This window comes from Algoriphagus limi (genome assembly GCF_024919275.1).
In the GTDB taxonomy this organism is placed as follows: Bacteria; Bacteroidota; Bacteroidia; order Cytophagales; family Cyclobacteriaceae; genus Algoriphagus; species Algoriphagus limi.
Window position 1 is genome coordinate 749,730 of record NZ_JANWGH010000002.1, and the last position, 57,671, is coordinate 807,400.

The following is a 57,671-nucleotide window of genomic DNA, read 5'->3' on the forward strand; positions in this document are numbered from 1 at the left end:
ATTGGACATAGAGTACGCCCAAAAACACAATTTCTGGCTAGATATGAAAATCCTACTAAAAACTCCAGTAGCAGCCTTTCAACATGAAAATGTCTAGGCCATGATTTTATCTACACTAAGTCAAAAACTTATCCGAAAGCCTCATTCCGGGAAATTCCTCCCGGTTTTAGATGGGTTGAGATTTTTAGCTATTGTACCTGTCATCCTTCAACATGCCAACGAACGTCTTTTTAAATATGGGAAGGTAGGCGAATTGACTGCTTGGGAGGAAATGCTTTCATTTTTGATCTCAAGAGGTACCATTGGGGTATTTCTGTTTTTCGCCATCAGCGGTTTCATCCTCAGCTTGCCATTTGCGAAAAACAGGGAGAGAGAATCCTATGGAAGCTATTTCAAACGTAGGCTAATTCGGATCGAGCCTCCTTTTCTTCTTTGGATGAGTATATTTGCCATCATTTTATTGATTAAAGGAGATTATCCGGGCAAGGAATTGATAGGTCATTTCTTTGCTACTATTACTTACTCGCATCAGCTTTTTTATGGAGATTACTCTATTATTAATCCAGTAGCCTGGTCTCTAGAAGTTGAGATCCAGTATTATCTCATTGCCCCTTTTCTTGCCAAATTCTATTTTGATATCCGAAACCTAACCGTAAGAAGGGTTGGGCTTGTTTATGTAATATTTTCTTTCCTTCTCTTCCAACATGGGATGGGTTGGCATTTGATGCCCTTCAAAGCTTCAATTTTAGGCCAACTTCAACACTTCCTTGTAGGGATGCTAGCAGCAGATTTTTATACAAAGCCTGCTATTAAAAGCAAATCAGTGCTTTGGGATTTGTTTTTCCCTTTTTTGGCATTGATGATGGCTTTTACATGGACGGAGGAATTATGGAAAACACTCTTTTTTGAGTTAGGCTTATTGGGAGTCTTCTTTTCAGCTTTTTATGGAAAAATACTACCCAAATTTCTTTCTCTTACCTGGGTAGTAATCATCGGAGGTATGTGCTATACCCTTTACTTGATACACCTTCCTTTGCTGGAAGGCTTTTATTTGTTCGTCGGGAAATTCGGTCATTGGTCTGACTATTTCGGTCAGTTATCGATAAGTCTGATGATAGCCCTTCCTATGATTTTTCTTTGTGGTGTAATCGCTTACAGATGGATTGAGCAGCCTTTCATGGTCAAAGCAGAAGGCAAATCAAAAAGTAGCATCACCAGGGCAACTGCGGTGATTTCCGAGTAAGCCTAATTCAAAGAGAAATGAAAAATTGGAGTCTAATTTTAGTGTTTTTAATCCCCTTCCATGTTTTTGGACAGGAAGTAAATTCTTCTCTTACTGAGGAAAATCTACTTCCGTTAGGTGTATTGATCGAAACAGCTATTTCGAATGCCCCTCTGATTTCAAGGCTATCCAAAGGTCAGGAACAGCGGCAGGAAGAAATCAAAATTGCAAAAAAGAGCTGGACCCAACACATCGCCCTTACGGGAGGGTATAATTATGGAAATGTGGTGGTAGCAGATCGCCTCACCACTCCTCAGGATATTAGTACGGTATTCCGTACCAATACCTCCTCCACATATTATGTAGGAGCTGCACTTAGATTACCGCTTTCTGAGCTTTCAACGAGGAAAAACCAGATTAAAATCCAGGAATTGGCCATCGAAGAGATGGAGTTTCAGAAACTGGATATTGAGCAGACTATTCAACAGGAAGTCACCAAACGGTATAATGAACTTTTGAAAAGCTTAACCACTATTCGATTGCAAGCCAAAAAAGTGGAAGCTGATGAAACAGCTGTTCAGATCACAGAACAGCATTTCCGAAATGGAACAGCAACTATGGATGAATATAGAATGGCTTTGGACATTTTGAATACTGCCAAAATCGAATTAGAAAAAACAAAGCGAGATGCATGGTTTTACATGCAGACACTAGAGCAGTTTGTTGGATCCTCAATTTTCAAGAAATCATGACTTTCGTACAACTAGTGCGGCTATTAGTCCGCTTTGCGCCTTATTTGGTCGGAACAGCCTTTTTTCTCGCTATTACAGTTGGCTACTTTTCTCTTCAAAACAAAAAAGAATATAAGAGTCATACTCTACTCAATACGGGACTGATTTCAGGATATAATATTGAGAGTAGTAAGGGTAATCGGATCGATTATGCGTACACGAATAATGAGATTGATAACCTGATCAATCTTGCTACTTCTCTTGAAACCAATAGAGAATTGTCTGCACGTCTTTTTGCCGAATTGGTTTTTCAAGCCCAAAATTCAGAGGCAACACTTTTGGATGATAATAATGGAGAACTCGAAGCTCTTCTAGAGAGTGTCGCTCAATCTGGTATTAAAGGAAATTCACCCGAGAAATTATTGGTGGCTATTAAGGAAAAAAGAGACAGCGACAAAGGGAATGAAATTTACAAACTCACCTATTCAAAAAACCCATTGATTGGAGTTGAGCAATTGGAAACCATCAAAGTATTCAGAGAGGGAAGCTCTGATATGATTCGAATGGAATATACTTCCATAGACCCTTTTTTGAGTAAAAGGACATTGGAACTGTTGACGGAGATATTTATTGACAAGCAAAAAAATATCAAGGAAGGACAATCGGATACGGTTATTCAATTTTTTGAGGAGGCTACCCAGAAGACTCTGGATAGGTTGCAGAATGCAGAAGATGAACTGTTAAGTTTCCGTGTTAAAAACCAAATCATCAACTACTACGAGCAAACCCGATTCATCGCAGGTAATAGAGAAGAATTGGATAAGAAATACCAGGAACAGCTTCAGATTCAGGCAGGAGCGAAGTCTTCTTTAACTCGAATGGAAAATGAAATTTCGGATAAAAAGACTCTAGCAAGGCTTCAGAATCAGATTTCAAAAAGTCAGGACCAAATTGCAGATTACAATTTTGCCTTGATGGAATTAAACTTGATCGACAGAGGTCAGGGGGATTTCCAAAGCGCGGTTTTAAAAGAGGAGCTTGAGCAAAAAATCAATATTCTCAAAGCCGAAATGATGTCAAATACTGCCGATGTGGTGGATCACAATCATACTACCGATGGAGTTCCTACCACGAATATTTTGACCCAGTGGCTTAATTCTGTCATTACTTATGAAGAAGCAACGGCACAGATTCAGGTAATGCAAAACAGAATGAGGGAGTATGATCAGATTTATGATCGATTTGCTCCATTAGGTTCGACCTTAAGAAGGTTGGAAAGTGAAATTGATGTGGCTGAGCGAGAATATTTGGAAAATCTCCACTCCTATAATCAAGCCAGACTACATAAGTATAACATGATGATGTCCACCAATTTGAAGGTGATTGACTTTCCTTACTATCCTGCCCAACCTGAAAAGTCAAAGGCAGCGATGATGGTTATCCTATCCTTCTTGGTTGGATTGGTTTTGCCTGCGGGACTTGTAGTGACCATGGAGATCCTAGATGGAAGCCTAAAAACCCCTAGAAATGCCTCTGAACAAACAGGTTTGAAATTGGCTGGAATCATGCCTCAATATCCTAAAAGACCTGAAAAACATCCGGTTGATTTTGACCAGTTATCCAGGCAGGCATTGAATCTGTTTATCCAAGAATTGAGAATACTAGCTCAGGACAAAACCAAGGTTCGGGTCAACTTTGCCAGTATTCTTCCAGGAGAGGGGAAAAGTATTCTGATTGCTTCCGTAAAAGATCATTTAAGCGAGTACTTTCCTCAGTATAAAGATCAATTCGAGTTGAACGAAATTCCCTCTTTACTTCACCATCCATTTGATATGGAGGTTCAAGAGGGAGATATTTTTCTGCTCGTGGCAAGAGCTGATCGCAAATGGACTGAGGCCGATCAACATGCGCTCAAAGTCTTCAAAAAGTTTATTGGAAAAAAGCCTCTTCTTTTCTTAAATCATGTGAGAACAGATATCATGGAAGAAATCACAGGTGAAGTTCCAAGAAAAAGATCCTGGTTGAGATCAAAAGTAAAATCACTGTTAAGCTAAATCATGTCTACAATTATTTGCCATAGTTTCCCAGCCTGGGACACTCCCTATGTGAAGTCTACCTTGGAGTTAATTACCAGAATGTCTGCCACACACCGGGTAATCTTTTTGGATTACCCATATACTTGGAAGGACTATTTTTCTAACCCACACGCACCAAAGAAAAATATGCTTGGGGGTGAGGTAAGGATGATAGAAACAGAATTTGGAACTATTGAAGTCTATAACTCAGGACCGATTATTCCTACTCAATGGATCAATCAGCCTAATCTATTTGATGCCTTGATGAAAGTCAATGCGCATCTTGTCAAGCCGACTATAGATCGAATATTAAAAACAGTAAATACGGCCGATGTCCAAGTGATTAATGCTTTCAACCCGGTTTTTGGTTGGTATACAAGAAAATTCTGGAAAGGTATTCCTGTTACATACTATGCTTATGATGATTTGTCTTCTACGCCTTGGGCCGGGAAGTGGGGAAAGACTTACGAAGGAAAATTCCTTAAAGAGGTAGAAAAGGTTATCGTAAGTTCCGAGGGACTTAAGAAAAAGTTTGATCAGCTTCACCCACAGGTTTCCTGTGTGAAAAATGGGGTAAACCTGAGTTTATTCAAACCCGATTTTTTACATAAAGCAAAAAAGAAATTGGGATATGTGGGGGCATTTGATGAGCGAATAGATTTAGAGCTTTTGGAGCAGGTAGCCTTAGCCTATCCTGATTATCTGATTGAAATTCTTGGGCCGGTCAAGACTACATCTGATTTGCCGGGTAATGTGATTTTTTTGGGAAGTTGTCCCCAAGATCAGATTAAAGATGTAGTAAGGGACTGGAATGTTTGTTTAATTCCTTTTCGTAAAACGCCATTTACCCAATCTATCTATCCGCTAAAAATTAACGAGTACTTAGCGCTGGGAAAACCAGTGGTCAGTACTGATTTTGCAGACCTCAGTGATTTTGATGAGGTGGTTAGGATTTCTTCGGATACAGAGACATTTATAAAAGGAATTCATAGGGAAAAGCGATCGGATAATCGACTCAAAAAAGCTAAACGGATTGATTTTGCATCCAAAAACAGCTGGGAAGCAAGATCCCAGGAATTTCTGCAAGCCCTAGCCTCCTGATCAGGAGGCTTTTTCATTTAACGGCAGAATTCTGCCATTAGTCGAAAGCCGACTGCAACTAGTCGTATATCAAAATTATTCCGATTGGCCCTTTTTAGCTTTGATTAAAATTAAAGCAATGGTCTTTTCCCAAATAAGTAAAATCAAAACAGGAGCCATCAAACTGGAGAGTGGTCTAGGAGTAATTTTCCTGGCAGGCTTCATTTTTTTGGCTACTGTGATGATGGTAAAGATTGGGCTTATTGCAGGCTTCTTTTTATTGGGCCTGCCCTTCGTAATTGGCCTCTTGTCTTTTCTTTGGACGGATCCAAAAGCTGGGATTTGGCTGAGCTTGATTATGGGTTTTTTGATTTCAGGTCTAAGCAGATATGTCGTAGCGCCTTGGGGTTTGACGATCGATATTTTTCTGTTTCTCTCTTTGCTTTTTACTCTGATAAACTCATCTGTTAAAATCGACTGGAAAAAAGCCAAAAACGATATTACCCTATTCTCTCTGGTTTGGATGGCCTATCTCGTTTTTGAGATTTTTAATCCCCATGGCAATGGTCTTGTGGCTTGGTTTTATGCCATGAGAGGGATTGGCTTTTATCAGGTACTTTCTGTTCCAATGATTTACCTCTTTTTAAGAGAGGAAAAAGACTTTTATACCTTTTTGAACATACTAATCATCCTTTCTCTAGCAGGAACTGCATGGGGATTTAAACAACAGATATTTGGGGTCGATGCCGCCGAATACCGATGGCTTTGGGACGAAAATCACCATGAAGAACATATCCTGCATGGGGTCCTCCGGGTATTTTCATTTTATAGTGATGCCGGGCAATTTGGAGCTTCTCAGGCAATGATGGCATTGCTAACGGGGATTCTTGCCGTAAGTCCACTTCCTCTTCTAAAAAGGATTTTCTTTGGAATTGCTGCCTTGATTTTCTTTTTAGGCTTTGCAATTTCCGGGACGAGGGGCGCTCTTGCTGTTCCGCTTTTCGGAGGCATTGCCTATCTCATTACTACCAAAAACTTTAAAGTATTGGGGGCTGGAGTCTCGGCGATGATTCTGGTTTTCGTAATTCTCAAATACACCTTTCTATTTCAAGGGGTGGAGCAAGTGCGGAGAATGCGAACTGCCCTTGATCCGAATAATCGATCCTTGGAAGTAAGGCTTGAAAATCAAATCACCTTTGGAAAATATCTCGCTGACAAACCATTTGGTGGAGGGGTCGGTACTGCCGGTTTTTGGGGTGCACGATTCAATCCAGACTCACTTATGGCCAATACGGCTACCGATTCTTGGTTTGTAAAGATTTGGGCAGAGACGGGTTTCGTCGGCCTCTTGATTCACATAAGTTTCTTAGGCTATGTTATGGGGAAAGGAGGAGCAGTCTGCATGGGACTCAAATCTCCCAAACAAAAATCCTATGCAATGGCTATTTATGCCTCGATTGTCGGAGTGATCTTTTCCAGCTATGGGAATCAGGTTTTTGGACAGATGCCTACGGGTATGATTATGAACCTCGCGATTCCTTTTCTCTTCCTTATTCCTCATTGGCCTTCAAAAAACAAATAAATATGAATTGGTTGACTATCATCTTATTCCTGCCAGCCTTATATCTTGGATTGGCTTCCCTGTATCAGCTAGTGCTGGCTATAGCTTCAAAAACATATCGTAAAAATCAGCATGCTAGCCCTATCCAAAAAAAATCCTGGGTTTTGGTACCTGCGTATCGGGAAGATTCTGTGATTTTATACTCAGTTTCACAAAACCTTCAAGTTCTTAAAAATTACCCGCACTGGAAACTGACCGTCATTGCGGATCAATTACAAGAAGAAACTATTAATCAGCTTGAAGAAATGGGGGCTGAGGTAGTGCGAGTTGGTTTTGATAAGAGCACCAAGGTTAAATCATTGAATGCCGCTCTAACTTCTGAATTAGCCGAAAGAGAGTTTGAGCTTTTAGTAATCTTGGATGCAGACAATATTCTGGAATCTGATTTTGTGGATCAGGCCGAAAAGAATGTGGCAATGGGATTCCGAGTTATTCAAGGGGAAAGACTTGCTGCGAATACAGGTAAGCCTATCGAACTTTTGGATGGATTGTCTGAAAAAGCCAACCAGGAATTGCTTTGCAAAGGTGCAAATCAATTGGGGCTTTCAAGCAAATTGACGGGATCAGCCATGGTTTTGGATTTTGATTTGGCAAAAGAAGTTTTACCCAATCTTCAGGCTGTTGGCGGATTTGATAAGGAGATGGAGCTATGGCTGACTTCCAGAGGAGAATATATTCACTATGCTCCGGAGGTTCAGGTTTGGGATGAAAAAGTAGCAAGTCACGAAGCTTTTTCAAAGCAAAGGGGAAGATGGCTGGAAAGTCAATATACCTTCTTCAAGAAGTCATTTGGCCCAGCTATTTCAGGCCTTTTTCATGGGAATGTAGATTATTTCCATAAAAGCCTACAACTGGCCTTACCACCTCGAGCTTTGGCACCGCTAGGAATCATGATCGGAATGCTTATTTCCGCACTGATTGGAAGTGAGATTCTCATCGGAATTTTTCTCTTTGCTTTTATTGCCTTGGCATTTTCTTATTTATTGGTTTTGCCTCACGCACTTTGGGCAAAGAATTGGAAGACATTAATGCTGGCCATGCCAGGATTATTCTTCTCTGCATTCAAAGCTTTGACTTGGATGAAAAAATCCAAGACACAGTTTCTTCATACCACCCACCAAAACACGCCACTATGATAGTCCAAGGAATGCCATGGCCACTGGTTTTGCCTGTTGCGATGCTCTTTTTGATTTGGGGAATACAGCAAGGGAAGAGAGAGATACGGTCTCTGTCCGCCCAAAAACCAAAAAAGAAGAAAAACATTCGTCGTAGTAGCTCTCCCATTGATCGTGGGTAATCTCTCATCCATCGAAACCTCAAAAATCCCTAATAAATAGGTGGATTCTTTGAATAAAAATAGAGACATGAAAAAGTCCCTTTCCATACTTCTTATCATTAAATCGCTTCCTTGGAAATTCAAAGGAGGGATTCAAACCCATACCTGGGATCTAGCCCGAGCCCTCCAGGAGAAAGGCCACAGCGTGACAATCCTTACAGGGGGTGCGTTTTTGAAATCGTCTCAAACCAAAATGATAGAGGAGATTCAAATTCAAGAAATTCCGTTCTTTCCAGGTAGATATGTGCCGATGATTTCATTTTTGGCTGAAGAGTGGGCATTTAATCTTGCTGCAAAAAAATGGGTGAAAAAACATCATAGGGATTTTGAAATTATTCACGCTCAGGGAAGAAGTGGTTATTTACTCTACCAGATTAGGGAAATCAAAAGTAAACTCGTCCAAACACTTCATGGTCTCACATCTTTGGAGTCTAAATCCGGGAGGAACTTCAATGAATGGACCCATGCCAATGTGGTAAAACACTGGGAGCGGAATATGGTAAATGAAGCGGCTTTATCCATTGCTGTGAGTAAAGACCTTAAAAACCAACTCACTCCAAAATCCAAATCTGAGCAAATCAAGGTGATCCCAAATGGTATTAATGCGCAAGGAATGATATCAATTTCTTCTGCCCAGACGGTTGATCGTTTTGTATTTGTAGGAAGGCTTCATCCCGTAAAAGGCCTATTGCCAATTTTGGAAGCTCTTGCCAAAAGCGAGGAAAAGATCTTTCTCGATATCATTGGTTCGGGTCCACAGGAAAAAGAAATTCTCTACAAAATCGAAGATCTTGGCTTGTCGTCTCAAGTAAGATTGTTGGGTGAGCGAGACAATCAGGTGATTAAATACTTGTTGCCTTATTATCGTGGCTTGTTATTGCCTTCAGTTTATGAGTCACAAGGTATCGTGTTGTTAGAGGCTAATTTGGCGGGAATCCCGGTAGTTGTGTCGGATTTGGCATCCATTCGCGAAAGTATTTCACATGGAAGGGATGGATTCTTATGTGACCCTAAAAACCCTGAGAGTTTTATCTCTGCGATGGCTTTCCTTAACAATAACCCCCAATTAGCTCGAAAGATGGGAGAATTGGGTCGGGAAAATGTCCTTGAAAATTTCACTTGGGAAAAGATAGCTTCACAGACTCTGGATTGCTACTATAAAATCGCTGGTTAGCATGAAGGCCTCCATTATCAAACAATTGGCGGGAGCTATGGGTGGGCAGGTTTTTTTTCTGCTGACCAACATGCTTTTTTTTATGCTTGCTGCTAAGAATCTAAGTGCGGAATCTTTTGCGGCTTGGGGCCTATACCAAATGCTCATCGCGTTAATTGACGGGATTCGCCAAGGGTTAATTCACAATGGGCTTACCCGGTTTTTACTACAACAGCCAGAGCAGGAAGGTAGAATTATGGGTTCTGCCTTAGGGATTCATTTGGGTTTTATTGCATTGATTTACCCTATTCTTCTGATTCTTTCAGGTCCCTTGGCTGCTTTTTTCCAAATGCCAACCCTCAGCATTTTATTGCCTTTTTCTGTTCTGAGTCTACTAGGTCTGGGTTCCATTCAAACCTACTTTAACCTTCTTTTTGCCAAGAATAAAAGCCGATCCTATTTCAAAGCAACTGTTGCTTACCTGATTATTTCCGCTTTAGGGATGGCTTTTCTCCTGATATCGAATCAGGTAAGCTTGATTTCCCTACTCCTTCTTCAATCAGGCTCAGCTATGTTGGTTTTATTATTAGGCTTTTTTGAGAAAGGTTGGATTCGGATCCAATTTCCAAGTTCTGGTTGGTTGGTAAAAATGCTTCAATTCGGAAAGCATGTAGCAGGAACCAATGCCCTTTCTCTTCTCTTTCAGAAGGCGGATTTGTTAATGATAGCCTATTTCTTAGGTGCGGAAGAGGTGGCACTTTTTCTGGTTGCAGGCAAGGTTCTTCAGTATGTGGAACTTCCGCTTTCGGCGATCAGTCCATGGATTTATCCTCGTATTGCTGCAGCTAGTCGAAGCAATCAGCCCACTCATCTGAATTTAGAATATTCCCGATCTATCCTTCTGTTATTTGTTCTGTTGCTTCCGGGCGGATTGGTAACCATGTTGTTTACCGAGACAATCATTGAATGGATTAGCTCTGGTAGTTACAGCAATGCAGTACCGCTGGTGTTGATTCTGGTAGCTGCCTCATTTGCCAAACCTTGGGGAAGAGTATTTGGAATGTCACTGGATGCCTTCGGAAAGCCAAATGTAAATTTCCAAATGCTGGCATTAAGCCTGGTTATAAATGTGATTCTAAATGCCAGCCTTATTCCGATTTGGGGATTAACCGGGGCAGTAATAGCAACAGGAAGTAGTGTGATTTTGACTGTCTTTATCGGTCAGCTTAGACTAAAAAAATATCTCCCTATTGTGGGGACAATACAGCGATTTCGGTTGCTTTTTAATTCAATCTTTAATCAACTAAACAAAAAAAGCCATGAACTTAACTTTCGGTGAAGCTCAAATTTATACCTCTGAGAGAATGGTCAAGTTTCCAATGCTCTCAAAGGCTTTCTATAAAATTTTTGGATATACCAATTTGGGAAATTACGCTCGCTTTACCATTTTCAAAAAGCTGGTAAATCAAGTTTCATTACCTCAAAACCCACAAATATTGGATTTGGGAACGGGGTATGGAGAATACGCTTTCTCGCTTTCTAAGGCTTTTCCTTCAGGGCTAATCCATGCTTTGGATATAGATCAAGAGCGGATTTATATGCTCCGGCAGGCAATTCGAAAAAGCCTGACCTCCAATATCAAAACTTATTCGGATCACTTGAAGGATGTATATCTGCCTGAACTGGACTTTGCCTTTTCAATAGACGTTTTCGAGCATATTGAGGAAAATCAGATGCCGTTTCAGGAAGTCTATGACCGGCTTAAGCCAGGAGGGTATTTTTTGGTAAAAATTCCAAATCGAGAACAAAAAACCATCTTTCCTGAGGATTTATTTGAAGAGCATCAGGAATGGCTGGAAGAGGAGCATGTAGGACAAATCTATGATCTGAAGGGATTGAAAAATCGCTTTGAAAAGGAAGGGTTTGAAGTAGTTCATGCTTCCCATTCTGACGGCTGGTTTTCCCGCATGGGTTGGGAACTAGCTTATCTAGGCAAAAAAGCCGGAGTTATTGGTCAGCTAAGTTCTCTTCCTATCGCAAAGGCGCTGGTGAAGCTGGATCGGGTTTTTCATGACAATACCTGGGGGAATGCTATTCAGGTGATTGGTAAAAAACCTGAATAATGAAAGCGCCAAAAGTCAGTATCATCACGGTCAACTATAAACAAAAAGAGGTAACCGCTGTACTTCTGAGAAGCATCCTGTCTTGTGGTTATTCCAATTTGGAAATAATTGTGGTGGATAATGAACAAATCGCTGATGATACCGAGTATTATTCCAGGTTTCACCCTGCGGTTCGGGTGATTAATTCACCGGTAAACTTAGGCTTCGCTGGAGCCAATAATTTGGGAATTAGAAAGGCTACCAGCGATTTCTTGTTTTTTCTAAACAATGATACCGAATTGCAAAAAGGGGTCATTGAGTCCCTGTTGGAGGGATTTTCTAATCCAAATGTTGGAGCCATTTGTCCGATAATCCGATATGACGAAGATCCCAGCCGGATTCAATACTCGGGATTTACGCCGATAAATTCCTTGACAGGAAGGAATAAATTAGAACAAGAACTTCCTATTCAACCCTGGAAGGAAACGAGTTATTTCCACGGAGCTGCCGTTATGATCTCCAGTAAGGTGGTTGAAAAGATCGGCGAGATGCCCGAAGACTATTTCCTTTATTATGAGGAGTTGGATTGGTCTCAGCGATTGCGGGATAAGGGATATAAAATACTGGTCTGTCAAAATGCCTACATCCTTCATAAAGAATCCATCAGCACAGGGAAAAATAGTCCCCTGAAGGTATATTATCAGACGAGAAACCGCATTCACTTCATGAGAAGGAATGGTAAAGTTTATCCTGCTTTTCTTTTATTCTTTCTGACAGTTAGTCTTCCTAAAAACCTGATTTCATTATCAAAGTCTCATGGAAAAGCTTTTAGAAGAGGGGTTCTTGATGCTTTGATTTTTCAGAAAACTGGCTGGACAAATCCTATTGAATTCTCACCCAACACTTACCGATAAATCCGGTCATTCGTCGTATTCAGGCTTCCGTTGATCGATTTAAACAGTCAGTAACATCCTCGGTCTTTTAATTTCAAACAAAAAAGTCATGGAAATTCTATTTTGGATCTTGTTGGGAATCATTCTCTATACCTTTTTAGGGTATGGTATGATTATCACTTTATTGGCAAAAATTAAAGGAAGAAAGAATTCCTATTCTGAATTGGAAGATGAGGATTTACCTTCGGTGACTTTGGTTGTAGCCGCTTACAATGAGGAAGAAATAATCGATCAAAAGGTAAAAAACTGTTTAGCCTTAAGTTACCCTAAGGATAAGCTGAAAATCCTTTTTGTTACCGACGGAAGTACGGACCGGACTGTTCAATATTTGGAGCAATATGCACCGCAAATTCATTATGCTCATTCCCCAGCTAGAAGAGGGAAAATAGCTGCCATCAATCGAGTCATGCCTTCTATTGACTCTCAGATTACAATATTCTGTGATGCCAATGTCATGCTAAACCCTGAAGCTATCCGCCTACTGGCTAATCCTTTCCAATCAAACCTGGTAGCTGCAGTGTCAGGAGAGAAAGTTGTTCGATCTGGAGCCGATGAAGGAGCAAGTTCTTCGGGTGAGGGAGCCTATTGGAAATATGAGTCATTTTTGAAGAAAATGGACGCTCAATGGAATACGCTAGTGGGCTCTGCAGGAGAACTGATAGCTCTACGTACCATTATGTATCAACCCATGGAAGAAGATACGATCATCGAGGATTTTGTGATGACCTTGCGACTTGCAGAATCAGGATATAAGGTGTCTTATGTTTCTGAAGCAAAGGCTGTGGAGTACGGATCGGCTTCGGTTGCTGAAGAAGAAAAACGAAAAGTGAGGATTTCTGCAGGTGGAATTCAAGCTATCAATAGACTCTCTAGTCTTTGGAAGGTATGGAATCATCCAGGCTTAAGTTTTCAATATTTCTCCCATCGTGTGATTCGTTGGACCTTGATGCCGTTGGCATTACTATTATTGATTCCCGCTAATGTTTTACTTTGGGATCATGGTCTGATTTACCAGATTATCCTGCTTTCCCAACTTGGATTCTATTCTCTGGTGATTTTAGGCTATCAGTTTCGGGAGCGAAAGACCAAGAAAAAATGGATGCATTTACCTTTTTATTTCATTTTCATGCATATCTGTGTCATCAAAGGATGGTTTCGATATGCTAAAGGAAAGCAGGCAGTCACTTGGGAAAAGGCCAAGCGTCTGGCAATATCAGAGTAAATTCAAACGGTTAATCAGGGCTTCCTTATTGGCACGGGAGATTGGGATGACCTTATCATCTATAAGTAAATTGGACTCTTCGATGTCGATGATTTTAGCCAAATTGACGATAAACGAACGGTGTACCTTTTGAAAGTTGTAATCGCTGAGTTTCTCCTCTATTTTCTTGATAGTAGCATGGACAATATACCCTTTAGCTTTGGTCTTGAATAGGGCATAATCTCCCTTCGCTTCGATATATAAAATATCCTCGATTTTTACTTTGATAAGCTTATTATCGACTTTCAAAAAGAGGCTGTTGTCTATGATTTTCGAAATATTCTGGTTTGCTTTCTCGGCTTTTTTCAAGCGGTCAAATGCAGCCTTTGCAACCTCGATTGCCGCATTGACTTCTTTGATTCCATAGGGCTTGACTAGATATCCGAAGGGACCCATTTCTTTGGCTCTTTCTATGGTAGATTTATCAGCAAATGCGGTGGTAAAAATGAAAGGGATATCAAATTGATCCCGGATAATTTCAGCAAGTTCGACCCCATCGATGTCTCCAGCAATCTGAATATCGAGTAGGGCTATTTCAGGGGCTTTTTCATTACAAATTGCAATTGCCTCATCTCCGCTCTCAGCTACTCCCACGACATCATGATCAAGCATTGTTAAAATGTCATTTACACTTTGTGCGATCATGGGATCGTCTTCTACGATCAAAATTTTCATATTAAATCGATTTGGTGCTCAAAGTCGGGATTTTGACGATAAATTCCGATCCTTTGTTGACTTCACTTTTTACTTCTATCGTGCCTTGGTGCAAATTGACAAATTCCTTTACAATCGACAGGCCCAATCCCGAACCTTGTATGTTTTTCACATTGGTTGCTCTAAAGAAAGAAGAAAACAGGTCTTTTTGATCTTTTTCTGGGATTCCTATGCCAAAGTCTTTGATACTAATCTGTAATTCGGAGAGATTTTCGAAGTTGATGGTAAGCTCGGGGTTTGACTTTCCCTCAGAATACTTCAAAGAATTGGCCAATAGATTGGTTAGGATATGATCCATCAAGCTTTGGTCTGCATGGATTTCCCTTTCCAGTCCTTTGATTTCCAGCTGAACCGAACGATTGTCTTCTCTTCCAACTGAAAGTTTAGAGATGATATCCTTCGTTAGGTTTATGATGCTCATTGGTCTGAGCCTCACTTCTACTTTACCTGCTTCAATTTTGCCAAGAAGCAACATATCATTCATCAATGAGGATACTCTTCCGATTTCACTAGAAATCCGTTCGAAATACTTCTCAAATTCTGGTTTGATCTCGGGGTTTTTCTTTTCTAAGGCAAACTCAATCAAATCTACATTTTGTTTGATAGAAGTTAGTGGAGTCCGGAATTCATGGGAAGTCATGGATACGAAGCGTGATTTTAACTCACTTAAATCGCGTTCCTTTTGCAGATTTTTTTCTAGTTCTTCTCGGGTATTTTTTTGTAGCGTAATGTCCCTTATAAATGCGGTAAAGGTGGTCCTTCCTCCAAGCTTAAGGGGAATAATGGCGATTTCTATAGGGAATTCCCTCCCAGATTTATGCATGGCGGTGATTTCAAACCGCTGATTCAAAACAGGGCCATGACCCGTTTTGAGATAATTCTTCATCCCATTGTCATGCGCTTCCCGATAGTTGATTGGGATGATATTTTCAGTCATTGGTCTTCCCATCACCTCTTTTGCCTTCCATCCAAAAATGGTTTCTGCCTGTGGATTCCATCCTGTCACTAGCCCTTCCTTGTTTACAGTAACCACGGCATCCAAGGCTGTTTGTATGACGGTCCTTAATAATGCTTCTCGGTCTATTAGTTCTTTTTCAGACTTTTCTTTTTGGAGTTTTAGTTGGGCATTCTTCAGTTTGGATGCGGTAAGATTTGCAATGATGGTAAGAGTTTCCAGATGTTCTTGGGTAAAGAAATTTGGTTCAGGATGCTCAGAGTCGATTATACCTATGATTTTGTTCTCGAAATAAATAGGGACGGTAATTTCGGACCTAAATCCACCTACATCTTTAAAATATCTGGGATCATCTGCTGTGTCTTTGATTATTTCTGCCTTACCACGTTTTGCAACAGCGCCTACTATTCCCTTTCCAAAAGGGATTTCTATCGGGTTTTTAATTTTTCGGTTTCCCTTATCCTTAGGTCCCCTGGCGGCTAACTGAACAAGGCATTGTTTTTTTTCATCGACTACATAAATCACACAGTCCACGAAATCAAACTCTCCGATTACATTCTCTACGATTTCCCAGGCTAAGGAATGTAAATCCTCTTCATCTAATATTTTTGTAACAAAACGGGTAATCGCAGAAAGAAATTCTTGCCTTGATTTTAATTGCTCATTGGATTGTAAAAGGGACTCTCTTCGGCTTTTGAGTGTATTTTGGTTTTTTTGAGCAGTCAGTACATAGCTGATATATCGGGTAAAAAGTCGGAATAATTCAAGGTCATATTGTGAAAAATCTTTTGTTTGCTCGGATGAGCCCAAAAAAATAGATCCAAATTTTTCCCCATCCATATAAACAGGCATGGCGATACATGCTTTCAAGTCAAGTTTTTTTACAGAAGGAAGTTTTTCATAAGCAGTGCCAGAAGTGTCATTTATGGCAATTAGTTTTTCCTCTAAAAATGCTGAACCAGAAATAGTCTGTTCTAAAGGATAGGTTTTATTCAGCTGTTTTAAAATCTCTGAACTTAGAACTTCAATAAATGTTGTCGAATTATCTTCTTTGAATTCAGCAATAAACCCGAATGGAAGTCCAAAATATTCAGAAATAAATCGAAAGCTTTGATTTAGCTGCTCTTTAGGACCGAGAGAAAATTCTGAAGTTATTCGATTGAGCTCCTCCAGGGCATAGGTATACTTGTCCAATTCCGCTTGTATCCGTCGGAGTTCTAATTCGTCTTTCCTTCTTTGCGTGACATCTACATGAACTCCCACCGATCCTGTTCGTTTCCCCTGAAGGTCATATAAGGGGGCCCCAGAAATGATTGCATAAAAAGGTTCTCCGTTTTTTCGATTGATTTTCGCATCATAGGCACTTCCTTGATTTTTCTCCCGAAGTTGATGATGTTCATCAAGTACAGCTTTGGTTTCCTTTGAAGCCAATAACTCAGAGGCGATTTTGCCAAGCATTTCTTCTTTTGAAAACCCGGTCATTTGGCACATTGCATCATTGACGTATTGGATGCGCTCATCCAAATCTACTTCAATCAAGCCAAATTGTAGCCTTTCCAGAATTCCTCGATATTTTTCTTCAGACTGTTTTAGTGCCTTTTCGAAATTATACCGGTTAGTACGGATTCTAACGATGGAAATTGCTCCAATAAAGACTTCTCCCTTATAATGAAATCGAGTCTTTTGTCCAACCCATTCTTCCTTACCTTTTTTTGTAAGTATGGGAAATTCTAAATACGAGGTCTCTTCTTTGGAAGCTAATTGGTTTCGATAAAACTGCTGAACATTTTGTTTATAATCTTCTCGAATGAGTTCGAGATAATGCATGCTGAGTAGTTCTTTTCTCGAATAACCTAATACTTCCGAAGCTATTCTGTTTACAAAAGTAAAGTTCCCCTCAGGATCTGTTTCATAGATGATATCAAGGGCTTCCTCGACTAAAATTCGGTATCGCTCTAAGGAAAAACTTGGAAAATTTTCTTCGGGACTTTCTTTCACAAAAAGTATGGATAGTGGTAAAATGAATTTATCTCCAATATAAAAACTAGAAGCAGAAGACGAAAAACAGTAAAGGGTAAAAAGTAGTAATCTCTATAAAAAATGAGGCTGTCTCAAAATGTAAATTTCTGAGACAGCCTCTACTTTATTTAAAATCTCATACTAACTCCCAAGAGGAAATTTGTTCCGGCCTGAGGATAGTAGTAGTTTTCTGTAATCAATTCCCTTCCTGTATCTCCCGGGATGAAATAGCTGAAAGTATAGCCATTTGGTTCATAGAGCTCATTGAAGATATTGTTGATTAACAAATTGACTTCTATGCTTTCGAAGAATTTTGGCTGTGCTGAGTAGCTGATGCGAAGGTCATTGGTGAAAAAGGCATCCAAAGCACGATTTTCATTGGATGTGTTGTCCAAGAATTGTCTCCCCACATACTTACTCAACCAGTTTAAAGAAAGGTTTTTGGTTGGTTTGAATTCGATGATAGCCGAACCTACCAAATTGGGAGAGAAGGCAATGTCCGTGTCGGAATAGGTGATGGATTCTTGGCGGAATTCCTCTACGCTGTAGTCATCGATATACTCGGTGAACTCCGCGATTTTATTTCGGCTGAATGCGATATTTCCACCAATTGTCCAAGCTGAAGAGACTTGGTAAGCTCCGTCCAATTCGATTCCTGCCCGATAAGAGGAGGCAACATTTTCTCGGATATAAGCCCCCACATCATTGATTTGACCAGTTAGAATAAGCTGATCCTTGTAATCCATGTAGTAGAAATTGGCATTGTAGGTGAAGTTTCCAACACTGGATCTTACACCTGCTTCGATATTGTTGAGGCGTTCTGGTCTTGGAACTTCAGTGATGGGATTATCCGTAAAATCTGAACGAACAGGTTCCCGATTGGCAATGGCATAGCTAGCATACCATGTTCGGTTTCCTTTTTCGTAAGAAAAGCCAAATTTCGGATTGAAGAAGGTATATTTTTCCTCTCCGTCTACGATTCGAAGGTCATCATTCACTCCGAAGAAGGTGTAATTGATTCCTCGCAGCTGTAGATCTCCAAAAAGGTTAAATCCTGGTTTTAATTCGTAGGTAGCTTTAGCATAGATATTCTGATCATCTTTGATGGCATTGTTATCATAGTAGCGATCGCGGATATCGGTATTGCCAGCAATTCGAGCCCAGATGATTTCTCCGAAATGATCCCCATCATAGCGATTGGCTCCACCTCCCAAGATTACATCCCATTGTCCATTGTCAGAGACATAATTTACCGAGCCCACAAAGCCAAAGAAGTCATTATCCAACCATCTTCTTCTGATGATATCGGTACTGCTGATAACTTCTCCACCAATTTCCACATTAGGCAGATTGTAATCTGCAAAATCATCATCCTCTCGATATTGCTCATAATAGCCTCTACCGTAGGTGTAGTGAAGTGCCAAATTGGTTTTCCAATTAGTGCCAATTTTTCCAGTATAGATCAATTGATAATGATCCTGCTGGTAATTGTCTGTCTCGTTTTCGTAAGTGTAGTAGTTGTTGGTTCGGTCCGTTTCAAGCAAAGACTCAGGTAATCCCCACCAGGATTGGTAGGTCTTTTCTTTTCCGGAGAAGACATTTAATTTCACCATGTGATTTTCTCCATAATATCCACCAGAAAGGAAGTAGGATCCTAAATCCGAAAATGCCCGATCTACATAGCCATCGGTGGTGATTTTGGAAAGTCGTGCATCTACGGCAAACCGGTCATTCAAAAGTCCTGTCCCTGCTTTGACGGTATGTCTCCAGGTATTGAAGCTTCCAAATCCATTATCAACCTGGGCATAAGCTTCTTCTTGTCGAGTATCCGTTTGGAAGTTCAAACTTGCCCCAAATGTAGCTGCCCCATTAGTAGAGGTACCGACGCCTCGCTGGATTTGGACATTGTCCACTGAACTTGCAAAATCCGGCATATTCACCCAGAAAACTCCATGTGATTCTGCATCATTCAAGGGAATTCCATTGATGGTAACGTTGATTCGGGTTTGGTCTGTTCCTCGGATTCTGATTCCCGTGTAGCCAATTCCAGCTCCAGCATCAGAATGAGAAACAACGGATGGAGTGAAATTCAAAAGGATAGGAATATCCTGTCCGAGATTTCGTTTCGCCAATTCTGCCTTGTCAATTGTTTTGAAGGTAGTGGGTGTCGTTTCCGAAGCGCGAGTGGCCGAAACGATGAACTCTTCCGAAACGAATTCCTTGCTTTGTAGCCTGAAAATCAATTCCTCAGAGGTTGGAACAGAAATTTCTTGGGTGATGGATTCATAACCCAAATAAGAGACCCGAATATTCAGGGTTCCTTCTGGAAGTTTAGAAAGGACAAATTTTCCATCCATGTCGGTAACAGTTCCTCTTCCGGTGCCCTCTGCCCAGATGGATGCTCCGATTAATGGGGAATTGGTTGATTGATCTAATACCTTTCCCCTCACTTGTTGTTGTGCATGTGCAGCAAGTGTAGTCAGGCAAAAAGCCAGACATAGCCATAAATTTTTCATGTGTAATAAACCCTTTCGGGAGATTGAGTTAAACATGGGAAGACTTAGGGGAAGTCATCCGTACTTGTTTACCCGTTTTGCAAAAGCAACCATCAAAAAAGCCAGTCGGTACCAATTCTGATTTTTCGAATGCTTACTCTGCTTGCTCATTTCCCTTCGCCGGCACTACCCGGATCAGGTAATATGGGTATGATCTCAGCCCGTGATATTAGGGCACCCCTTATGATCTAGGAACAAAGGTATAGAGGAAAAGTTTGAATGCAAAAAAGAGGCGAAGGCCTCTTTTCTTGATTATAGGAAATTGTGAGTGAATACACTCAATTTGGTAATAATGGAGGTATTTGATCCTTTCTATTACAAATCGTCCTCGTCAAAATCTTCCTCTTCACTCATTCCCATGTTGAACATGGAGCTGAATAGATCTCTAAACTGCAAGCCTGTGTCGAGGAGTTTCTTGCTGAGTTGTGAGTATTCTGCAAGGCCATGCAAGGCAAATTCCATAAAGAATTCCTTCTCTTTTTCTGGCAGATTTTTGACCATACCAGTGACCACTGCTTCCAATCCAGGGACTTCATGAAGAGCTTTTTTGTATTCTTTGTCCGATTGGGAGGCTAGAATATCCAGTTCATTTCCTTCACCAAACCAAGCCAAAGGAATCACATAGGGATTTCCTTCTTTGGATTTCTTCTTTTGTTCCGGTGAAGGGAAATAATTGACAAACTGACTTCGAATTGCTTTTCCTATCAAGTTATATGCGACTAATCCAGCTCCTTCCTGTTCACCTTCGTAGACTAGTTCAACTTTTCCAGTGATAGCAGGAATCACCCCAATTAAATCAGCGATTCGAACAACCGTATTTTCTTCTCCATTGAGGTAGAGCCTGCGTTCTGCTGCAGAAATCAGATTTTCAAACGCTGAAATAGTCAAACGGGCAGAAACCCCACTTTTTTCATCTACATATTCAGAACCACGAGCTTCGATGGCGATTTGCTCGATCAAATCACGCATCAATTCCGGTACATGAATTTTATCTACAGGCTTACCTTCCAAATTGGCTTCTTGTGCGGTGATTTTTTTCCCGATTTCGATGCTTTTTGGATAGTGTGTGATGATCTGACTTTCGATTCTGTCTTTCAGAGGAGTCACGATGCTACCCCGGTTGGTGTAATCTTCCGGGTTGGCAGTAAAGACAAATTGAATATCCAAAGGCAACCGCAATTTGAAACCTCGAATCTGAATGTCCCCTTCCTGCAAAATATTGAATAGAGCTACCTGAATTCTCGCCTGTAAATCTGGCAATTCGTTGATCACGAAGATGGATCGGTGAGAGCGGGGTACTAAACCATAATGAATCACTCGCTCGTCATTGTAGCTAAGTTTTAATGTGGCCGCCTTGATCGGGTCCACATCTCCGATTAGGTCCGCTACGGATACATCGGGAGTAGCCAACTTTTCAGTGTAGCGGTCATTTCTATGCCACCAAATGATAGGGGTATGATCCCCTTTTTCTTCAATCAGGTTTTTGGCAAAAGTGGACAATGGATTGAGTGGGTCATCATTCAATTCAGATCCATAAACCACCGGCACATATTCATCCAGCAATTGGGTCATCATTCGGGCTATACGGGTCTTGGCTTGTCCGCGAAGTCCGAGCAAATTGATATTGTGGCGTGATAAAATAGCCCGCTCAATATCCGGGATGACAGTATCTTCATAACCCCAGATTCCAGCAAAGACATTTTCCTTTTGTCTGATTTTTTGAATCAAATTATCCCGGAGTTCCTCTTTGATGGATTTGGGTTGATAGCCAGCCGCTTTCAGCTGACCAAGCGTTTTGATTTGGGTAAGTTCTTTTCCGCTTAGGTTTTGGTAGTCCATAAGGTATTAAAAGCGTTTAGTTCTATTTCGTCTGTAATCTTCAAAAATCAAATCCCCCAGCCCTTTCAGGCTGCTGTAATAGGCGTTCCCATTATTCACTTTGGTAAATTCCTTCACAAACTCCTTGAGATAAGGATCCGAAGCAATCATGAATGTGGTTACTGGGATTTTTAGCTTTCGACATTGTGCAGCCAGTTTGAGTGTTTCATTCAAAATTTTGCTGTCGATGCCAAATGCGTTTTTGTAGTATTTGATTCCTACTTTCAGGCAGGTAGGTTTCCCATCCGTGATCATAAAGATCTGCTTGTTGGGATTTTTTCTTCGTCTCAATAAATCCATCGCCAATTCTAAACCTGCGACGGTATTGGTATGATAGGGGCCTACTTGTAGGTAGGGTAAATCTTTGATTTCGATCTGCCAGGCATCATTTCCAAAGACGATTACGTCAAGCGTGTCCTTTGGATAGCGGGTTTTGATCAATTCAGCCAAAGCCATGGCTACTTTTTTGGCAGGGGTGATGCGATCCTCTCCGTATAAAATCATAGAGTGGGAAATATCGATCATCAATACCGTGGAAGTCTGGGAGCGATATTCTTGCTCGACTACTTCCAGATCATTTTCGGTTAATAAATAGTCTCCCGAAAGACCGTGATTAGCTTGGGCATTTCTCAGGGAATCAGTCAGAGCTATTTGATCTAAATTGTCACCGAATTCATAGGCACGACGATCACTTCCTTTTTCATCACCCGGACCTGAATGGGTGGTTTTATGCTGTCCAGATTTTCCTCGCTTGAGCTTGCCAAAGATTTCTTCCAAAGCAGATTTTCGAATGGTTTGCTCTGCTTTTCCGGTGATTTTGAACTCACCTTTTTGATTTTCTTCGGTTAGGTATCCTTTTGATTTGAGATCTTCAATGAAGTCCCCGATGCCATAATTTGGGTTGGTGAGATTATATCGCTTATCCAGATTGCTCAACCAATTCAAAGTCTCTGCTACATCCCCACCCGTCATGGTCACGAGTTGCAGGAAAATATTCAGCAAATTCTCGAAGGTGTTTTTCTCCGGATCCTGTGGGGGTACGTACTGAGTGAACCGAAATCCTTTCATATTGGGTTTAACAAGAGGGAGGCTTGATGAGTTTACCTGAAAAGACAATTTATTCTAAAAATGAGAAACTATGAATTTGCAGTCGGATTTGTCACAGGTGCTTTGATCATCTTTGTGACTCTTATTCAGCTGAATGTGGCCTTGCCCTTGATTTGGTTGTTGTTTATTGCCGGGCCTTTCTTGGTACTATGGATGGTATGGACGGTTTTGATTGCTCCCATTCAAATTGAGGAAACTTTCGAAGAACAATGGTATCAGGACAGGCCGGATATGCGGAGATCTGAATAAAATCTTAATTTCGGCTTGATGAGTTCAGCCGATCAGCATACTGCTATACTTAAAAAAATTGCCCGTCAATTGGGCTTTGATTTTTGTGGGATTGCTAAAGCAGAATTTTTAGAAGAAGAAGCTCCCCGATTAGAGGAATGGCTGAATCGAAACTATCAAGGACAGATGTCCTATTTGGCGAATCACTTTGATAAGCGCCTAGACCCGACTAAGCTTGTCCCTGGGGCAAAAACAGTGCTTTCCCTGATTTACAATTACTATCCCGAAAAGAAACTCCCTGAAAATCCTGATTCTATCAAACTTGCCAAATATGCCTATGGAGAGGATTATCATTTGGTAATCAAAGAAAAGCTGAAGACATTTTTGGAAATGCTCCGAGAGCAGATAGGTGAAATCGACGGGCGGGTTTTTGTGGACTCCGCACCCGTTATGGAGCGGCAATGGGCCCAAAAAGCTGGGTTGGGTTGGATTGGGAAAAACAGCCTTCTACTCAACCGAAAAATGGGAAGTTTTTTCTTTTTAGCAGAGTTGATTATCGATCTGGAAGCAACTCCTGACAGCCCTTTGGCGAAGGACTATTGTGGCACTTGTACCGCCTGCATCGATGCATGTCCTACGGATGCCATTGTGCAGCCTGGAGTGGTCGATGGATCTCGTTGTATTTCCTATTTGACCATCGAATTAAAGGAAGCTATTCCTAACGAATTCAAGGGGCAACTAGAAAATTGGGCTTTTGGCTGCGATATCTGTCAGGATGTTTGCCCTTGGAATCGCTTTTCAAAACCCCATCAAGAACCTGCTTTTTTGCCCCATCCTGAGCTCGAGGAATTTACCAATCAGGACTGGATAGAGATGACGGAGGAAACCTTCCGGAAAGTTTTTAAAAAATCAGCCGTTAAGCGCACCAAATTTGCCGGACTGAAAAGAAATATCGAATTTATTAATTCAAACAAATCCTAAGCTCATGCCCCGAAATTCGAGTCTGAAGCAGTTTCAAAAAATTTTTAAATCCAAGAAGAAAAAGAAACCTGCTCACAAAGTGGGTTTGCCTCCAGCAGCATTAGTTTTTACAGGTGACCAAAAGCAGGAAGAGGTTTATATCAACTTGATCACTTATGACGAGGTGGATTTTTATGAGGAAAAGGTAAAACTCTCGCAGATCGAGGAGCATTTAAAGCTTCAAAAAAAGGTGGTTTGGATAGATGTCATCGGTTTGCATGATGTCGAATTGTTGGAACAGATCGGGCATTTATTTGGAATCCATAAGTTGACCTTGGAAGATATTCTCAATGTCAATCAACGGCCTAAAATGGAGGTATTTGAGGAGTATATTTTCACTACGCTTAAAATGATTCAGTGTGCAAGCCCAGAGTCACCAGTGGTGGATGAACAGGTGAGTTTTATATTGAAAAATAATGTCCTGATCACCTTTCAGGAAAAGAGCGGAGATGTTTTTCAGTTTGTCCGGGATCGATTGATGGATACCCAAAGGGCTATTCGAAAGCGAGGAACGGATTACTTGCTCTATGCCTTATTTGATGCCGTGGTTGACAATTACTTTGTGGTGATGGAAAATATTGGGGAGCGCATTGAGAATTTGGAATCTCAGGCCATGCTTGAGCCCGATAGCGAGACATTAAATTCCCTTTATCTGCAACGAAGGGAAATGATGGATCTGCGAAGGTCGGTATATCCGCTTCGGGAGGTAATTGGATCCTTTGATAAATATGCTGAGCATAAAATTTCCCCTGAGGTAAGGCCGTTTATTCGTGACTTGTATGAAAACACCATTCAAGTCATCGAAACCATGGAAGTTTTTCGCGATATGTCCTCAGGTGTTTTGGACCTCTACATGAACAGCCTTTCCAATCGAATGAACAATGTGATGAAAGTGCTGACAGTTATTTCCACTATTTTCATCCCTATGACATTCGTGGCAGGGGTATATGGAATGAATTTCAGGCATATGCCTGAATTGAATTGGGAGTATGGTTATTTCGTAACTCTGGGGGTGATGGGAGTCATGGCCCTAGGTATGGTTATTTATTTCTTGAGGAAAAAATGGCTTTAAAATGCTTTTAAGCTGATATCCATACTGCTCACAGAATGGGTCAAAGCTCCCATGGAAATATAATCTACTCCGCATTCAGCCACTGCTGCTAAAGTATCTTCCGTAATTCCCCCTGATGCTTCGATTCCCATTTTTCCATCGATCAGTTCCACAGCTTTTCGCATGGTGTCGTAGTCCATATTGTCGAGCATGATATAATCCACACCTCCTACTTCCAACACCTCAGCGACCTCATCTAGGTTTCGGGTTTCCACTTCAATTTTTAAATTAAGCTGGTTTTCCTGAAGGTATTTTTGGGTATTTCGGATGGCATTTTTGATGCCTCCGGCAAAATCCACATGATTGTCCTTCAGCATGATCATGTCATAGAGAGCAAATCGGTGATTTACACCTCCTCCGATGAGTACGGCCCATTTTTCAAGCAACCGGAAATTAGGAGTAGTCTTCCGGGTGTCCATCAGGCGAGCCTTGGTGTGAAGGATTTTTTGAGTTAGTCGGTGGGTCTTAGTAGCAATCCCGCTCATACGCTGCATGCAGTTTAAGACTAAGCGCTCTGACGAAAGAATGGAAGCAGCAGGTCCTTTTACCTCCAAACCGATATCTCCAAATTTTACTAAATCCCCATCCTTTTTGAACAAAGTGACTTCCAAACGAGGATCGAAGGTTTTAAAAATTCGCTCCGCCAATTCAACCCCGGCTAGGATTCCATCCCCTTTGATTAAAAGTTTTGCTTGTCCTTGAGTATCCGGTGAGAATGCAGATAGAGAAGAATAATCTCCAGGACCGATATCTTCAGCAAAAGCTGCTTGGATAAAGGCATCAAGGGCTGAATCAGTCAAATAGGATGGTTTCATGCCACAAAAATAGGCATCTTGGAAGGTTTACGTTCCCTTTTTTCCAAAAATCACTCAGGCTTTAACAAAGCCCAAGCTGTAAACCTCAATCTGAGAGTTTTGCTGATTGATTTTAATAAAGACCTTGTAATTGGTCTGACCGCTCTGATATTCTCCAATATAGGAGCTTATGCTTGGGTTGTTTTCACTTCTAAAAACGACTTGAAAACTAACCGGAGGGTTCTTTTTGAAAAAGTCGCGTAAAACCAATTCGGCCTGATTTTTTGAGAAATCTCCCTGCTGTCCATTGATGTTAAGGGAGATGCTATTTCCGAAATAGCGAGCCAGTTCACTACTCGATCCCGAATCGATTGCTACGATTACCGGATCGATAGAATCCATGCTTTTGGGTGTGTCCATAGGGGAAACCCAAAAGGTGAGGAAGAAAAGTAATAGTTTAAATCCAGTCATCGGCCCTCGAATAGACAAATACTAAGCCAAAAAAGCTGTACATCCTTGATTTTTTGTCCTCCATGAAAAAAAGTGAAAATCAAGTAAAGAAGTCGCTTCGAAAGGTCAATGGTAAGAAAAGTAATATATTTGCGACATGGAAAAGAATGTACTTTTAATGATTTTGGATGGCTGGGGAATTGCAACCAATCCAGCCGTGTCAGCCATTGACAAAGCCAAAACTCCTTATGTAGATAGTCTCTACGAAAAATACCCACATGCTACTTTGGAGGCTTCTGGTCTCGCAGTGGGTTTGCCGGAAGGCCAAATGGGAAATTCTGAAGTTGGTCATATGAATATCGGGGCTGGTAGAGTAGTCTATCAAGACCTTGTAAAAATCAATCAGGCAGTTGAAAATGGAGAGCTAAATCAGCATCCTATTCTTACTGAGGCATTTGAAAAAGTAAAATCAAATAAGAAAAAAGTACACTTTATCGGCTTGGTTTCCGACGGAGGTGTTCATGCTCATATCAATCATTTAAAAGGTCTATGTGATGCTGCTCATTTCCATGGATTGGAGAATGTTTTTGTGCATGCCTTTACTGATGGACGTGATACTGATCCCAAAAGTGGAGCTGGATTTTTGGCGGAGTTGGAAGAGCACATGGCAAAATCCACTGGCAAAATTGCTTCGGTAGTGGGCCGTTATTATGCCATGGATCGTGACAATCGTTGGGAACGTGTGAAATTGGCCTATGATGCCATGGTCCATGGAGAGGGAGAGAAGTCTAAAAATATTCAGGCCGCGATAAAGAAATCCTATGAAAATAATGTGACGGACGAATTTATCCGCCCTATCATTCATGTTGGTGCTGACAATAAACCTTTGGCTACCATTGACAATGGAGATATGGTGGTTTGCTTCAACTTCCGAACAGACCGCGGACGGGAAATCACTCAGGTCCTTACCCAGCGCGATTTCGAGGATTTCAATATGAAGAAGTTGGATTTGGATTACATCACTTTTACTAACTACGATGATACTTTTAAGGGAGTGAAAGTTTTGTTTGAAAAAGACAACTTGAAGAATACGCTTGGAGAGGTTTTGGCGAATGCTCATAAGAAACAGATCCGTATCGCTGAAACTGAAAAATATCCACACGTTACCTTTTTCTTTTCCGGAGGACGCGAAAAGGAATTTGAGGGAGAAAGCCGAATCCTTTGTCCTTCTCCAAAAGTAGCTACCTATGATCTCAAGCCTGAAATGAGCGCATACGAGATCGCTTCCAAGATCAATCCGGAATTCAAGAAAAAGTCAGCGAATTTCATTTGCCTTAATTTTGCAAATGCGGATATGGTGGGTCACACCGGAGACTTTGAAGCTGCGGTGAAAGCCTGTGAAGCAGTGGATGAATGTGCAAAAAGTGTGATTGATACAGCACTCGAAAATGACTACACAATAATCGTCATTGCGGATCATGGTAACTCAGATGTCATGATCAACGAAGATGGCACACCAAATACGGCACATACTACGAATTTGGTGCCTTTCATTATGGTCGATAAGCATGACCGATTCACACTAAAAAATGGAAAACTAGGGGATTTAGCGCCTACAATTCTAAAATTGATGGGTGTGGAAATTCCAAAAGAAATGACCGGACACATTTTGATAAGCTGATGAAAATCAACCTATTATTTCTTTTCGGAGCCTTTTTGTTTTTATTTTCTTCCTGTGAAAATGCCCCTGGAATTGCAAAGCCAGGGAAATTAGATCCTTTGCCTTATTACGATGTCAGCGGATTTATTGAAGCTGAGATTGGAAAAATGAATGGGGAAAAGGTCATCAAATCCACCCGCATAAACGGGAAAGAAGAAAGTGTGGAAGTCACGCTTTCACAAGAAGAGTGGCGGGAGGAATTGGATGCCTTTTTTCGGGCGGATATCAATAAACCATCTCTGGTGAGCTCCTACACCACCGAGCTTCAGGGGGATATCTTGATTCATCGCCTGAAGCCCGAAGCAAAAAATTCGGTACAGGAAATCCGTGTGCGGATTATCGATGATAGACCTATTTGGTTGACCTTCAGTATCGCCAAGGAAAGCATGTTTTATACTTCCTATGTCTTGGGAGAGGTTTATTTGAATCAGCGCACCCAAAAAATCGATCATTATGCGATCGAAACAACGCAGAAGATCTGGTTTTTGAGTCCTAACAACATGCGTGTCAAAGGGGCGGTTATACCTTGATGATTTTTAGGTAATAAAGAAAAAACGCCGGTCATCAATTTGACCGGCGTTTTTTTATTTATTGAAAAGTGGAGGTCGTTTAGCCTGCCAATCAGTATTTTTCTGGATGTAATTTCCTAACAAAACTAGCTTATCTTCTTCGAATAGGTTTCCAAGCAAAGTAATGGACGTTGGGCTTCCTCCTCTATTAAATCCATTTGGTAGACAAAGTGCTGGATGGCCAGTGAGGTTGGTGATTTGAAGTTGCTGGCCTCCATAGCTTGGGGTCACGATGACATCGTAATCCTTCATTAAGTCATGCATTTCCTGAATCAATACGCTTCGCTGACGAGCCAAGTTCACATATTCTACAGCCGGAATAAAGCGTGCAGCACGGAAAAGGTTTGGCCAGGCATTTCGATTTTGAGCAACTAATTCATCATCCCATCCTAGGCGGGTCAGTTCGTCAAATGCTGCTGCACCTTCTACCATCAGCATCATGGTCATAGGCCCTGCCGCTACGGAAGTTTCAAGCTCAACAGGATGTAATTCAAAACCTTCATTTTCTAAGAATTCCAAAACTTTTCGATCATTTTCAGAACTTCTATTTCCTTCAAAAAAGGACTTGAAATAGCCGATTTTAAGGCTTTTTGGATCTTTTTGTGCAGTATAGTTGAAAGCTGCTTCGATTGTGCTTGGATCTTTTTCATCCTTTCCATTTAACACGGAAAGTACAATAGCATTATCCAACGCAGATCGTGAGATGGGGCCGATTTTATCCATGGACCAACTCAAAGCCATCGCTCCATGTTTGCTGACGCGACCATAAGTGGGGCGAAGTCCAGTTACGCCATTTCGAGTACTTGGGGAAACGATAGATCCTAAGGTCTCTGTGCCTATTGCAAAAGGCACTAAACCTGCGCTAACAGCTGAAGCAGAACCTGCCGAAGAGCCACTCGATCCTTGCTCTAGATTCCAAGGGTTTTTGGTCACACCTCCATACCAAACATCACCCATAGCCAATGCGCCAAGGGTAAACTTGCCTACCAACACTGCTCCTGCTTGGTCGAGTTTTTCTACGATCTGAGCCGTTTCATCAATTTCTTGATCCTTATATGGAGCAGCTCCCCAGGTTGTCTTTGTTCCTTTTACTGCCAATAAGTCCTTGATACCATAAGGAATTCCATGCAAGGGCCCTCGATAGCGTCCTGAAGCCAACTCTGCATCCATGAGTCTAGCTTTTGCAAGTGCGTCTTCTTCCATCAAGGTGATCAAACACTGAAGGGTGTCAGAATAGGTTTTGATTCGATCAAGATAAATCTGCGTCAGGCGCTCACTGCTCAGCTGACCATTTCGGATCAGGACAGCCAATTCATGAACAGGCGTGTAGGCGATATCCACATCACTTGCTGGTAATGCAACGCTTTCAGCCAATCCGAAGTCAACTGGCATCTGACGAGTCTCAGGCTGAAAACCGATCGGGAGAGGATTGAATACCAATGCAGGAGCAATGGAATTATCCAATTTATATTCCCGTGAAGTTTGAAGGTTTGACAATTGAGTTTCAAGGCGGGAAATCATACTGTCTTTTTCTGCAGGAGAAAAGCTCAAACCGATAATTCCAGCAGCGCTGTCAATCGTCTGAGGGTTGATTTCACCTGCTAATTTCCCAAAGGTGAATCCCAAGGTCAGGGTGGAAATCATACCCAAAACCACAAACAAGGCAGAATGTCTTTTATTTTTTCGTTCCATAGGATAGTTTTACTATACTGCACAAACAAGCATCGTTCGAAGGTGTTTATTTAGCTGTAAAAATTCAAACCGTTCATGGATCAAAAAGCCGAATTCCCAATTTTCCCCATGCACTTTCGGGGACTTCTTTTGTTAGCGGGTATGTATACCGTGGCTTGGTCAGCTTTTTTCAAATGGTTTGGACCGGAATTGATTGCTTGGCTAGCTATTGTTTCGGGCCAATCATTTGATCTTCCCGCTGACTGGTATGGAAACTTGGGAATTGTGGTTGGCTTGGTGCTTTTCGTGTCGGCCTTTTATCCTGTAAGTTGGGTTTATTTGATTTTGGCTGGTATTACTGGGAAGCTCATTCTTGCGATTTGGTTTTCACTCGGCTTTTTACCAGAAATTGGTTGGAATAAGCGGACAGGTTTTCATTTGATAGTCAATGAATTACTTTGGCTAGTTCCTTTGATTTTGATTTTTCTCCGTGGCTTGCAAGTCAAGGAGTACCTGAGAAAGCAGGAAGAATAAACAGAGCCGTTTTACTTTTCATTTCGATTGAAATCTGCTAATAGCTGTCTCATTTGGCCATTAGGCAGGGGATTTTTTGTAACTTCATCGACTCATTTGGATGCAAAAAAACCATGACTCAAAAACAACCTCATAAGCTTTTTCTACTCGATGCCATGGCCCTCATCTACCGGGCTCATTTTGCTTTCAGCAAAAATCCCCGCATCAACTCCAAAGGATTGAATACCGGTGTTATGTTGGGATTTACCAACACGCTTTTGGAAGTTTTGAACAAGGAAAAGCCTTCCCATATTGCTGTAGCATTTGACACCTCGGCTCCGACTTTTCGCCATAAACAATATGAACCATACAAAGCCAATAGGCAAGAACAGCCGGAAGATATCACGGTAGGTACACCATGGGTTAAGGAAATTGTGAAAGCATTCAATATTCCGCTTTTGGAAATGGATGGCTATGAGGCAGATGATATCATTGGAACTATTGCCAAAAAAGCCGAAAAGGAATCCTTTACGGTCTACATGATGACTCCGGATAAGGATTATGGGCAGTTGGTGGATGACCATATTTTCCTGTATAAACCCGCCTTCATGGGAAATGGCGTTGAGGTAATGGGACCTAAGGAAGTTTGCGCCAAATGGGATATAGAGCATGTGGATCAAGTCACCGATATTTTGGGTCTAATGGGTGATGCCGTGGATAATATTCCGGGTATTCCTGGAATCGGAGCTAAAACTGCGACGAAATTGCTCAAGCAGTTTGGAAGTGTAGAAGAGCTGGTAAAAAACACCGATCAGCTCAAAGGAAAGCAAAAGGAAAATGTTGAAAACTTTGCTGAACAAGGATTGCTTTCAAAGGAGTTGGCCAAGATCAAAATCGATGTTCCAGTTGATTTTGTAGAGGAGGATCTCCGTTATGATGGATTTGATGAGGAAAAATTACGGGCCATTTTTAATGAGTTGGAATTCCGAACCCTTGCCAAGCGGGTATTTAAGGAAGAAGGCAAAAAAGCGGTCATCCAGCAAAATGAACAGCTAGGGCTCTTTGGAGATAGTTCGGCAGCTTCAGAGCTGGAATTTGAAGAGGAAAGTGTCAATCCGTCTTCTCCAGTAGTTTTGGAGACTATCGATAGTCGTTTTCATCATTATCACAAAGTGAAGGGAAAGGATGAGATCGAAAATTTGGTCGACTATCTGATGCTTCAAAAATCAGTATGTTTTGATACCGAAACTACTTCCTTGAATGCCATGGAAGCTGAGTTAGTTGGGCTCTCATTTTCTTATTTAAGCGGAGAAGCATACTACATCCCATGTCCTTCGGATCAGAAAGAAACCCATAAGATTCTGGACATCTTGAAGCCGTTTTTTGAAAATGAGAAAATCCTCAAGATTGGCCAGAATATCAAATACGATTTGCTGGTCCTTCGAAATTACGGAATTGATGTTCGGGGAAAACTTTATGATACCATGCTCGCCCATTATCTGATTGAGCCGGAGGGAAAGCATTCCATGGACTTTTTGGCGGAGCAATATTTGAATTACAAACCGGTTTCCATCACAGAATTGATTGGTAAAAAAGGCAAGGGCCAAGGCAATATGAGGGATGTGGATGAAGATACCGTGACAGCTTATGCTTCTGAAGACGCTGACATTACCTTGAGGCTGAAGGAAAAATTTGATCCAATCTTGAAGGAAAATGAGCTCGAAAAGTTGTTTTACGAGGTCGAAAACCCGCTTATCCCGGTCCTGACTGATATGGAATTCGAAGGAGTTCGAATTGATACCCATAGTTTGGCCGAGCTTTCGAAATCCTTGGATGAGGAAAGCAAAGAGATTGAGAAACGGGTTTATGAATTGGCTGGAGTTCGATTCAATTTAGCCTCTCCAAAGCAGTTGGGAGATGTACTTTTTGAAAAGTTAAAGCTGGATCCAAAAGCCAAAAAAACCAAAACAGGGCAATATGCTACTGGCGAAGAAATCTTGAGCAAGCTTGCGAATGAGCATGAAATAGCTCAGGCTATATTGGATTATCGGCAAATGGTCAAGTTGAAGTCTACTTATGTGGATGCACTTCCCAATATGATAAATTCGAAAACGGGACGAATTCATACAACCTACAATCAGTTTGTAGCAGCCACTGGTCGTCTATCCTCCATCAATCCCAACTTGCAGAACATTCCGATAAGAACGGATAGAGGAAAAGAAATCCGAAAGGCTTTTGTTCCTCGGGATGACAAGCATGTCCTATTTGCCGCAGATTATTCTCAGATCGAACTGCGGATTATGGCTGCTTTTTCCAAGGATGAGTCCATGATTGAGGCTTTCAAAAATGGACGGGATATTCACTCCACTACGGCCGCCAAAATCTTCCAAGTTCCCTTGGATAAGGTAACAGCAGATATGCGAAGGAAGGCTAAAACTGCCAATTTTGGAATCATCTATGGAATTTCAGCTTTTGGGCTTTCGCAGAGACTTTCAATCCCTCGAGGAGAAGCAAAGGAAATTATTGATGCTTATTTCAAGGAGTTCCCAGCAGTTAAAGCCTACATGGATGGAGTCATCGAAAAAGCTCGGAAGGATGAATATGTAGAGACTATTTTGGGACGCCGACGATACCTTCGAGATATCAACAGTCGGAATATGACCATGCGTGGATTTGCGGAGCGAAATGCTATCAATGCCCCAATCCAAGGTTCAGCTGCTGATTTGATCAAGGTGGCAATGATTCATGTTCATGATTGGATGAAAAAGGAAAAATTGAAGTCCAAGATGATTCTTCAAGTCCATGATGAATTGGTATTTGATGCTCATAAGCATGAAGTGGATCTTCTTCGCAAACATATCCCTGAGCTGATGGCATCTGCCATTAAATTGGATGTGCCAATCGAAGTGGAAGTGGGTGTTGGTAATGATTGGTTAGAAGCGCATTAAGAATGGCAAAAATAAAAACTGCCTTTTTCTGTCAGAATTGTGGAGCCCAAAGTCCCAAATGGCAAGGGAAGTGTCCCTCTTGTGGACAATGGAATACTTATGTGGAAGAGGTAATTCAGAAAGAGGAAGGCGGAAAAGGTACCTGGAAGCAAAGTACTGGAAATAAAAAAACAGCCACTCCTCAGAAGATCACGGAAGTCAATTATGAAGAACAGCCACGCTGGGTGACTGGAGATCCTGAATTGGATCGGGTGCTAGGAGGCGGGATTGTTCCGGGTTCTTTGGTCCTGATTGGTGGTGAACCGGGAATCGGGAAGTCAACCTTAATGCTTCAAATTGCTCTGACTTTAAAAGGGAAAACAGTTCTTTATGTTTCGGGAGAGGAATCGGAGGCACAAATAAAAATGCGTGCTGATCGAATGGCTGCTCAAAATCCCGATTGTTTTGTTCTTTCTGAAACCAATACCCAACAGATATTCCAACAAGTTGAACTGCTCAAGCCTGACTTCTTGGTCATTGATTCGATTCAGACTTTGAATAGCCAATATGTGGAGTCCGCAGCTGGATCTGTTTCTCAGGTAAGGGAATGTACGGCCGAATTGATGAAGTTTGCCAAGGAGACGGGAACGCCTGTTTTTTTGATTGGGCATGTTACAAAAGATGGGACAATTGCAGGACCGAAGGTATTGGAGCACATGGTGGATACTGTTCTGCAATTTGAAGGTGATCGACATTTGACCTATCGGATTTTGAGAACTTCCAAAAACCGTTTTGGATCCACTCATGAATTGGGGATATATGAAATGCGGGTTGATGGCCTTAGAATGGTAGCAAATCCTTCAGAAATTCTACTCACTCAACGTGAGGAAGTTTTGAATGGTGTGGCAATCGGAGCCATGATGGAAGGGAATCGTCCACTTTTAATTGAAATTCAATCCCTTGTAAGTCCAGCCACTTATGGTACTCCGCAAAGAAGTAGTACAGGACATGATGCGAAGCGGCTAAACATGTTGCTGGCAGTTCTGGAAAAGCGTGGCGGTATGCGCTTGGGAAATCAGGATGTGTTCTTGAATGTGGCTGGAGGAATGCGAGTAGATGATCCAGGGCTTGACTTGGCTGTTTGCGCCAGTTTGATTTCCAGCTATGAAGACACTCCTGTTTCAGAAAAGATTTGCTTTGCAGGGGAAGTAGGTTTGGGAGGTGAAGTTCGTGCGGTTTCCCGAATCGAAAACAGAATTTCCGAAGCAGAAAAGTTGGGTTTTGCCAAAATCGTTGTGTCCAAATATGCTGTTAAAGGCCTGGATTTGAAAAAGTATAAAATCCAGGTTTTACAGGTTAGCAAACTGGAAGAAATGTACCAGTTGATTTTTTAATTTGCTATTTGTTTAATTCCTAATTAGTAGAAAATCAGAGTTTTAACTTCCAAAACTCAAGTGCATTTTTTATTTTACTTAATCTTAAATCTGTTTAAACTTTAACCCGTGTGCCATGAAATACTTTGCATATTTCATTTTGATCCTCTTTTCTTTTTCCTGTGCTCAGAAAACTGAGCATTCAGAAATCGAAATTTCTCCAGTTCCCATGGTGGATATTCAAGCTGAATTGGATGCGATAGAGGAAACTAGAGCTGCTTTTCAATTGGCCATAAAGGAAAAAAGGTATGGAGACCTTGCTCAGTATTCCACTGATGATTTCATTGGTGTTTCTCCCGGAAGTGTAGAATGGTTGGAGTATAAGCGTGAGCGGGAACAAAAGCTGGGAATGTTCAGCTATGATAGTATTCGAATGCGCCCTCAAGAGACTGTGATCGTCAGTGATTCAGTGGCCTATGATTTTGGAACAAGTTCAGTTTTCTATACCAATTCAGAAGGAGAATCTGTAGAGTTATTCGATACGTTTTTAGTGATTCTCAAAAAGGATAAGAAGGATGGCATTTGGAAAATTCATAGAGAAGTTGCCTCTGCAATTATTGAGTAGTCAAGCCATTCTTCACTGAAGATCAGTTTTTGGGGAATTATAAGTACAGAGTTCTCAATTCTTTTAACTTTGGTATAGACGGTTCACGCTTTTACAATGGCGGGCCCGTTTCTGCAAATGAATAAAGTCCAGCATAAACTCAATCAGTTATCCGCGACAGCAATTTGCGGAAACGATATCAGCTCCTCAGTTTTGTATGTTTCTGCACTGGCAATAGCATTTGCAGGACAATATGCTTGGGTTACCCTTCTGATAGTTTCAGTTGTTTTGTTTCTTTTCAGAAAAATCTACGGTGAAGTGGTGGGAGCCTTGCCCTTGAATGGAGGGGCTTATAATGCCCTCTTAAACACTACAAGCAAGTCCACTGCATCCTTTGCCGCGACCCTCACAATATTGTCCTACATGGCAACGGCGGTAATTTCTGCCAATGAAGCCATCCATTACTTGCATCATTTAATCCCAGCAATGCCTATCATTCCTATGACCTTGGTCTTACTGGGCATTTTTGCTTTACTGACCATAGGAGGCATTTCAGAATCCGCCAAAGTTGCAATAGGAATTTTTATTTTCCATTTGGGTTCTTTGACGATTTTAAGTGGCTTCATCCTGTATTTTCTTTTTCAAAATGGATTTGGGACCCTATTTGATAACTGGCAGATGCCACTTTCCGGTGGTTCCATTTATACAGCCATCTTTTTAGGTTTTGCCGCTTCTATGTTGGGGGTATCTGGTTTTGAAAGCTCGGCAAACTTTGTTGAGGAGCAGGAGAAGGGCGTTTTTCCCAAAACCCTGAGAAATATGTGGGCCATAGTCAGTATAATAAATCCACTGATGGCTGTTTTTGCATTGGCTCTTTTTACTATTCCTGTTCTGCAAAGTGATGAATATCAAAACACCCTTTTGATAGAAATGGGTGAGCAGGTGGGAGGAGAGGGTCTTGCTATCATGGTTGCTTTGGATGCTTTTCTAGTGCTTAGCGGTGCAGTATTGACCAGTTTTGTAGGTGTGACAGGTTTGATTGAGCGAATGACATTGGATAGGATTATGCCTCCATTTTTTCTGAAGAAAAACAAAAGAGGAAGCTCTTTCAGAATCATCATCATGTTTTTCTTGCTCAGTGCCTCGGTTTTATTGATTACGGAGGGCAATGTCAAACTTTTGGCAGGGGTTTATACCATTTCCTTTCTTTCTGTAATGGCCCTTTTTGGGATAGGGAATATTCTATTGAAAATCAGGAGAAATAAGCTCCCTAGACCAGAGCGTGCTTCTTGGTTTGCAGTATTGATTGCAATAAGTGCGGTAATTATCGCGCTTATCGGAAATATCATTATGCCTCCGAAAGAAGGTCTTCCAAGTAATTTGTCCGTATTTCTGTACTACTTTATCCCATCCATCCTATTCATCATTATTATGTTGAATAGGACGGTTTTGTTGAAAGTATTGCTCAAAATCATCGATGCGATTTTTAATCCCGTTCAGCGATATTTCAAGCGATTGGATCGAAGAATTCTTCGAAATATCAATAAAATCAATTCCCAAGAGTTTGTCTTTTTCACCAAAGGAGATGACATCGCTACTTTGAATAAGGTCATGCTTTACATCAAAAAAAATGAGCATACGAGGAAACTTAAAATTGTGATTGTAAAAAATGATCTAGTGAAGGTTCCAGAGAAGCTGAAGGAGGAAATCGAGTTTTTGGATAAAGAATATCCTGAGATTAAAATTGAGTTTGTGGTGGAAGAAGGGAATTTCTCTCCTGAATTGATCAACAGTTTTTCCGAAAAATGGAATATCCCGATCAACTTTATGTTCATAGGTTCTCCCGGGGATAAGTTTCCATACAAGATCGAAGAATTGGGAGGTGTGCGCTTAATTATCTAATGGGTTTTTAAGCGGCAATTTTTGGGCTGATAAAAAATTTATATTCTCGACTGTAGTTTTTTGGTGCTTTTGTAGACTAACTGAGTAAAAGATTCACCAAAAAGAAATTCCAATGAAAACTACAGAAAATCATCAGACGCTACTATTCAAAGGAGCAGGCTACCTCATCGGAGCTTTGATCACCTTTGTGCTCGGTATAAGTTTATTTTTCATGACCGAAAACTTTGTGATTGCGCTTTCCTCATCTCTTCCCATCGGTACGACCTTCGGGATATTGATCGAACAAAAATTCCAAAAAGAGGAAGAACCTATGAATTCCCGGGCAACCAAGCTATTCGCTCGGCTCCTGCTTTTGGGTATCATCGTGTTTTTTGCAATCTTATTCCTATAAGTCAGACGGCTAATGGCCGATTCCCACATGCAGTCAGCTAAAGACATAGAAAAGGAGTTCATTGCAAGAATAGAAAAGCATCAGGCTATCCTTCACAAAATTTGCTTCGTCTATGCAAAGGATGAATCGGATCGCAAGGATTTATATCAGGAAATGATCCTTCAATTATGGAAGTCCTACCCAAAATTCCGGGGTGATTCGGCTTTTTCCACGTGGATGTATAGAGTCGCTTTGAATACGGCAATCACCCAAACCAAAAAGCCGAATTTGTTACTTCTTCATGTTGAAGCACCTTCATTTGGGGAAGATATGGGAAAAACTATGGATGCATCTGAAGATGTCAAAATTCTCTATCGGGCAATTTCCCAATTAAACAAAATTGAGAAAGCGATTATCCTGCTTTGGCTGGATGAAAAATCCTATGAAGAAATTGCTGATACGATAGGTATAAGTGTCAAAAATGTAAGTGTAAAGCTGGTTCGTATCAAAGCTAAACTGGCTGATTTGATTCAAAAGCTTCAATAAAATGGAACCCATAGATTTAGAAAAATATAAAGCAGCCTGGAAAAGAGATCCTTATTTTCAAGAGCAAAAGCTCTCTGAAAAAGAAATCACACAATTCGTAAAATCTTCTTCCAAAAATATTCGGGCTCAATTCAAGTCTGCTTTGATTTTGGATATCATTTTAAAATCCATCCTAATCTTAGCGGTACTCTTTCTTTTCATTTCCCCAATTGGATCGAACCCTCTTCCATTATTGATTTTTCTAGTCATTTTGATAGGAGGAATGATTATTCAATTTCGGGTTCTAAAGAAGCTACCATTTCTGGATTCAGAATTAAAAGCGGTCGAGAGTTTGAAGGCTTCAATTGAATTTTATTATCAAGAATATTTGAAAACCTTGTACGTAAGCGCTTCAACAAGCACCATGGTTTTCTTAATCGGCTCCTATTTCTATTTGCTGCACAAGTATGGTCAAGTTCCAGCTTTCGAATGGGACGATTATGTGGTTTTTGGAATCGGGATTTTGCTCAGTTTTGGAATCAGTTTTTTCTCTCAGCGAAAATTCAATCAATTCAAAATCAATCAATTGGAAGAATGCTTGAATGATGCGGGGGAAATCGAGGTGGATGAATCTTACATTCAAAACCATCGGTCAGATCGGAAAATGCATCTCCTGATTTTTGGGATAGTATTCATACTGGGCCTAGCCTTATTTCTGTATTTAATATTCAAATAAACCTAATCCCTCAAGATGGAATCAAAACAAAAAATTAGCTGGAATGTCATTCGGACTATCCTTTTTATTACGATCGGGTTAATGAATACTGTTTTTGTAAAAGCGGAGGATGTGGGGAGTTTTAAAAATTACCTTGGCTATGCTTTGTTGGTTCTGGGCTTGATAGATGCCTTTTTTCTTATTCGTTCAAAACTCAAAAAAGCTAATTAATTATAGTCTTTGGAATCTTTTCAGCTTAGTTTTTCTAGATTCTGAAATCTTTTCAAAAAAAGTCATCTTTGGTATCTTCTTCCGGGTCGGAGGAAAGCAGTTGGATCAATATGGAAAAAAGAAATAAAGTCTACATCGGAACCAGTTTAGACGGATTTATTGCAGATAAAGAAGGAGGGCTTGATTGGTTGGATTCCATTCCAAATACAGACCAGATTGACATGGGATATGGAGCTTTTATGGCTCAAGTTGATGCTTTGGTGATGGGAAGAAATACCTTCGATACTGTATGTGGATTTGATATTGATTGGCCTTATGATAAACCTGTTTTTGTATTAAGTCATACTTTGAAACAGGTTCCTGAGTCTTTACAAGACAAGGTCCAAATAGTCTGTGGATCACTCCAAGAGGTTCTTGAAGAGATCCGTAGACAAGGGTATAGGCGATTATATATCGATGGAGGAAAGACGATTCAAAGTTTTTTGAGGGAAGATTTAATCGATGAAATGACCATTACCACTATACCAATTCTTCTGGGCTCGGGGATTCCTTTGTTTGGAGAACTGGAGAAACCTCTGCTTTTTGAATGTCTCTCTTCTCAGATTTTTCTAGGAAAAATTGTTCAGAGCCATTATGTCAGAAAAAGACATTCTGAATTTTAAAACACCAGATTGAGTAAGTTTACTTTTTGCTCAGGTGTTTGAAAACTTCCAAATACTGCTCAGTGACATAATCCCAGTTGTATTTTTGAGTGAGTCCGTATCGAGCTGTTTTTCGTAAGTTTTCCAACTCTCCAGGATTCTTTTCAGCCATTTCTACCAATTCCTTCACCGAGTTTTCATTCTTCTCAAAATACCAGCCATGCTTCCCGTTTTGTAGCATTTCTTGGTTGAAAGGGGTATTCAGCGCTAAAATAGCACAGCCATAGCCCAAGGCTTTGAGCATGGCTGGATTGGTGCCTCCATATTCATGTCCATGAAAATAGGCGTAGCAATGCGAATATAAAGCCGCCAGTTCCATAGGGTCTGTTACATAGCCAGTGAATAGCAGTCTTGGATCCTGAATTTCCTTAAGTCTATTTGCCCAAGCATCTTGGTAAGGCACATCTCCTACTACAACTAATTTCCGATTGGAATCGGATTTTAAAAAACCTTCGATTATCAGATCCGCATTGTTATCAGGCACTAACCTACCGACGATCAAATAATAGTCACGGCTATCGAGGAGCCATCTGGAAAGTGGTTCTGGAGAAACTGATTCTTTTGGATTAGCACCGTAGGCAATGACCACAGAATCCTTGTTGAATAGCTCCAAATAAACCCTTCTCATCTCATCGGAATCGTTGATGATTTGATCGTAAAATTTGGTTGCCAATTTGGAGGCCCAATAAAAATACTTGGCTCCAAGTCCTTTCCATTTCGGGCGAAGCCATTCCAATCCATCCACGTTGATGGCTGTGGGTTTGCCAAAAAGACGAGCCAAAAGTCCAAAAGGTCCATTACCCGAATTGACTACAAAAATCACATCCACATCTGAGAAGCAGGCGTGGATCATGGAAAAAAAGGTATGGGTCAACTGAGTCAGGCTCTTCGATTCAATAGCCGGGGTATAAATGCACTCGATTCCATTAACCCAACGTGGTTTTTCAGGGAAAAGAGCACGGTGATTGTAGACTCGAATGTGCACTCCTTTAGCAACCAGGCGCTCTCCCAATTCCTTAATCATGGTATCATAGCCACCATAGACATAAGGATAGCCTTTCGCTCCCATGATGGCAACTTTCAGCTTCTTTTCAGATGTTGCCATAAGTGGTTTTTGATATTTTCTTTAAAAGCTTCCAAACTAAACTCCTTCAATACTCGGTCCTGACCAGCTTTCCCCATTTTTTCACGAAGATTTTTATCTTCGATTAGCTGATTTAGGGCTTTTATTCCCTGATTCACATCTCCAATAGGGATCAAAAACCCTGTTTTTCCTTCCTCTACCATTTCAACAGCTCCCCCGCTTTTTGTGGCGACTATGGGTTTTCCGGCGGCCATAGCTTCCAAAATAACAGTAGGAAAAGAGTCCGGTAAAACCGAAGGCAAGACAAAAATATCCAAAGAGGCCATGATTTGGGGAATATCTTCCCGAAATCCCAAATAAGAAACTTTTGCGCTCAATCCATCCTTCTCAATTTTTTGAAGAAGTTCTTCGAGAATTGGTTCATAGCCAGGAAAAGGATCGCCCACCAAAACAAAATGAAGGTTAGAATTCTTCGAAATCAACTCTTGAGTCATTTCTAGGAAAAAACCTTGCCCCTTTCCGGGATTAATCCTTCCTACCATTCCAATCAAAATTTGATCGGGGGATAATCCCAATTCCTCTCGGAGGGTAGGTTTTGCATTTAAATAGGGCTCATAGGGAATCCCGTTATAAATGACGCTTAGCTTGGCTTTCTTGAGTTTGGATTGCCAGTGATTTCCTACCGATTTTGAAACTGCAATTGGATGTGGTGTAGTGGAGTCCAGCATTTTGGAAAGCCACCAAACAAGAGGTTTTGGCCCTAGCAGTATTTCATGGATATGCCAAGTATGGGGAATTTGCTTCTTCTTCGCCCAATAAGCACCAATTACCACCGCAAGCGTATTGGAGAAGACAAGTTCGAATTGGTAGCTTTGATGGAGTTTTGTCAGAAAATTAAAAGCTTCACGATTTTTCTGAGCTCTATTGAAAAGCCCCCAAGGGCTAAGGTATTTCCTTCTTAAAATCCCGAGATTTTGAATAAAAACAGGGACTTCTTCCTTTTCCAAGAGACTTTGAATAGGGCCTTCGTTGGTGAGCACAACTATCGGACGAAATCCTTCCTCTTGATAAACACGCAAGACTTGCAGGAAAATCTTTCCTGAGCCATAGAGCTCTGATGAACTTTGAAGAAAAAGGATATTTCGGGAATCAGACATTTCGTTGGAAATAAAGCCCTACTATTCCTGATTTTCCAAAAAAAGTGGAAATAAACTCAATCACCCAGGCAAAAGGCAGAGCCAAAGCTAGCATGACCAATAGACCAAGTGATTTCTTTCGCTTGAGTCGAAGAATGATATTGTCCCGAAAACCTATTTGGGAAAGCAAGACTTGAAGCATCCCCAAAACGCCCAAATGAATGGAAAAACTCCTTGAACCAACAGCCACAAATCCCATTTTTGCCAGTTCTTTTTTTAGTCCCTCTTCAGTCCAATGTGTTAAATGTTTGGGAATATCCCAATGCATCCATAGTTTCTCGCCAAACCTAGCCTGCCAGGAGTTGGATCTCGGAACTTCAATGTAAAGAATTCCCTTTTCAGCCAAATTTTCCTGTAGCAATTCCTTCAGCGTAGCGATGGGTCTTGGCAAGTGTTCAAGCACATGATTCAGGGTAATCAGGTCATATTTTTTCTCGCCAATGAGTCCAGTTTCATAAAATTGATTCAAGACTTTCACCCCGTACTTTTCCTGGGCAAAATCCGCTCTTGCTTTTTCTGTTTCTATTCCGATGCCTTCCCATCTCAATTTTTTGGCTACGGCTAGAAACTGACCTTTACCTGAGCCAAAGTCCAATAAGCGTATGGCCGTTGGATTCATTTTTTTGGCACCGATTAGGATTTTTCTAGCCTCTCTAAAAATGATCTTTTCAAAAATAGATTGTCGATTGTCCACAATTTGATAGACCTCATCCCGATAAAGGGATCCTTCATCTATTTCTTCCGGAATCCAAGTCCAGCTAACTCCACAATTGGAGCAAGAAATAATCGAAAAAGGGATTGGGTTTGATTGGGGAGTAGAATGACAGACCGGACAGGAGATTTGCCGCATGGTTTACTTACCGGGATTCAGAATAACCTGATGAAAAGCTTCGATGAATTTTTTTGCCGAAAAGTCCTCAGCCCTCTTTTTTCCTTTTTCAATCAATTGGGCCCGCAGGTCATTTTCTTGACTCAAAAGTATCATTTTTTTAGTCAAGTCTTCCAAACTTCCGGTTTGGAAAGGCATTCCAGCTCCATTTGCTACCTCTAGAAGGGCTTCCTGATCGGAATGAATTACTGGTACTCCAAAACCCATGGATTCAACAATTGGGATTCCAAAACCCTCATTTTGCGAAGGAAAGACATAGGCAAATGCTTGAGAATACAAAGCTTTGATTGCTCCATCGCTTACATAGCCGGGAAGAATCACTTGATTTTCCAATTGAAGGTCTTCCACCAGTTTTTGTACAATGGGAAAATCATCCATTTGCTTGCTTTGACCAGCTCCTCCAGCTAAAACCAACTTTTTGTCAGATCCAGTTTGAGTCAAAAATTCTGAATAGGCTTTGACAAGTAAAGGCAGGTTTTTTCGACGATCGAAAGTCCCTATGTGAAGAAAATAGCCCTCTTTTTCTAGCTGATGATTTTTTAAAATGGTTGGCTCAATGGGATCATGAAGCATTTTTGGGGCTTGGTAGATGACATTGATCGGCCAATCATTGCCCAAATATTGAATCAGTGATTTTTTGGAATAGTAAGTAGTGGTGATAATTTCTGTATTCTCTTTAAGTCCTTTTGCAATCAGGTTAAGAAAGTACTTCCGCCACCACTTTGGGTAATTTTGAGGCATTTGCCAAAAAAATGCATCGTGGAAAACAGTAAGCCTACGACAGTTCAGCGATGCCGCAGGTGAAACAAAATCCGGACAAATTAGGACATCGGGCTTATGTTTTTTTACCAAATCGGGAAGTTGGAATTCTTTCCACCTCAGGTAGTCCAAATGGTAATTCAGTCGTTGAATCTTGGATTGAGGGAATTTGTAATTATTGTCTGCTGCTTGTTTTTCGGGCTCATGCGTAAATATCCAATGTACGTCGGGATGGCTATACCTTCTCGCGGCTTTTGCCAGTTCCATCATATAGGTTTTGATCCCTGAGGTGGCGACGTTTAAATATTGGAGGTCAAGCAGGACATTCATGCCCGCTCAATTTCAGTATTTTTTTCAAGGGGAGAAACCTTCTTCACTAAAATTTGTGGAGGCTTCAATTTTTGGAAATGGGAAAAATTATCAGCTAGCCTTTAACTTCAATTCTCCATGTCGTTTGATCACCCGAATTCCGAAATGCTGATTGATAAAAGCTTTGCAGTGATTTTCAGCCCATTCGGCACGGGATTCAGTATCGTAAAGAATGGTCATCCGAAGCATGGTTTTGACATAAGGCTCGTATTGACCCAAATCCCGTACGTATTGGATAAAGGTTTTTTCCCAGTCCTCTTTGAACTTGTCAAAGTGTGACTTTCCATCAAAAAGCAATTCCAACTGATTGTCTCCATTCACATAGCGGTACACTCCGCATAGCTGACGGTAAATCATTCGAATCCTATCCATGGGAAATTCGAAATTATCCAAAATGGCTGCATAGGTAGAATCCATCAATTGCAGCGGATTGTAAAGGTAGGTGTAGGAGCGCTTGAGCTCATAAACCATTTGCTCCAAAAGCTCTTCCTCCATGGCAAATTGTGCCTGACGGAGGATGTAGTTTTTGTCTAAAGGGAAAAGCTTTTGGATCATGATAAAAAGAATTGTAGCAAAAATAGAAAAAATCCACTTATCAGTGAAATCTCCCGGTTAATTGGCGTGGTTTTGCCAAATATTATTTTAAGAAATTCCAAATCACCAATCCGATGGTCTCCTGGCTTGGTATGCAGCCATTCTATCCAATAACTCAGCTGGATCATCTGAAATAATCACTAATTCTTCCTGCTCCGGATACAAAAAACCTTGGTCTTTTGCATGCTTGAGAAAGTCAATCAGTTTATCGAAATATCCATTCACATTATACAGCCCCAAAGGCTTTTGAATGTAGTGTAGCTGATTCAAGGTCATGATTTCAAAGAGTTCCTCTAAGGTCCCGATTCCTCCTGGCATAGCAATAAATCCATCTCCGCGTTCTGCCATGAGCCATTTTCGGTCCCGCATCGTCTCTACAATAATTAATTCCGTGCATCCATTATGCGCTACTTCCCGATCCACGAGTTTTTGTGGGATTACTCCTAAAACCTCCTGTCCGGCGGCCAGCATTTCATCAGCGATCACACCCATGAGTCCGACACGTCCTGCTCCGTATACTAGGGACAAATCTCTTCGGATCATTTCCTGAGCCAATGCCTTTGCTCCTGCTTCGAATGCAGGTGAATTTCCTTTTCTTGATCCGCAATAAATGGTAATCTTTTTCATGATTGGGTATAAAAAATGAATGGTTAAGATAGCCGATTGATCAGGATTGGCAATGCCTATTTCCAAAAAGGCTTCAGATTTTTTCCCTTGGATTTTTCTAATTTTGGGGATGAAAATTTGCTTCGCTACCAATAATCCCAAGAAAATTGAAGAGGTGAAGGCGGCCTTAGAAGGAGAGGTTGAAATTGTCTCCCTTCGTGAAATTGGCTGTCAGGAAGAATTACCCGAAACAGGAGATACACTCGATCACAATGCATTTCAAAAGGCCCGATATGTCAAAGAGCACTATGGGGTGGATTGTTTTGCGGATGATACTGGGCTAGAAGTGGAAGCTCTTCAAGGAGCGCCAGGGGTATATTCAGGTCGTTATGCCGGTGAACCTCGATCTGATGAGCGAAATGTGGATTTGCTTTTGAAGAATCTGGAGGGGAAAACTGATCGAAAAGCTCAGTTTCGAACCGTGATTGCACTAATTTTAGACGGAAAGGAATATTCCTTCGAGGGAGTTGCGAAAGGTGAAATAATTAATCAACGGAGAGGTTATAAAGGTTTTGGTTATGATCCCGTTTTTGTTCCAGAAGGGAAGAATGAAACATTTGCAGAGCTGAGTTTGGAGGAAAAAAATAAGATTTCCCACCGTGGAAAGGCTGTAGCTCAATTAGTGGACTTTTTAAAGCAGAAAAATTCCTAAACTTGTGAGCAAATTCAAACTCATGGGCAGGCCATTCATCGTTGGGATTACCGGAGGATCAGCATCTGGCAAAACACTTTTCTTGGAAAGACTTTTGGGTAGTTTCAAGCCTGGAGAGGTTTGCCTGATCTCCCAAGACAATTACTACAAACCCCGGCATCTTCAGCCCATCGATGCTCAAGGCGTCCACAATTTCGACACTCCTCAAAGTATAGATTTCGAGGCTTATGCTGATGATATCCGCAAAATCCAAAAGGGTGAAACGGTATATCGAGAGGAATATACCTTCAATAACGCAGCGAAAAAGCCTAAAATGCTAGCTTTCGAGCCTGCGCCAGTGATTGTGGTGGAAGGGATTTTTGTGCTATACTATCCTGAATTGTCTGATTTATTGGATTTGAAGGTTTTCATAGACGCCAAGGATCATATCAAACTGAAAAGGCGGATTATTCGTGATAAAGTAGAGCGAGGCTATGACCTTGACGATGTTCTTTATCGCTATGAGATGCATGTGATGCCTACCTATGAAAAGTACATCAAGCCTTTTAAGAATGATGCGGATTTGATCATTCCAAACAATGATAATTTCGATATGGGCCTAGAAGTCATCCGAACTTACCTTCGAGCCAAATCCTTTCAAAGGCCTTGATTAGTTGGTTTTTGCATAAAAATTATTTCTATATTTGCCCTCCATGAAACAAAAAAGCAATAAAAACAAACTTTGGCAGCGAAGACTAACCCTAGTCTTGGCCATGTTGTTGTGCTTCTTTGTGGCTTCTGTGGAGTATGTAGCAGAGCAAGAGCCGGTAAAAGTTGAGAATCACCAAAATCCTGATTCTGGAGACTTTACTGTGCTAAGTATGGCTGTGGATGCTGTAGTGCCATTTGCTGTACAGGTTACCCAGACAGCTCTCTATTTTATTTATGACATAATCAGTTTTGAGCCACGCACTTTTGTGGTTTCGGCTGTCACCGTTCCTCATTACAATCAACTGGTTCAGATACTTTTCGAACGGATCATATCAACCCAAGGGCCCTAGTCCTTCATTTTTCTAACACCTATCTATCGCAGGCAAAAATTTGTCCTGCTACAATCTCTTATTTCTAAAAATCAATTTAAAATTCAATAATTCAATGCAAAACAAAGGAGTCATTGTGTTTTTGACAGTGGTGATTACAGCCTTGTGTCTGTATTATCTGTCATTCACATTTGTTTCAAATGGCATTCAGCAGACAGCTACTGAATATGCCACAGATGCCTCAGGTAACGTAGATTTTGTAAAAAGAAGAGCGTACCTCGATTCAATTTGGAGAGAGCCTGTTTACAATTTCTTGGGGGCAGATTTCACTTACCAGGAAATCAAAGAAACCGAACTAGGTCTTGGTCTTGACCTTCAAGGTGGTATGCACGTGACCTTAGAAGTTTCTCCAGTAGAAATTGTAAAAGGTTTGGCTGGAAATCCTAAAGATGAGGCTTTCAACAAATCTGTAGAAGATGCTCGTCTCGCAGCAAAAACTTCTACAGATAAGTATGTCAACTTATTCTATTCAGCTTGGCAGCAAAATAACCCGGGTAGAAACCTGAGCAGCATTTTCGCTACTGCAGCCAACAGAGGTAGAATTTCTTTGGAATCCTCTGATGCTGAAATCTTAGATATCATCGATACTGAGGTTGAAAATGCAATCGAGCGATCTTTCAACATCCTTCGAACTCGTATTGACCGATTTGGTACTTCTCAGCCAAATATTCAGCGTATCCAAGGAACTGGAAGAATTCAGGTAGAACTTCCAGGTGTGGATAACCAGGAGCGTGTTAGAAAACTATTGCAAGGTGTAGCTAAGCTTCAATTCTGGGAAGTAGCAGAAGTAAACGAAATCGGTGGTGCTATCGATGCAATTAATGCAGCTTGGGTTGCTGATAATCAAGGTAATGCTGAAAGCGAGCAGGATTCAGTTTCTATGGAAAATATGTCCGAGGAAGATTCCTTACGAATGGCTCTTGAGAAGCAATTAGAGCAAATCGATCCATTGAATCAGTCCAATGATATCTCTCCGCTATATAGCCTAATCCAGGCGAATTATGGTCTTGCTTACCAAGTTCGAGATACTGTGGTGATCAATCGAATCTTGAACAACCCGAATTACAAGTCTCTTCTTCCAAGAGACATCAAGTTGTTGTGGGGAGTTAAGCCGGTTACTCCAGAAGGTACTGACCTTGAAATTCTAGAATTGTATGCGATCAAAACTCCTCGAGGTTCTGATCAGGCTCCTTTGGAAGGAGATGTAGTTACCGATGCTAGACAGGTATTGGATCAAACTTCCAGACCGGCAGTTTCCATGCAAATGAATGCTGAAGGTGCAAGAAAATGGAGAAGCATCACAGCAGCCAATGTAGGTCGTAGAATTGCTGTGGTTCTTGATGATTATGTATACACTGCGCCAGTTGTAAACGGAGAAATCCCTACTGGTCAGTCTGAAATTTCAGGAACATTTACCCTTCAGGAGGCACAAGACTTGGCGAATATTTTGAAGTCAGGTTCACTTCCAGCACCTACTCAAATCGTAGAGGAAAGCATCATTGGTCCTACTTTGGGTAAGGAAGCTCAAAGTCAGGGTATTATTTCCATGGTGTCAGGCTTGGTATTGGTAGTGCTCTTTATGGTGGCCTACTATGCTAAAGGTGGATTGGTTGCGATCGCAGCCTTGGTGTTTAACATCTTCTTCATCTTAGGAATCTTGGCTCAGTTGGGTACAGCTTTGACCTTGCCTGGTATCGCCGGTATTGTATTGACTATTGGTATGTCGATTGACGCCAATGTGTTGATTTTTGAGCGAATCAAAGAAGAACTTCGAAATGGAGTTGGTTTGATCGCTTCGATTAATGCTGGTTACAATAAGGCATTCTCAGCGATTTTGGACTCCAACGTGACGACTTTCTTGACCGGTGCGATTTTGTATGCTTTGGGTCAAGGTCCGGTGAAAGGTTTTGCAATCGTATTGATGATTGGTATTGCATCCTCTTTCTTCTCCGCAGTATTTATCACACGAGTGATCGTGTCTTGGATGAGTAAGAAAGGAGACAATAGCTCTATCAGCTTTGCTTCACCATTCGCTAAAAATGCACTTTCAAGTATCAGTTTTGATTTCTTGAGTAAGAGAAAGACAGCTTACTTGATTTCCTCAGGAATCATTATTATCGGTTTGGGTATTGCTGCTGTAAACGGACTGAAGTTTGGTGTGGACTTTACAGGTGGACGTTCTTACATCGTTGCTTTCGAAGAGCCTGTTGTTCCTTCCGAATTGAAAGTTGGATTGGACGGGGAATTTGAAGGATCAGTTGAGGTGAAAACTTACGGGTCCAACAATGTACTGAAAGTGACTACTTCTTATTTGATCAATGAAGATGATGATGCTTCCAACTTGGAAGTAGAGCAGAAAGTAAAAGAAGGTATCGCAACAGTTACAGGATTCACTTTCACTGAAGATGCTGAGAATCTTCAGGCTGGAGAATTTGCAATCACAGGTTCTTCCAAAGTTGGTGCAACTGTAGCGGATGATATCAAGACTTCCTCTGCGGAGGCAATGATTGTAGCCTTGATCGCGATCTTCTTGTATATCTTGGTTCGTTTCCGCAAGTGGCAGTTCTCCTTGGCATCAATTATTGCCTTGATTCACGATACCTTGTTTGTGATAGCGGCCTTTGCGATTGCCTCGGCTTTTGGAGCTACTTTCGAAATCGATCAAGTATTTATCGCTGCGGTATTGACGGTAATTGGTTACTCAATTAACGATACCGTGATTGTATTTGACCGAATCAGAGAAAACATCGAGCTTCGAGGAACAGGAAAATTGGTAAGCATCTTCAATGAGGCTATCAATTTGACCTTGGGACGAACATTGATTACATCCTTTACTACCTTGATTGTGGTGATTGTACTTCTTGTATTCGGTGGAGAGGTATTGAGAGGATTCTCCTTTGCCTTGTTCATCGGTATCCTTGTAGGTACCTATTCATCCATCTACATCGCAACTCCAATCGTAGTGGACTTGATGAAGCGAGAAATGGATAAGGAAAAAGACGCTAAGAAAGTAGCTTAAGCTTCGAAAATAAATAAACAAAAACCCGCTTCGAGATTATTCGAGGCGGGTTTTTTTATTAATTAAGTTTTGGATTATTCCCACTCAAAAACTCCCATCGAAGACCGACGGTAATTTCTCTTCAACTCAGGGTATTGATCTAATAATCTGCTAAAGTCTCCGTTTGGATCTAGGACGATTTGAGGCTGCTGGGAATGGATAAGCTCAAATAAGTGAGCCCGTTGACTGAGATCTTTTTCTTGATCCAAGTAAACCTTGCTCAGGTGATAATTCAAGAATGGTCCGCCAAGTCTATGGTTCAAATACGCTCCCATTTCATCTCCTAAAATTAGGATGGACTTTTCTGCTGGGAGGGAGCCTTTATATTCTTGTACTCTATAATTTTCCTGCACCACATCATTATTTCCAAAAAACTGCCAACTGACTAGCGGAAGTAAGACCACCAAGGCAAAGAAGCTTAATTGGATGATGATTTTTCGCTGAATCACCAATAAGAATCTAGTGATGAGGTAGCTTAAAACAGGAAGCAATATGACGAGTTGGTAAGTTGCTTGGCGTTTTGAGAAGAACAGCGAGGCTCCAGCAAAAAGCAACCAAAAGATCATAATTTGCCGTTGCTTTTGTTGGTTGATAGTGGCGGATGAGGCTAAAGAACCGATAAAATAACCCAGGAAAGCTAGGAGAAGCGGAAAAGCTAAAAGAACCCCAATCCATTCAAGAGGTTGGTATAGGTAAGCATTTGATTTTAAGAACAGAGGCCAGATTTCAATATAACTTTCCAAACCATCCATCCAGAAATAATAGACGGAGATCAGTAAAATCGGAAGAAAGTAACCGGTCAGGGAAAGCATCAATTGTCGGAATGAAAAGCCACTGATAGCGATTCCAACCACTATCAAAAATGGTAGAAACAAGACATAAATTGCGTGAAACCCTGTAGCTAGACCCCCATATATCCCAATCAATAGCGTTGACTCACTACTTTCTTTCTGCAAAACTGTTTGAGAAAAAAGCTGCGAAAGCGCCAAAATCAAAAAAGTACTCCCTAGCAGCGCTGGACTCAAGCTGAGCATATCAAAGCTCATATGGAAAAGAGAAAGCAGAATGATAGCCGGCAAATAGGTGTTTTCTGAAAACACACGATACCGAATCATCGTACGGTTCCAAAGGATTACCTGAAAAATGATGAGTAGACGTCCCAGTATTTCATATACCAAAAGGCTTCTTCCGAAAAGCCGATCAATCCACATGAAAATTCCAGCGGAAAGTGGGGCGGTATCATCGAGGATTTCTTCATAAAGCAAAAACCCATCAGAAAGGCGTTCTCCTAAAACCATCCAACCTAATTGGGTTTTGGTTAGGACGTCATTTGAAAAGAACAAATACAATACGGTCCAAAGGAGTAGGAAAAAGGCTACACCAATGATTCGAAAAGGATCGTTTACTTTGAAAAATTGAAACAAGTTGAGTGGATCTGTTTAGGCTTGAGGCCGAAATTAAAGCTTGCCCAAGTATTTCGCTAAATTTGTACCATAAATACTTCAAATGGAAAGCAAAAGACAACAAAAACATGCAAAACTCCTGCAGAAGGAGCTTGGAGAGATTTTCCAAAAGGAAGCAAAACATTTGGTTGGGAAAGCCATGATAACTGTTACACGGGTTTTTGTAAGCCCGGATCTCAGTGTGGCAAAGGTTTACCTGAGTTTTTTGCTGGCAGATTCTCAAGCGATCTACGAATTGATTCAGGAGCATAAGAAAGAAATCAGGCATTATTTGGCCAAGCGAATCGGAAAATCTGTTCGTATCATTCCCGAATTGGCATTTTTCCCGGACGATTCTGCTGCCTATGCACAGCATATGGATCAGGTAATTTCGAATTTGGATATCCCTCCGGCTACGGAAGAAGATGAAGAAGAAGATAATTAAAGCCTTTCCCTTTTGAACTTAAGCTATTTCATAGCAGGCCGTTATTTCCGCAGTAAGAAGAAACGAAATTTCATTACTGTACTGTCGACTATTTCCATGATTGGAGTGGCAGTCGGGACAATGGCTTTGGTCATTGTCATGTCGGTATTTAATGGTCTAGAGGATTTGATCCGGGGGTTGTTTGCTAGCTTCGATGCTGAATTGAAAGTGGAGGCAGTGATGGGGAAAAGCTTTGAGGCTTCCACGGATTGGTTGAATGACATTCGGGAAGTGGAAGGAGTAGCTGTATTGACCGAGGTAATTGAAGACCATGCTCTTTTTGATTACAATGGAAATCAACTCGTCGCTACAATCAAGGGAGTATCCGATAATTTTCTGGAACAGGAGCGTTTTTCCCAAGGGTATTTTTGGGGAGACACCACCTTGGGGACAGATTTGAGACCTGGAGCTATAATGGGTCGGGGAGTGGGATTTTTTCTCTCTGTCAATCTCAAGGATATCAATGTTCCACTCAAAGTTTATTACCCAAGAGCTCCACGAAGCGCAGCAACTTTAAATCCCAACCAATTATATTCCTCTGCTTCTCTAGAACCGGTCGCCTTTTTCTCGGTTGAGCGGCAGTTTGATGATGAGTATGTCATAGCTCCTTTAAATTTCACCAAGGAGTTGTTGAATTACGGATCTCGAAGAACTTCTTTGGAGATCAAGGTGGCGGATGGTTATAGTGTTCAGGAAGTTCAGAGAAATCTAAAAGCTCACTTGGGATCGGATTTTTCAGTAAAGAATACTGATGAGCAACATGCGGACCTGCTTCGAACTGTCAAATTGGAAAAGCTTTTCGTTTTCCTCACCCTTACATTTATTTTGGCAATAGCCTCCTTTAATATTTTCTTTTCCCTGAGCATGTTGGCCATAGAAAAGAAAAAAGACATCGCCATTTTGAAAGCAATTGGGGCAAAGGACGCGTTGATTCGTGCTATATTTTTAAAGCAAGGAGGAATGATATCAATAAGCGGTGCTTTGGTGGGATTGGTCTTGGGTTTTTTGGTCGTTTGGCTTCAGGAAAGTTATGGTTTGGTTTCGCTTGGTATTGCCTCAGCAGTTGTAGAATCTTATCCTGTAAGGATGATTTGGACAGATTTTTTGTGGATTAGTGTTGCGGTTATTCTGATCACCTTAATTGCTTCCTGGCGTCCGGCCTGGATAGCTTCTCGGGTAGAGACTACTAAAGAGCTTTAATTTTGGCAGGCTTTTTCCCAAGCCTGTTGGGAGGCCTCCATACCCCAATCCGCCGCTAATTTTAAGTTTTGACATGCTTCAGATTTTCGATCCATCCTTAGCAAAGTTATTCCCCGATGATAATAAGCAGTTGGTAGTGCTGGATCAACAGCTATTAACTGAATAAAGTCTGCCATAGCTCCTTCTAAGTTACCTAATTGATATCGGGCTTGGCCTCTTGCTAATAAAAGCTCAGGGTTTCTTTCGTCTTGAAAAAGGCCTTCTGAAAAATAGTTTTCGGCTTGTTTATGAAGCTCTTCCCTATTGAAGACTGTTCCTAAATAAAGCCAAGACTCAGGGTCTTGGGGGTTGAGTTCTACAGCCTTTTCTAAATCTTGTTTTGCCTCATCCAGTTTTCCTTGATTTAGAAAAAAGTAGCCTCGTTTTTTCCATACTTGCGGATCTTCAGGTTTGTTTTTAATTGCTAAATCATAGGGTTCTTGCAGCTCTGTAATATCCTTTCCCTGAATCAAAGCCAATCTTTCCTTAGCTATAAAATGCTCTGGACTAATTTCTAATGCATGGATTAAGGCCTTTTCGGCTTCTTCGTTTTTATTTAATTTCCAAAGGGCAAACCCCTTTTCAGCAAAATAGTCAGCTTCAGCTTTGCCTTTTATAGCCTGGTTGAAATAATTGAGGGCTTCCTCATACTGTTTCATCCCCATATAGCAGAGGCCTAAATGATAGAAGACAGGGGTCAGATTTTCGGATTGCTCAGTAAAAATCCCTGAAACTCCACCTTCAGTAGCGTTTTTCCTGTAAATGATCTGGGTTGTTTCTCCTTTGGGAAGACGGAGAAAGGTCTTGAAATCTTCAGCGGCCTCTCCAAAACGTTCCATTTTCAAGAGCAATCTTCCCCTACTAAAAAAGAATGAAGCTATTTCAGGATTGTGAAAAATTGCTTGGTTATAGTACTCTAAGGCAAACGGCTCATTTTCCCCTGGAAACTTTTCATAAATCTGACCTTGGTACCAATAAGCAGTGGCATCCGTTGGATGATCTTTGATCCATTGATCAATTAGGAAGAATGCCTGCTCATAATCTTCGCTTTCATAGGCCTCCAATGCCTTTTCAAAATCATTCTTGTCAGAAGTGATTTGAGCTGATGCAAAGGGAATAGGAATTCCAACTAATAAAACTAAAAGGCAAAGGATGCGCATTGATTTGAATAAAGCTTGAATTTATATAAAAACTGTCAAAGGCTCTTGGATGAGATTGGCCAAGAGTTTGGATAAAATCCTTAAAAAATCGGGTTAAATTTGCCCTTAGGCATATTTATTGAATGCTGCAGTCCAACCCCAAAAACTAACTTAATCATGAGAAGTCTTAAAGGTAGTCTGCTAGTCTGCTTTTTCTTGTTGACAGGCACCCTTTTCGCACAGGAATCCTCTGAGCAGGGATCGCTTCAGTCTGGCACCATCGATTCCCAATTTGAATACTTATATCGCGTTTCCAATAATTATCAGGAATATAAGGTAGTTCGTAGAAGCTATTTGGATCAATTGAAATCCAATATCTTGGACTCCATCCAAACCATGCGTGGCGAAGTCTTGGAGATGAAGCAGGAAGTTCAGAGTAGACAAGACTCCATCCGATCGATTCAACAGGTTTTGGCTCAAACAGAAGAAGAAAAGCAGGAAGCTATCGCGGCCAAGGACAATTTTTCCTTTTTGGGAATTGGGATTCACAAAGCTGTTTACTCCACGTTTATGTGGGTTTTAGTCGCTGCATTAGCTGTTGCTCTTGCGTTTTTCTCCTTCAAATATTTCCGAAGCTTCTCCAAAATCAAGCGTGCTGAAAAAGATTTGACGGATTTGCAGGAAGAGTTTGAGCAGCATCGCAAAAACACCTTGGAACGAGAGCGAAAGCTAAAGAGAGAGCTCATAGATGCTCAAATGGGCAAGTCATAAGAATTAGAAGTCATGCTCGAAGTAGACTATGCGGTTGTAGGACTTGGTGCTGTAGGCTCTGCAGCACTTTATTTTTTGTCCCAAAAAGGGGAGAGTGTTCTCGGCATAGATCGATTTGATCCGCCTCATTCTATGGGTTCATCTCATGGAGAAACTCGTATCACTCGATTGGCAGTAGGAGAAGGACAGGAATATGTTCAATTGGCCAAGCGTTCTCAACAAATTTGGAGAGAATTGGAAGAACTTACCAAAGAGGATCTTTTTCGACAGGTAGGTGGGATTTTAATCGAATCCGGTGAGCAGCCTTGGGTCAAATACGGAGGTTCAAGTTTTTTTGATAAGACTTGTGATTACGCCAATTCAGAATCAGTTCCGCATGAAATTCTGAACCAAAAGGAGCTTAAGGAAAAATTCCCTGCTTTTGAAACCGGTTCCAAGGGAAGAGCATACTATGAACCTTCCGCCGGCTATGTTTTTCCAGAAAAAATTATCAGAACTCAGCTGGATTTGGCTGCCAAAAATGGAGCTAAGATTCGCGTTCATCAACCTGTTCAGGCTATTCGACAGCGGGAAGGCTGGGTAGAAATCCAACTTCGAGAAGAAACCATCCGGGCCAAAAAAGTCCTGATTTCGGTAGGAGGATGGGTGAAGGATTTTCTAGGAGAAAATGAAAAGCCAAAATTTAAAATTTGCCGTCAGGTTCTGCATTGGGTGAAACTTAAAAAGGGAAGTCCTATGGAATCTGTCAAGCCCGTATTTATGTGGGGATATGGGGCAGAGCCTACAGACTTTTTATATGGATTTCCAAGCTTGGATGGTAAGACAGTTAAGCTTGCTACCGAGCAGTTTGAGGAAATTCCTCATCCGAGCTTTTTGGATAGGACAGTCAACAAGGAGGAACAAGATCTGTTTTTGAAAGATAAAATTGAAGGAAAGTTCCACGGGCTGCTTCCAGAAATAGAACGGAGCGAGGTTTGTTTTTACACAGTTACTGAAGATGCCAAGTTTGTAATAAAAACGCACCCCGAAATGGAACGTGTTTTATTAGTTTCTGCCTGTTCAGGACATGGTTTCAAACATGCAAGTGCACTAGGCGAGCAACTGGCATCAGAGTTAATGGTGGATTGATTGTAAGCTTATCCTCTTTCTTCGAATAATCCCAATTTTAAATTTAAAAGGCTATTTTTGCGGCTAGATTAATCCAAAGTAATGGCAAAGAAACGAGGAGGCGCACTGGAAGAGCACGAAAAACGAAAGTTGAATAAAAAGAACTTCCAAAAGCTGAGTGGGATATTCCACTTTATGCTTCCTTACAAGGGTTACTTTTTTCTGGGTTTGGTCTTTTTGCTTTTTTCATCCCTGACCCTTCTGACCTTTCCTTATGTTGCAGGTAAGTTAATTGACACCGCTCAAGGTTCAGAATGGATCGTCAATGATATCAATTCCATCGCCTTGATTTTAATAGGCATTTTGGCAGTTCAGAGTATCTTCTCCTTTTTCAGGGTTTGGCTTTTTGCCCAGGTTTCTGAGCGATCTATGCGGGATATCCGGACAGCTCTTTACGATCGAATGCTGCATCTTCCAATGGCCTTTTTTGATAAGCGTCGAACAGGAGAGCTTATTTCAAGAATCACTTCGGATGTGAGCTTGCTTCAGGATGCTTTTTCAGTGACTTTGGCTGAGTTATTCCGTCAGGTAGTTACCCTGTTGGCGGGAATAGGGTTTTTGGTTTTTACGACTCCAAAGTTGACGCTTTTTATGCTGGGGACCTTTCCGGTTTTGGTTCTCTTGGCCATGGTTTTCGGTCGATTTATTCGTCAGCTCAGTAAGAAAACTCAAGATGAACTAGCCAATGCCAATGTCATCGTAGAGGAGACTTTGCAGTCTATTACGACAGTGAAGTCTTTTGTTGGCGAAAAGTATGAATCGTCTCGGTATTCCAGTGGATTGGGGAATGTGGTGAAGGTAGCCCTTCGAACAGCAAAATTCCGCGGAGCATTTATTTCCTTTATCATTTTTGCTCTTTTTGGAGGAATTGTAGCGGTCATGTGGTATGGCGCCAGC

Annotated in this window: 53 protein-coding genes and 1 riboswitch (2 of these 54 cut by a window edge); of the genes, 36 read left to right on the top strand and 17 right to left on the bottom strand. The window is 41.2% G+C overall.

The window, feature by feature from the left end; all coding sequences use genetic code 11:
• From NY014_RS11665 to NY014_RS11695, 7 genes are all read left to right on the top strand, one after another.
• Positions 1-97 carry the 3' portion of a sugar transferase gene (locus NY014_RS11665; protein WP_259414756.1) on the top strand. The gene continues 665 nt to the left of window position 1, outside the view, so 97 of the gene's 762 nt are visible here — the last part of the coding sequence; its start codon lies off the left edge, out of view; its stop codon occupies positions 95-97.
• A gap of 3 nt (positions 98-100) precedes the next feature.
• Complete coding sequence (locus NY014_RS11670) at positions 101-1,243, top strand: acyltransferase family protein (protein WP_259414757.1); 1,143 nt, start codon at positions 101-103, stop codon at positions 1,241-1,243.
• 17 nt (positions 1,244-1,260) lie between these two features.
• A complete protein-coding gene (locus NY014_RS11675) occupies positions 1,261-1,974 on the top strand; it encodes a TolC family protein (RefSeq protein ID WP_259414758.1) in 714 nt (237 codons plus the stop codon).
• The gene (locus NY014_RS11680; RefSeq protein WP_259414759.1) at positions 1,971-4,007 is read left to right on the top strand and encodes a GumC family protein; all 2,037 of its coding nucleotides are present in this window, start codon (positions 1,971-1,973) and stop codon (positions 4,005-4,007) included. Before NY014_RS11675 ends, NY014_RS11680 begins: the two co-directional genes overlap by 4 nt.
• A 3-nt stretch (positions 4,008-4,010) precedes the next feature.
• Complete coding sequence (locus tag NY014_RS11685) at positions 4,011-5,129, top strand: glycosyltransferase (protein ID WP_259414760.1); 1,119 nt, start codon at positions 4,011-4,013, stop codon at positions 5,127-5,129.
• A gap of 118 nt (positions 5,130-5,247) precedes the next feature.
• Positions 5,248-6,690 carry an O-antigen ligase family protein gene (locus tag NY014_RS11690; RefSeq protein WP_259414761.1) on the top strand — a complete coding sequence of 481 codons (1,443 nt, stop codon included), beginning with the start codon at positions 5,248-5,250 and terminating at the stop codon, positions 6,688-6,690.
• A 2-nt stretch (positions 6,691-6,692) separates the two neighbouring features.
• Positions 6,693-7,865, top strand: a complete 1,173-nt coding sequence (locus NY014_RS11695) for a glycosyltransferase family 2 protein (RefSeq protein ID WP_259414762.1) — start codon at positions 6,693-6,695, stop codon at positions 7,863-7,865.
• Here NY014_RS11695 and NY014_RS11700 read toward each other — a convergent pair.
• On the bottom strand, positions 7,835-8,095 hold the full coding sequence (locus NY014_RS11700; RefSeq protein ID WP_259414763.1) for a hypothetical protein: 261 nt from the start codon (positions 8,093-8,095) through the stop codon (positions 7,835-7,837). The genes NY014_RS11695 and NY014_RS11700 overlap by 31 nt on opposite strands.
• On the opposite strand from NY014_RS11700, the gene NY014_RS11705 reads away from it, so the two are divergent.
• The 5 genes from NY014_RS11705 (at position 8,094) to NY014_RS11725 (ending at position 13,495) form a co-directional block, all read left to right on the top strand.
• Positions 8,094-9,239, top strand: coding sequence for a glycosyltransferase family 4 protein (locus NY014_RS11705; RefSeq protein WP_259414764.1), 1,146 nt, complete (start codon positions 8,094-8,096; stop codon positions 9,237-9,239). The genes NY014_RS11700 and NY014_RS11705 overlap by 2 nt on opposite strands.
• 1 nt (position 9,240) lies before the next feature.
• Positions 9,241-10,557 carry a lipopolysaccharide biosynthesis protein gene (locus NY014_RS11710; protein WP_259414765.1) on the top strand — a complete coding sequence of 439 codons (1,317 nt, stop codon included), beginning with the start codon at positions 9,241-9,243 and terminating at the stop codon, positions 10,555-10,557.
• Positions 10,538-11,341 (top strand): class I SAM-dependent methyltransferase, encoded by an 804-nt coding sequence (locus NY014_RS11715; protein WP_259414766.1) that lies wholly within the window; start codon positions 10,538-10,540, stop codon positions 11,339-11,341. The genes NY014_RS11710 and NY014_RS11715 overlap by 20 nt, the downstream gene beginning before the upstream one ends.
• The gene (locus NY014_RS11720; RefSeq protein ID WP_259414767.1) at positions 11,341-12,234 is read left to right on the top strand and encodes a glycosyltransferase family 2 protein; all 894 of its coding nucleotides are present in this window, start codon (positions 11,341-11,343) and stop codon (positions 12,232-12,234) included. The genes NY014_RS11715 and NY014_RS11720 overlap by 1 nt, the downstream gene beginning before the upstream one ends.
• 88 nt (positions 12,235-12,322) lie before the next feature.
• Positions 12,323-13,495, top strand: a complete 1,173-nt coding sequence (locus tag NY014_RS11725; protein ID WP_259414768.1) for a glycosyltransferase family 2 protein — start codon at positions 12,323-12,325, stop codon at positions 13,493-13,495.
• Here NY014_RS11725 and NY014_RS11730 read toward each other — a convergent pair.
• The 5 genes from NY014_RS11730 to NY014_RS11750 all read right to left on the bottom strand — a co-directional run bounded on the left by NY014_RS11730 (position 13,487) and on the right by NY014_RS11750 (position 22,723).
• Positions 13,487-14,209, bottom strand: coding sequence for a LytR/AlgR family response regulator transcription factor (locus NY014_RS11730; RefSeq protein ID WP_259414769.1), 723 nt, complete (start codon positions 14,207-14,209; stop codon positions 13,487-13,489). The two genes, NY014_RS11725 and NY014_RS11730, sit on opposite strands and share 9 nt — an antisense overlap.
• A 1-nt stretch (position 14,210) precedes the next feature.
• Positions 14,211-17,201 (bottom strand): PAS domain S-box protein, encoded by a 2,991-nt coding sequence (locus tag NY014_RS11735; protein ID WP_259414770.1) that lies wholly within the window; start codon positions 17,199-17,201, stop codon positions 14,211-14,213.
• A 149-nt stretch (positions 17,202-17,350) separates the two neighbouring features.
• A complete protein-coding gene (locus NY014_RS11740) occupies positions 17,351-19,738 on the bottom strand; it encodes a TonB-dependent receptor (RefSeq protein WP_259414771.1) in 2,388 nt (795 codons plus the stop codon).
• A gap of 134 nt (positions 19,739-19,872) precedes the next feature.
• A riboswitch (TPP riboswitch) is annotated at positions 19,873-19,969 on the bottom strand.
• Between the two features lie 123 nt (positions 19,970-20,092).
• Positions 20,093-21,616 carry a P-loop NTPase family protein gene (locus tag NY014_RS11745; protein ID WP_259414772.1) on the bottom strand — a complete coding sequence of 508 codons (1,524 nt, stop codon included), beginning with the start codon at positions 21,614-21,616 and terminating at the stop codon, positions 20,093-20,095.
• A 6-nt stretch (positions 21,617-21,622) separates the two neighbouring features.
• Positions 21,623-22,723 carry a vWA domain-containing protein gene (locus NY014_RS11750; RefSeq protein WP_259414773.1) on the bottom strand — a complete coding sequence of 367 codons (1,101 nt, stop codon included), beginning with the start codon at positions 22,721-22,723 and terminating at the stop codon, positions 21,623-21,625.
• Between the two features lie 60 nt (positions 22,724-22,783).
• Between NY014_RS11750 and NY014_RS11755 the strand changes: the two genes are divergently transcribed.
• From NY014_RS11755 to corA, 3 genes are read left to right on the top strand one after another with little or no spacing between them, the layout of a single operon-like run.
• Positions 22,784-23,011 (top strand): hypothetical protein, encoded by a 228-nt coding sequence (locus NY014_RS11755; protein WP_259414774.1) that lies wholly within the window; start codon positions 22,784-22,786, stop codon positions 23,009-23,011.
• An 18-nt stretch (positions 23,012-23,029) separates the two neighbouring features.
• Complete coding sequence (queG, locus tag NY014_RS11760; RefSeq protein ID WP_259414775.1) at positions 23,030-23,971, top strand: tRNA epoxyqueuosine(34) reductase QueG; 942 nt, start codon at positions 23,030-23,032, stop codon at positions 23,969-23,971.
• A gap of 4 nt (positions 23,972-23,975) precedes the next feature.
• Positions 23,976-25,082, top strand: a complete 1,107-nt coding sequence (gene corA, locus NY014_RS11765) for a magnesium/cobalt transporter CorA (protein ID WP_259414776.1) — start codon at positions 23,976-23,978, stop codon at positions 25,080-25,082.
• Here the strand turns inward: corA and nadC are convergent.
• A complete protein-coding gene (gene nadC, locus NY014_RS11770) occupies positions 25,079-25,936 on the bottom strand; it encodes a carboxylating nicotinate-nucleotide diphosphorylase (RefSeq protein ID WP_259414777.1) in 858 nt (285 codons plus the stop codon). The genes corA and nadC overlap by 4 nt on opposite strands.
• Positions 25,937-25,990: 54 nt before the next feature.
• Positions 25,991-26,317: a DUF4783 domain-containing protein gene (locus tag NY014_RS11775; RefSeq protein WP_259414778.1), complete on the bottom strand. Its 327-nt coding sequence runs from the start codon at positions 26,315-26,317 to the stop codon at positions 25,991-25,993.
• A 205-nt stretch (positions 26,318-26,522) separates the two neighbouring features.
• On the opposite strand from NY014_RS11775, the gene gpmI reads away from it, so the two are divergent.
• Positions 26,523-28,046, top strand: coding sequence for a 2,3-bisphosphoglycerate-independent phosphoglycerate mutase (gene gpmI / locus NY014_RS11780; protein ID WP_259414779.1), 1,524 nt, complete (start codon positions 26,523-26,525; stop codon positions 28,044-28,046).
• Entirely contained in the window at positions 28,046-28,615 is a 570-nt protein-coding gene (locus NY014_RS11785) for a hypothetical protein (protein ID WP_259414780.1), read from the top strand. The genes gpmI and NY014_RS11785 overlap by 1 nt, the downstream gene beginning before the upstream one ends.
• A gap of 54 nt (positions 28,616-28,669) precedes the next feature.
• Here NY014_RS11785 and NY014_RS11790 read toward each other — a convergent pair whose 3' ends face one another.
• Positions 28,670-30,346, bottom strand: a complete 1,677-nt coding sequence (locus NY014_RS11790) for an amidase (RefSeq protein WP_259414781.1) — start codon at positions 30,344-30,346, stop codon at positions 28,670-28,672.
• Positions 30,347-30,421: 75 nt separating this feature from the next.
• Between NY014_RS11790 and NY014_RS11795 the strand changes: the two genes are divergently transcribed.
• The 10 genes from NY014_RS11795 (at position 30,422) to NY014_RS11840 (ending at position 40,147) form a co-directional block, all read left to right on the top strand.
• Positions 30,422-30,859 carry a hypothetical protein gene (locus NY014_RS11795; protein ID WP_259414782.1) on the top strand — a complete coding sequence of 146 codons (438 nt, stop codon included), beginning with the start codon at positions 30,422-30,424 and terminating at the stop codon, positions 30,857-30,859.
• Positions 30,860-30,972: 113 nt separating this feature from the next.
• Positions 30,973-33,786 (top strand): DNA polymerase I, encoded by a 2,814-nt coding sequence (polA, locus tag NY014_RS11800; protein ID WP_259414783.1) that lies wholly within the window; start codon positions 30,973-30,975, stop codon positions 33,784-33,786.
• Between the two features lie 2 nt (positions 33,787-33,788).
• Complete coding sequence (gene radA, locus NY014_RS11805; protein ID WP_259414784.1) at positions 33,789-35,159, top strand: DNA repair protein RadA; 1,371 nt, start codon at positions 33,789-33,791, stop codon at positions 35,157-35,159.
• Positions 35,160-35,274: 115 nt separating this feature from the next.
• Positions 35,275-35,763, top strand: a complete 489-nt coding sequence (locus NY014_RS11810; RefSeq protein ID WP_259414785.1) for a YybH family protein — start codon at positions 35,275-35,277, stop codon at positions 35,761-35,763.
• 117 nt (positions 35,764-35,880) lie between these two features.
• Positions 35,881-37,644, top strand: coding sequence for an APC family permease (locus NY014_RS11815; RefSeq protein ID WP_259414786.1), 1,764 nt, complete (start codon positions 35,881-35,883; stop codon positions 37,642-37,644).
• A gap of 112 nt (positions 37,645-37,756) precedes the next feature.
• A complete protein-coding gene (locus NY014_RS11820; RefSeq protein ID WP_259414787.1) occupies positions 37,757-38,035 on the top strand; it encodes a hypothetical protein in 279 nt (92 codons plus the stop codon).
• A 12-nt stretch (positions 38,036-38,047) separates the two neighbouring features.
• Positions 38,048-38,560, top strand: coding sequence for an RNA polymerase sigma factor (locus NY014_RS11825; RefSeq protein ID WP_259414788.1), 513 nt, complete (start codon positions 38,048-38,050; stop codon positions 38,558-38,560).
• A 1-nt stretch (position 38,561) separates the two neighbouring features.
• Positions 38,562-39,275 (top strand): hypothetical protein, encoded by a 714-nt coding sequence (locus NY014_RS11830; RefSeq protein WP_259414789.1) that lies wholly within the window; start codon positions 38,562-38,564, stop codon positions 39,273-39,275.
• Between the two features lie 15 nt (positions 39,276-39,290).
• Positions 39,291-39,485 carry a hypothetical protein gene (locus NY014_RS11835; RefSeq protein ID WP_259414790.1) on the top strand — a complete coding sequence of 65 codons (195 nt, stop codon included), beginning with the start codon at positions 39,291-39,293 and terminating at the stop codon, positions 39,483-39,485.
• Between the two features lie 110 nt (positions 39,486-39,595).
• Complete coding sequence (locus tag NY014_RS11840) at positions 39,596-40,147, top strand: dihydrofolate reductase family protein (RefSeq protein WP_259414791.1); 552 nt, start codon at positions 39,596-39,598, stop codon at positions 40,145-40,147.
• A gap of 19 nt (positions 40,148-40,166) precedes the next feature.
• Here the strand turns inward: NY014_RS11840 and NY014_RS11845 are convergent, their stop codons facing one another.
• The 6 genes from NY014_RS11845 to NY014_RS11870 all read right to left on the bottom strand — a co-directional run bounded on the left by NY014_RS11845 (position 40,167) and on the right by NY014_RS11870 (position 45,704).
• Positions 40,167-41,291 (bottom strand): glycosyltransferase, encoded by a 1,125-nt coding sequence (locus tag NY014_RS11845; protein ID WP_259414792.1) that lies wholly within the window; start codon positions 41,289-41,291, stop codon positions 40,167-40,169.
• Entirely contained in the window at positions 41,267-42,427 is a 1,161-nt protein-coding gene (locus NY014_RS11850; RefSeq protein WP_259414793.1) for a glycosyltransferase family 4 protein, read from the bottom strand. Before NY014_RS11850 ends, NY014_RS11845 begins: the two co-directional genes overlap by 25 nt.
• Positions 42,420-43,316 (bottom strand): class I SAM-dependent methyltransferase, encoded by an 897-nt coding sequence (locus NY014_RS11855; protein WP_259414794.1) that lies wholly within the window; start codon positions 43,314-43,316, stop codon positions 42,420-42,422. The genes NY014_RS11850 and NY014_RS11855 overlap by 8 nt, the downstream gene beginning before the upstream one ends.
• Positions 43,317-43,319: 3 nt before the next feature.
• On the bottom strand, positions 43,320-44,444 hold the full coding sequence (locus NY014_RS11860) for a glycosyltransferase family 4 protein (RefSeq protein WP_259414795.1): 1,125 nt from the start codon (positions 44,442-44,444) through the stop codon (positions 43,320-43,322).
• Positions 44,445-44,534: 90 nt separating this feature from the next.
• A complete protein-coding gene (locus NY014_RS11865; RefSeq protein WP_259414796.1) occupies positions 44,535-45,038 on the bottom strand; it encodes a hypothetical protein in 504 nt (167 codons plus the stop codon).
• Positions 45,039-45,140: 102 nt separating this feature from the next.
• Entirely contained in the window at positions 45,141-45,704 is a 564-nt protein-coding gene (locus NY014_RS11870; protein ID WP_259414797.1) for an LOG family protein, read from the bottom strand.
• A gap of 109 nt (positions 45,705-45,813) precedes the next feature.
• Here NY014_RS11870 and NY014_RS11875 point away from each other — a divergent pair, with 109 nt between their 5' ends.
• From NY014_RS11875 to secDF, 4 genes are all read left to right on the top strand, one after another.
• Entirely contained in the window at positions 45,814-46,395 is a 582-nt protein-coding gene (locus NY014_RS11875) for a non-canonical purine NTP diphosphatase (RefSeq protein ID WP_259414798.1), read from the top strand.
• Between the two features lie 22 nt (positions 46,396-46,417).
• Entirely contained in the window at positions 46,418-47,044 is a 627-nt protein-coding gene (locus tag NY014_RS11880; RefSeq protein WP_259414885.1) for a uridine kinase family protein, read from the top strand.
• Between the two features lie 43 nt (positions 47,045-47,087).
• The gene (locus tag NY014_RS11885; RefSeq protein ID WP_259414799.1) at positions 47,088-47,435 is read left to right on the top strand and encodes a hypothetical protein; all 348 of its coding nucleotides are present in this window, start codon (positions 47,088-47,090) and stop codon (positions 47,433-47,435) included.
• 94 nt (positions 47,436-47,529) lie between these two features.
• Entirely contained in the window at positions 47,530-50,493 is a 2,964-nt protein-coding gene (gene secDF / locus NY014_RS11890; protein ID WP_259414800.1) for a protein translocase subunit SecDF, read from the top strand.
• A 74-nt stretch (positions 50,494-50,567) separates the two neighbouring features.
• On the opposite strand, the gene NY014_RS11895 is transcribed toward secDF, so the two are convergent.
• Entirely contained in the window at positions 50,568-51,956 is a 1,389-nt protein-coding gene (locus NY014_RS11895) for a hypothetical protein (protein ID WP_259414801.1), read from the bottom strand.
• Between the two features lie 82 nt (positions 51,957-52,038).
• Here NY014_RS11895 and rbfA point away from each other — a divergent pair, with 82 nt between their 5' ends.
• Both rbfA and NY014_RS11905 read left to right on the top strand, forming a co-directional pair.
• Complete coding sequence (gene rbfA, locus NY014_RS11900) at positions 52,039-52,419, top strand: 30S ribosome-binding factor RbfA (protein WP_259414802.1); 381 nt, start codon at positions 52,039-52,041, stop codon at positions 52,417-52,419.
• A 12-nt stretch (positions 52,420-52,431) separates the two neighbouring features.
• Positions 52,432-53,658, top strand: coding sequence for an FtsX-like permease family protein (locus NY014_RS11905; RefSeq protein ID WP_259414803.1), 1,227 nt, complete (start codon positions 52,432-52,434; stop codon positions 53,656-53,658).
• Here NY014_RS11905 and NY014_RS11910 read toward each other — a convergent pair.
• Entirely contained in the window at positions 53,655-54,857 is a 1,203-nt protein-coding gene (locus NY014_RS11910; protein ID WP_259414804.1) for a tetratricopeptide repeat protein, read from the bottom strand. The two genes, NY014_RS11905 and NY014_RS11910, sit on opposite strands and share 4 nt — an antisense overlap.
• 156 nt (positions 54,858-55,013) lie before the next feature.
• On the opposite strand from NY014_RS11910, the gene NY014_RS11915 reads away from it, so the two are divergent.
• The 3 genes from NY014_RS11915 to NY014_RS11925 all read left to right on the top strand — a co-directional run.
• Complete coding sequence (locus NY014_RS11915; protein WP_259414805.1) at positions 55,014-55,607, top strand: hypothetical protein; 594 nt, start codon at positions 55,014-55,016, stop codon at positions 55,605-55,607.
• 12 nt (positions 55,608-55,619) lie between these two features.
• Complete coding sequence (solA, locus tag NY014_RS11920; RefSeq protein WP_259414806.1) at positions 55,620-56,735, top strand: N-methyl-L-tryptophan oxidase; 1,116 nt, start codon at positions 55,620-55,622, stop codon at positions 56,733-56,735.
• An 81-nt stretch (positions 56,736-56,816) separates the two neighbouring features.
• A protein-coding gene (locus NY014_RS11925; RefSeq protein WP_259414807.1) for an ABC transporter ATP-binding protein crosses the window boundary here: on the top strand, positions 56,817-57,671 show its start. The gene runs 936 nt beyond the window's last position; only the first 855 of its 1,791 coding nucleotides appear in the window; its start codon is at positions 56,817-56,819; its stop codon lies beyond the right edge, outside the window.

What these genes read in the sequence shown, in the direction of transcription:
- NY014_RS11860 (WP_259414795.1), bottom strand. Translation starts at nt 44,444, where the DNA reads ATGAATGTCCTGCTTGACCTCCAATATTTAAACGTCGCCACCTCAGGG.
- polA (WP_259414783.1), top strand. Translation starts at nt 30,973, where the DNA reads ATGACTCAAAAACAACCTCATAAGCTTTTTCTACTCGATGCCATGGCC.
- NY014_RS11795 (WP_259414782.1), top strand. Translation starts at nt 30,422, where the DNA reads ATGGATCAAAAAGCCGAATTCCCAATTTTCCCCATGCACTTTCGGGGA.
- solA (WP_259414806.1), top strand. Translation starts at nt 55,620, where the DNA reads ATGCTCGAAGTAGACTATGCGGTTGTAGGACTTGGTGCTGTAGGCTCT.
- NY014_RS11670 (WP_259414757.1), top strand. Translation starts at nt 101, where the DNA reads ATGATTTTATCTACACTAAGTCAAAAACTTATCCGAAAGCCTCATTCC.
- NY014_RS11740 (WP_259414771.1), bottom strand. Translation starts at nt 19,738, where the DNA reads ATGAAAAATTTATGGCTATGTCTGGCTTTTTGCCTGACTACACTTGCT.
- NY014_RS11775 (WP_259414778.1), bottom strand. Translation starts at nt 26,317, where the DNA reads ATGGATTCTATCGATCCGGTAATCGTAGCAATCGATTCGGGATCGAGT.
- NY014_RS11700 (WP_259414763.1), bottom strand. Translation starts at nt 8,095, where the DNA reads ATGTCTCTATTTTTATTCAAAGAATCCACCTATTTATTAGGGATTTTT.
- NY014_RS11850 (WP_259414793.1), bottom strand. Translation starts at nt 42,427, where the DNA reads ATGTCTGATTCCCGAAATATCCTTTTTCTTCAAAGTTCATCAGAGCTC.
- NY014_RS11715 (WP_259414766.1), top strand. Translation starts at nt 10,538, where the DNA reads ATGAACTTAACTTTCGGTGAAGCTCAAATTTATACCTCTGAGAGAATG.
- NY014_RS11855 (WP_259414794.1), bottom strand. Translation starts at nt 43,316, where the DNA reads ATGCGGCAAATCTCCTGTCCGGTCTGTCATTCTACTCCCCAATCAAAC.
- NY014_RS11810 (WP_259414785.1), top strand. Translation starts at nt 35,275, where the DNA reads ATGAAATACTTTGCATATTTCATTTTGATCCTCTTTTCTTTTTCCTGT.
- NY014_RS11785 (WP_259414780.1), top strand. Translation starts at nt 28,046, where the DNA reads ATGAAAATCAACCTATTATTTCTTTTCGGAGCCTTTTTGTTTTTATTT.
- NY014_RS11885 (WP_259414799.1), top strand. Translation starts at nt 47,088, where the DNA reads ATGAAACAAAAAAGCAATAAAAACAAACTTTGGCAGCGAAGACTAACC.
- NY014_RS11830 (WP_259414789.1), top strand. Translation starts at nt 38,562, where the DNA reads ATGGAACCCATAGATTTAGAAAAATATAAAGCAGCCTGGAAAAGAGAT.
- NY014_RS11705 (WP_259414764.1), top strand. Translation starts at nt 8,094, where the DNA reads ATGAAAAAGTCCCTTTCCATACTTCTTATCATTAAATCGCTTCCTTGG.
- NY014_RS11725 (WP_259414768.1), top strand. Translation starts at nt 12,323, where the DNA reads ATGGAAATTCTATTTTGGATCTTGTTGGGAATCATTCTCTATACCTTT.
- NY014_RS11675 (WP_259414758.1), top strand. Translation starts at nt 1,261, where the DNA reads ATGAAAAATTGGAGTCTAATTTTAGTGTTTTTAATCCCCTTCCATGTT.
- NY014_RS11730 (WP_259414769.1), bottom strand. Translation starts at nt 14,209, where the DNA reads ATGAAAATTTTGATCGTAGAAGACGATCCCATGATCGCACAAAGTGTA.
- NY014_RS11880 (WP_259414885.1), top strand. Translation starts at nt 46,418, where the DNA reads ATGGGCAGGCCATTCATCGTTGGGATTACCGGAGGATCAGCATCTGGC.
- NY014_RS11915 (WP_259414805.1), top strand. Translation starts at nt 55,014, where the DNA reads ATGAGAAGTCTTAAAGGTAGTCTGCTAGTCTGCTTTTTCTTGTTGACA.
- NY014_RS11835 (WP_259414790.1), top strand. Translation starts at nt 39,291, where the DNA reads ATGGAATCAAAACAAAAAATTAGCTGGAATGTCATTCGGACTATCCTT.
- corA (WP_259414776.1), top strand. Translation starts at nt 23,976, where the DNA reads ATGCCCCGAAATTCGAGTCTGAAGCAGTTTCAAAAAATTTTTAAATCC.
- NY014_RS11825 (WP_259414788.1), top strand. Translation starts at nt 38,048, where the DNA reads ATGGCCGATTCCCACATGCAGTCAGCTAAAGACATAGAAAAGGAGTTC.
- nadC (WP_259414777.1), bottom strand. Translation starts at nt 25,936, where the DNA reads ATGAAACCATCCTATTTGACTGATTCAGCCCTTGATGCCTTTATCCAA.
- NY014_RS11745 (WP_259414772.1), bottom strand. Translation starts at nt 21,616, where the DNA reads ATGGACTACCAAAACCTAAGCGGAAAAGAACTTACCCAAATCAAAACG.
- NY014_RS11870 (WP_259414797.1), bottom strand. Translation starts at nt 45,704, where the DNA reads ATGAAAAAGATTACCATTTATTGCGGATCAAGAAAAGGAAATTCACCT.
- NY014_RS11875 (WP_259414798.1), top strand. Translation starts at nt 45,814, where the DNA reads ATGAAAATTTGCTTCGCTACCAATAATCCCAAGAAAATTGAAGAGGTG.
- rbfA (WP_259414802.1), top strand. Translation starts at nt 52,039, where the DNA reads ATGGAAAGCAAAAGACAACAAAAACATGCAAAACTCCTGCAGAAGGAG.
- NY014_RS11790 (WP_259414781.1), bottom strand. Translation starts at nt 30,346, where the DNA reads ATGGAACGAAAAAATAAAAGACATTCTGCCTTGTTTGTGGTTTTGGGT.
- secDF (WP_259414800.1), top strand. Translation starts at nt 47,530, where the DNA reads ATGCAAAACAAAGGAGTCATTGTGTTTTTGACAGTGGTGATTACAGCC.
- NY014_RS11815 (WP_259414786.1), top strand. Translation starts at nt 35,881, where the DNA reads ATGAATAAAGTCCAGCATAAACTCAATCAGTTATCCGCGACAGCAATT.
- NY014_RS11690 (WP_259414761.1), top strand. Translation starts at nt 5,248, where the DNA reads ATGGTCTTTTCCCAAATAAGTAAAATCAAAACAGGAGCCATCAAACTG.
- NY014_RS11680 (WP_259414759.1), top strand. Translation starts at nt 1,971, where the DNA reads ATGACTTTCGTACAACTAGTGCGGCTATTAGTCCGCTTTGCGCCTTAT.
- NY014_RS11845 (WP_259414792.1), bottom strand. Translation starts at nt 41,291, where the DNA reads ATGGCAACATCTGAAAAGAAGCTGAAAGTTGCCATCATGGGAGCGAAA.
- NY014_RS11755 (WP_259414774.1), top strand. Translation starts at nt 22,784, where the DNA reads ATGAGAAACTATGAATTTGCAGTCGGATTTGTCACAGGTGCTTTGATC.
- radA (WP_259414784.1), top strand. Translation starts at nt 33,789, where the DNA reads ATGGCAAAAATAAAAACTGCCTTTTTCTGTCAGAATTGTGGAGCCCAA.
- queG (WP_259414775.1), top strand. Translation starts at nt 23,030, where the DNA reads ATGAGTTCAGCCGATCAGCATACTGCTATACTTAAAAAAATTGCCCGT.
- NY014_RS11685 (WP_259414760.1), top strand. Translation starts at nt 4,011, where the DNA reads ATGTCTACAATTATTTGCCATAGTTTCCCAGCCTGGGACACTCCCTAT.
- gpmI (WP_259414779.1), top strand. Translation starts at nt 26,523, where the DNA reads ATGGAAAAGAATGTACTTTTAATGATTTTGGATGGCTGGGGAATTGCA.
- NY014_RS11710 (WP_259414765.1), top strand. Translation starts at nt 9,241, where the DNA reads ATGAAGGCCTCCATTATCAAACAATTGGCGGGAGCTATGGGTGGGCAG.
- NY014_RS11840 (WP_259414791.1), top strand. Translation starts at nt 39,596, where the DNA reads ATGGAAAAAAGAAATAAAGTCTACATCGGAACCAGTTTAGACGGATTT.
- NY014_RS11750 (WP_259414773.1), bottom strand. Translation starts at nt 22,723, where the DNA reads ATGAAAGGATTTCGGTTCACTCAGTACGTACCCCCACAGGATCCGGAG.
- NY014_RS11820 (WP_259414787.1), top strand. Translation starts at nt 37,757, where the DNA reads ATGAAAACTACAGAAAATCATCAGACGCTACTATTCAAAGGAGCAGGC.
- NY014_RS11695 (WP_259414762.1), top strand. Translation starts at nt 6,693, where the DNA reads ATGAATTGGTTGACTATCATCTTATTCCTGCCAGCCTTATATCTTGGA.
- NY014_RS11720 (WP_259414767.1), top strand. Translation starts at nt 11,341, where the DNA reads ATGAAAGCGCCAAAAGTCAGTATCATCACGGTCAACTATAAACAAAAA.
- NY014_RS11865 (WP_259414796.1), bottom strand. Translation starts at nt 45,038, where the DNA reads ATGATCCAAAAGCTTTTCCCTTTAGACAAAAACTACATCCTCCGTCAG.
- NY014_RS11910 (WP_259414804.1), bottom strand. Translation starts at nt 54,857, where the DNA reads ATGCGCATCCTTTGCCTTTTAGTTTTATTAGTTGGAATTCCTATTCCC.